General features: G+C 63.6%; 49 protein-coding genes (1 of these 49 only partly in view). 29 read left to right on the forward strand and 20 right to left on the reverse strand.

The window, feature by feature from the left end; translation table 11 throughout:
* The 5 genes from ABMA32_RS18785 to gltX all read left to right on the forward strand — a co-directional run.
* A protein-coding gene (locus ABMA32_RS18785; RefSeq protein WP_349015309.1) for an NAD+ synthase crosses the window boundary here: on the forward strand, positions 1 to 939 show its 3' portion. The gene continues 741 nt to the left of window position 1, outside the view; 939 of the gene's 1,680 nt are visible here — the last part of the coding sequence; the start codon falls outside the window, past its left edge; the stop codon is at positions 937 to 939.
* A gap of 1 nt (position 940) precedes the next feature.
* The gene (locus ABMA32_RS18790; RefSeq protein ID WP_349015310.1) at positions 941 to 1,345 is read left to right on the forward strand and encodes a GNAT family N-acetyltransferase; all 405 of its coding nucleotides are present in this window, start codon (positions 941 to 943) and stop codon (positions 1,343 to 1,345) included.
* Positions 1,342 to 2,571, forward strand: a complete 1,230-nt coding sequence (locus ABMA32_RS18795) for an MFS transporter (protein ID WP_349015311.1) — start codon at positions 1,342 to 1,344, stop codon at positions 2,569 to 2,571. The genes ABMA32_RS18790 and ABMA32_RS18795 overlap by 4 nt, the downstream gene beginning before the upstream one ends.
* A gap of 319 nt (positions 2,572 to 2,890) precedes the next feature.
* Positions 2,891 to 4,714 (forward strand): ABC transporter ATP-binding protein, encoded by a 1,824-nt coding sequence (locus ABMA32_RS18800; RefSeq protein ID WP_349015312.1) that lies wholly within the window; start codon positions 2,891 to 2,893, stop codon positions 4,712 to 4,714.
* A 130-nt stretch (positions 4,715 to 4,844) separates the two neighbouring features.
* Positions 4,845 to 6,218, forward strand: a complete 1,374-nt coding sequence (gene gltX / locus ABMA32_RS18805) for a glutamate--tRNA ligase (protein ID WP_349015313.1) — start codon at positions 4,845 to 4,847, stop codon at positions 6,216 to 6,218.
* Here the strand turns inward: gltX and ABMA32_RS18810 are convergent.
* Positions 6,136 to 7,359 carry a DUF2865 domain-containing protein gene (locus tag ABMA32_RS18810; protein ID WP_349015314.1) on the reverse strand — a complete coding sequence of 408 codons (1,224 nt, stop codon included), beginning with the start codon at positions 7,357 to 7,359 and terminating at the stop codon, positions 6,136 to 6,138. The two genes, gltX and ABMA32_RS18810, sit on opposite strands and share 83 nt — an antisense overlap.
* A gap of 108 nt (positions 7,360 to 7,467) precedes the next feature.
* Positions 7,468 to 9,789 (reverse strand): NADP-dependent malic enzyme, encoded by a 2,322-nt coding sequence (locus tag ABMA32_RS18815; protein WP_349015315.1) that lies wholly within the window; start codon positions 9,787 to 9,789, stop codon positions 7,468 to 7,470.
* 150 nt (positions 9,790 to 9,939) lie between these two features.
* Between ABMA32_RS18815 and ABMA32_RS18820 the strand changes: the two genes are divergently transcribed.
* On the forward strand, positions 9,940 to 10,785 hold the full coding sequence (locus ABMA32_RS18820) for a UDP-2,3-diacylglucosamine diphosphatase (protein WP_349015316.1): 846 nt from the start codon (positions 9,940 to 9,942) through the stop codon (positions 10,783 to 10,785).
* Positions 10,786 to 11,036: 251 nt separating this feature from the next.
* Positions 11,037 to 12,281, forward strand: a complete 1,245-nt coding sequence (locus ABMA32_RS18825) for an MFS transporter (RefSeq protein ID WP_349015317.1) — start codon at positions 11,037 to 11,039, stop codon at positions 12,279 to 12,281.
* Here the strand turns inward: ABMA32_RS18825 and dgcA are convergent.
* Entirely contained in the window at positions 12,233 to 13,216 is a 984-nt protein-coding gene (gene dgcA / locus ABMA32_RS18830) for an N-acetyl-D-Glu racemase DgcA (protein ID WP_349015318.1), read from the reverse strand. The genes ABMA32_RS18825 and dgcA overlap by 49 nt on opposite strands.
* Positions 13,217 to 13,294: 78 nt before the next feature.
* Between dgcA and ABMA32_RS18835 the strand changes: the two genes are divergently transcribed.
* From ABMA32_RS18835 to ABMA32_RS18850, 4 genes are all read left to right on the forward strand, one after another.
* Entirely contained in the window at positions 13,295 to 14,470 is a 1,176-nt protein-coding gene (locus tag ABMA32_RS18835; RefSeq protein ID WP_349015319.1) for an MlaE family lipid ABC transporter permease subunit, read from the forward strand.
* A gap of 10 nt (positions 14,471 to 14,480) precedes the next feature.
* Positions 14,481 to 15,299 (forward strand): ABC transporter ATP-binding protein, encoded by an 819-nt coding sequence (locus tag ABMA32_RS18840; RefSeq protein ID WP_349015320.1) that lies wholly within the window; start codon positions 14,481 to 14,483, stop codon positions 15,297 to 15,299.
* A 24-nt stretch (positions 15,300 to 15,323) separates the two neighbouring features.
* Positions 15,324 to 16,697: an MlaD family protein gene (locus tag ABMA32_RS18845; protein ID WP_349015321.1), complete on the forward strand. Its 1,374-nt coding sequence runs from the start codon at positions 15,324 to 15,326 to the stop codon at positions 16,695 to 16,697.
* A 76-nt stretch (positions 16,698 to 16,773) separates the two neighbouring features.
* Positions 16,774 to 17,370, forward strand: a complete 597-nt coding sequence (locus ABMA32_RS18850) for an ABC-type transport auxiliary lipoprotein family protein (protein ID WP_349015322.1) — start codon at positions 16,774 to 16,776, stop codon at positions 17,368 to 17,370.
* Positions 17,371 to 17,447: 77 nt separating this feature from the next.
* Here ABMA32_RS18850 and ABMA32_RS18855 read toward each other — a convergent pair whose 3' ends face one another.
* Positions 17,448 to 17,855, reverse strand: a complete 408-nt coding sequence (locus ABMA32_RS18855; RefSeq protein ID WP_349015323.1) for a DUF930 domain-containing protein — start codon at positions 17,853 to 17,855, stop codon at positions 17,448 to 17,450.
* Between the two features lie 179 nt (positions 17,856 to 18,034).
* Positions 18,035 to 24,661 carry a kinesin gene (locus ABMA32_RS18860; protein WP_349015324.1) on the reverse strand — a complete coding sequence of 2,209 codons (6,627 nt, stop codon included), beginning with the start codon at positions 24,659 to 24,661 and terminating at the stop codon, positions 18,035 to 18,037.
* 273 nt (positions 24,662 to 24,934) lie between these two features.
* Here ABMA32_RS18860 and ABMA32_RS18865 point away from each other — a divergent pair, with 273 nt between their 5' ends.
* The 3 genes from ABMA32_RS18865 (at position 24,935) to ABMA32_RS18875 (ending at position 26,812) form a co-directional block, all read left to right on the forward strand.
* Positions 24,935 to 25,315, forward strand: a complete 381-nt coding sequence (locus ABMA32_RS18865; RefSeq protein ID WP_349015325.1) for an Hpt domain-containing protein — start codon at positions 24,935 to 24,937, stop codon at positions 25,313 to 25,315.
* Positions 25,316 to 25,417: 102 nt separating this feature from the next.
* Entirely contained in the window at positions 25,418 to 25,738 is a 321-nt protein-coding gene (locus ABMA32_RS18870) for a 2Fe-2S iron-sulfur cluster-binding protein (RefSeq protein WP_349015326.1), read from the forward strand.
* 48 nt (positions 25,739 to 25,786) lie between these two features.
* A complete protein-coding gene (locus tag ABMA32_RS18875) occupies positions 25,787 to 26,812 on the forward strand; it encodes an NAD(P)/FAD-dependent oxidoreductase (protein ID WP_349015327.1) in 1,026 nt (341 codons plus the stop codon).
* A 28-nt stretch (positions 26,813 to 26,840) separates the two neighbouring features.
* On the opposite strand, the gene ABMA32_RS18880 is transcribed toward ABMA32_RS18875, so the two are convergent.
* Positions 26,841 to 27,452, reverse strand: coding sequence for a DUF922 domain-containing Zn-dependent protease (locus tag ABMA32_RS18880; RefSeq protein WP_349015328.1), 612 nt, complete (start codon positions 27,450 to 27,452; stop codon positions 26,841 to 26,843).
* 176 nt (positions 27,453 to 27,628) lie between these two features.
* Between ABMA32_RS18880 and folP the strand changes: the two genes are divergently transcribed.
* Genes folP through folK form a run of 3 tightly spaced genes read left to right on the forward strand, consistent with a single transcriptional unit; the run spans position 27,629 to position 29,344 of the window.
* Entirely contained in the window at positions 27,629 to 28,486 is an 858-nt protein-coding gene (gene folP / locus ABMA32_RS18885) for a dihydropteroate synthase (protein WP_349015329.1), read from the forward strand.
* On the forward strand, positions 28,486 to 28,845 hold the full coding sequence (gene folB / locus ABMA32_RS18890) for a dihydroneopterin aldolase (protein WP_349015330.1): 360 nt from the start codon (positions 28,486 to 28,488) through the stop codon (positions 28,843 to 28,845). The genes folP and folB overlap by 1 nt, the downstream gene beginning before the upstream one ends.
* A complete protein-coding gene (gene folK, locus ABMA32_RS18895; RefSeq protein ID WP_349015331.1) occupies positions 28,829 to 29,344 on the forward strand; it encodes a 2-amino-4-hydroxy-6-hydroxymethyldihydropteridine diphosphokinase in 516 nt (171 codons plus the stop codon). Before folB ends, folK begins: the two co-directional genes overlap by 17 nt.
* 4 nt (positions 29,345 to 29,348) lie before the next feature.
* Here folK and ABMA32_RS18900 read toward each other — a convergent pair whose 3' ends face one another.
* The 6 genes from ABMA32_RS18900 to ABMA32_RS18925 form a co-directional block, all read right to left on the reverse strand.
* Positions 29,349 to 29,897: a DUF924 family protein gene (locus tag ABMA32_RS18900; RefSeq protein WP_349015332.1), complete on the reverse strand. Its 549-nt coding sequence runs from the start codon at positions 29,895 to 29,897 to the stop codon at positions 29,349 to 29,351.
* 12 nt (positions 29,898 to 29,909) lie between these two features.
* On the reverse strand, positions 29,910 to 31,748 hold the full coding sequence (locus ABMA32_RS18905; protein WP_349015333.1) for a monovalent cation:proton antiporter-2 (CPA2) family protein: 1,839 nt from the start codon (positions 31,746 to 31,748) through the stop codon (positions 29,910 to 29,912).
* Positions 31,749 to 31,866: 118 nt separating this feature from the next.
* A complete protein-coding gene (locus tag ABMA32_RS18910) occupies positions 31,867 to 32,418 on the reverse strand; it encodes a hypothetical protein (RefSeq protein WP_349015334.1) in 552 nt (183 codons plus the stop codon).
* Between the two features lie 101 nt (positions 32,419 to 32,519).
* Entirely contained in the window at positions 32,520 to 33,584 is a 1,065-nt protein-coding gene (locus ABMA32_RS18915) for a YcjF family protein (RefSeq protein WP_349015335.1), read from the reverse strand.
* The gene (locus ABMA32_RS18920) at positions 33,581 to 35,056 is read right to left on the reverse strand and encodes a YcjX family GTP-binding protein (RefSeq protein ID WP_349015336.1); all 1,476 of its coding nucleotides are present in this window, start codon (positions 35,054 to 35,056) and stop codon (positions 33,581 to 33,583) included. The genes ABMA32_RS18915 and ABMA32_RS18920 overlap by 4 nt, the downstream gene beginning before the upstream one ends.
* A gap of 77 nt (positions 35,057 to 35,133) precedes the next feature.
* On the reverse strand, positions 35,134 to 35,637 hold the full coding sequence (locus ABMA32_RS18925) for a SixA phosphatase family protein (protein WP_349015337.1): 504 nt from the start codon (positions 35,635 to 35,637) through the stop codon (positions 35,134 to 35,136).
* A gap of 247 nt (positions 35,638 to 35,884) precedes the next feature.
* Between ABMA32_RS18925 and dksA the strand changes: the two genes are divergently transcribed.
* Positions 35,885 to 36,301 (forward strand): RNA polymerase-binding protein DksA, encoded by a 417-nt coding sequence (gene dksA, locus ABMA32_RS18930; RefSeq protein ID WP_349015338.1) that lies wholly within the window; start codon positions 35,885 to 35,887, stop codon positions 36,299 to 36,301.
* Positions 36,302 to 36,375: 74 nt separating this feature from the next.
* On the opposite strand, the gene ABMA32_RS18935 is transcribed toward dksA, so the two are convergent.
* Entirely contained in the window at positions 36,376 to 37,266 is an 891-nt protein-coding gene (locus ABMA32_RS18935) for a hypothetical protein (protein WP_349015339.1), read from the reverse strand.
* A gap of 310 nt (positions 37,267 to 37,576) precedes the next feature.
* Between ABMA32_RS18935 and cckA the strand changes: the two genes are divergently transcribed.
* The gene (gene cckA / locus ABMA32_RS18940; protein ID WP_349015340.1) at positions 37,577 to 40,177 is read left to right on the forward strand and encodes a cell cycle histidine kinase CckA; all 2,601 of its coding nucleotides are present in this window, start codon (positions 37,577 to 37,579) and stop codon (positions 40,175 to 40,177) included.
* 238 nt (positions 40,178 to 40,415) lie between these two features.
* Positions 40,416 to 40,595 (forward strand): hypothetical protein, encoded by a 180-nt coding sequence (locus ABMA32_RS18945; RefSeq protein WP_292771983.1) that lies wholly within the window; start codon positions 40,416 to 40,418, stop codon positions 40,593 to 40,595.
* 28 nt (positions 40,596 to 40,623) lie between these two features.
* Here ABMA32_RS18945 and ABMA32_RS18950 read toward each other — a convergent pair whose 3' ends face one another.
* Positions 40,624 to 42,156, reverse strand: a complete 1,533-nt coding sequence (locus tag ABMA32_RS18950) for an acyl-CoA carboxylase subunit beta (RefSeq protein WP_349015341.1) — start codon at positions 42,154 to 42,156, stop codon at positions 40,624 to 40,626.
* A 394-nt stretch (positions 42,157 to 42,550) separates the two neighbouring features.
* On the opposite strand from ABMA32_RS18950, the gene ABMA32_RS18955 reads away from it, so the two are divergent.
* Complete coding sequence (locus tag ABMA32_RS18955) at positions 42,551 to 44,071, forward strand: DEAD/DEAH box helicase (RefSeq protein ID WP_349015342.1); 1,521 nt, start codon at positions 42,551 to 42,553, stop codon at positions 44,069 to 44,071.
* Between the two features lie 134 nt (positions 44,072 to 44,205).
* Positions 44,206 to 45,405: an MFS transporter gene (locus ABMA32_RS18960; RefSeq protein ID WP_349015343.1), complete on the forward strand. Its 1,200-nt coding sequence runs from the start codon at positions 44,206 to 44,208 to the stop codon at positions 45,403 to 45,405.
* Here ABMA32_RS18960 and ABMA32_RS18965 read toward each other — a convergent pair whose 3' ends face one another.
* Positions 45,406 to 45,840 carry a YciI family protein gene (locus ABMA32_RS18965; protein ID WP_349015344.1) on the reverse strand — a complete coding sequence of 145 codons (435 nt, stop codon included), beginning with the start codon at positions 45,838 to 45,840 and terminating at the stop codon, positions 45,406 to 45,408.
* Positions 45,841 to 46,023: 183 nt separating this feature from the next.
* On the opposite strand from ABMA32_RS18965, the gene ABMA32_RS18970 reads away from it, so the two are divergent.
* Positions 46,024 to 47,721 (forward strand): amidohydrolase, encoded by a 1,698-nt coding sequence (locus ABMA32_RS18970; RefSeq protein ID WP_349015345.1) that lies wholly within the window; start codon positions 46,024 to 46,026, stop codon positions 47,719 to 47,721.
* Positions 47,722 to 47,727: 6 nt separating this feature from the next.
* Here ABMA32_RS18970 and ABMA32_RS18975 read toward each other — a convergent pair whose 3' ends face one another.
* A complete protein-coding gene (locus tag ABMA32_RS18975) occupies positions 47,728 to 48,543 on the reverse strand; it encodes an SDR family NAD(P)-dependent oxidoreductase (RefSeq protein ID WP_349015346.1) in 816 nt (271 codons plus the stop codon).
* Between the two features lie 221 nt (positions 48,544 to 48,764).
* Between ABMA32_RS18975 and ABMA32_RS18980 the strand changes: the two genes are divergently transcribed.
* The 5 genes from ABMA32_RS18980 to ABMA32_RS19000 all read left to right on the forward strand — a co-directional run bounded on the left by ABMA32_RS18980 (position 48,765) and on the right by ABMA32_RS19000 (position 52,713).
* Entirely contained in the window at positions 48,765 to 49,799 is a 1,035-nt protein-coding gene (locus tag ABMA32_RS18980) for a cysteine synthase A (protein ID WP_349015347.1), read from the forward strand.
* A complete protein-coding gene (locus ABMA32_RS18985) occupies positions 49,799 to 50,536 on the forward strand; it encodes an alanyl-tRNA editing protein (protein ID WP_349015348.1) in 738 nt (245 codons plus the stop codon). The genes ABMA32_RS18980 and ABMA32_RS18985 overlap by 1 nt, the downstream gene beginning before the upstream one ends.
* 73 nt (positions 50,537 to 50,609) lie before the next feature.
* Complete coding sequence (sseA, locus tag ABMA32_RS18990) at positions 50,610 to 51,458, forward strand: 3-mercaptopyruvate sulfurtransferase (protein WP_349015349.1); 849 nt, start codon at positions 50,610 to 50,612, stop codon at positions 51,456 to 51,458.
* A 2-nt stretch (positions 51,459 to 51,460) separates the two neighbouring features.
* Positions 51,461 to 52,045, forward strand: coding sequence for a GNAT family N-acetyltransferase (locus ABMA32_RS18995; protein ID WP_349015350.1), 585 nt, complete (start codon positions 51,461 to 51,463; stop codon positions 52,043 to 52,045).
* Between the two features lie 107 nt (positions 52,046 to 52,152).
* Positions 52,153 to 52,713, forward strand: coding sequence for an OmpA family protein (locus ABMA32_RS19000; RefSeq protein WP_349015351.1), 561 nt, complete (start codon positions 52,153 to 52,155; stop codon positions 52,711 to 52,713).
* A 19-nt stretch (positions 52,714 to 52,732) separates the two neighbouring features.
* Here ABMA32_RS19000 and ABMA32_RS19005 read toward each other — a convergent pair whose 3' ends face one another.
* From ABMA32_RS19005 to ald, 3 genes are all read right to left on the reverse strand, one after another.
* Positions 52,733 to 53,956: a hypothetical protein gene (locus ABMA32_RS19005; protein WP_349015352.1), complete on the reverse strand. Its 1,224-nt coding sequence runs from the start codon at positions 53,954 to 53,956 to the stop codon at positions 52,733 to 52,735.
* A 135-nt stretch (positions 53,957 to 54,091) separates the two neighbouring features.
* A complete protein-coding gene (locus ABMA32_RS19010) occupies positions 54,092 to 54,904 on the reverse strand; it encodes an outer membrane protein (RefSeq protein ID WP_349015353.1) in 813 nt (270 codons plus the stop codon).
* A gap of 172 nt (positions 54,905 to 55,076) precedes the next feature.
* On the reverse strand, positions 55,077 to 56,192 hold the full coding sequence (gene ald, locus ABMA32_RS19015; protein WP_349015354.1) for an alanine dehydrogenase: 1,116 nt from the start codon (positions 56,190 to 56,192) through the stop codon (positions 55,077 to 55,079).
* Between the two features lie 155 nt (positions 56,193 to 56,347).
* On the opposite strand from ald, the gene ABMA32_RS19020 reads away from it, so the two are divergent.
* A complete protein-coding gene (locus tag ABMA32_RS19020; protein WP_349015355.1) occupies positions 56,348 to 56,821 on the forward strand; it encodes an Lrp/AsnC family transcriptional regulator in 474 nt (157 codons plus the stop codon).
* Here the strand turns inward: ABMA32_RS19020 and ABMA32_RS19025 are convergent.
* On the reverse strand, positions 56,818 to 57,387 hold the full coding sequence (locus tag ABMA32_RS19025) for a 5-formyltetrahydrofolate cyclo-ligase (protein ID WP_349015356.1): 570 nt from the start codon (positions 57,385 to 57,387) through the stop codon (positions 56,818 to 56,820). The genes ABMA32_RS19020 and ABMA32_RS19025 overlap by 4 nt on opposite strands.
* Positions 57,388 to 57,486 lie beyond the last annotated feature (99 nt).

Below are 57,486 nucleotides of genomic sequence, written 5' to 3' on the forward strand. Positions count from 1 at the left end.
ACGGAATGGAACCGCACCGCAGAGGGCTGGGTGTGCGTCGAAGGACCGATGTCGCGCATACCCGAGAAGGAGGAGGCAGACTACCGCGCCTGCATGCTCGGCCTGCGCGACTATGTGAACAAGAACGGCTTCAAAAACGTCGTGCTCGGCATGTCGGGCGGCATCGACAGCGCCATCTGCGCCGCGCTGGCTGTCGATGCGCTGGGCGAAGAACGCCTGCGCGCCGTCATGATGCCCTACAAATATACGTCGAAGGATTCGCTGAAGGATGCCGAGGACTGTGCCCGCGCGCTCGGCTGCCGCTATGACATCGTGCCGATCTTCGAGCCGGTGGAAGGATTCAGCCACGCACTGACGCAGCTTTTCGAGGGTACCAAGGAAGGCATCACCGAGGAGAATTTGCAGAGCCGTGCCCGTGGCACGATCCTGATGGCAATCTCCAACAAGTTCGGCTCGATGGTGGTGACGACGGGCAACAAGAGCGAGATGTCGGTCGGCTATGCCACGCTTTATGGCGACATGAACGGCGGCTTCAACCCGATCAAGGACCTATACAAGATGCAGGTGTATGCGCTGGCCGCGTGGCGCAACACCACCGTGCCGCCGGGTGCGCTTGGTCCGTCGGGCGAGGTGATCCCGCAAAACATCATTGACAAGGCGCCGTCGGCCGAACTGCGACCCGACCAGAAGGATCAGGATTCGCTGCCGCCCTATCCTGTACTCGACGATATCCTCGAATGCCTGGTCGAGAACGAGATGGGCGTCGACGAGATCGTGGCGCGCGGTCATGACCGCGATACGGTGCACCGCATCGAACACCTGCTCTACATCGCCGAATACAAGCGCCGACAGGCAGCGCCGGGCGTGAAGATCACGCGCAAGAATTTCGGCCGCGACCGGCGCTATCCGATCACAAACCGGTTCAGGGATCGGGGGTAGGGTGGAGATCGCCTCCGACCTCGATCGCCTCGACTTCGAGGCGACGCATGCGCTGCTGAAGGCGACCTATTGGGGAAGCCAGCGAACCGCTGAGCTTGATCGGCGCGCCTTTGCGAACTCCGTCTGCGTGATCGCGCTGATCGATGGCCGGCAGGTCGGTTTTGCGCGAGCGCATGGCGACCTAACCCTGTTTGCGCGCATATCGGACGTGATCGTCTGGCCGGAACAGCGCGGCAAGGGGATCGGCAAGGCGCTGGTGGAGGCGTTGCTGGACCATCCGGAATTGCGGACGGTCCAGACGTGGATGCTCAACACATCGGACGCGCACGGACTCTATCAGCGCTATGGGTTCCAGCCCTGCACGGACGGGAAGGAAATGCGGCTCGACCGGCCGGCCGCGGCGTGAGTGGGTTCATCGCTTTCCTGCGCGAGAATGCCCGCTGGCTGACCGGCGGGCTGCTTTTTACCTTCTTCTCGTCCTTTGGGCAGACCTTCTTCATCTCGCTGTCAGCCGGCCATATCCGGGAGGATTACGGACTGACGCATGGCGGGTTCGGGATGGTGTACATGATCGCCACGCTCGGCAGCGCGTTGACGCTGCCCTATCTTGGCACGATCGTCGACCGCTATAGTGTGCGCCAGGTGACCCTGTTCATCGTGCCGATGCTCGCCTTCGCCTGCATACTGATGGCGGTCGCACTTCATGTGGCGCTGCTTGTGCTGGCCATCTACCTGCTGCGCCTGTTCGGGCAGGGGATGATGGTCCACAACGCGGTCACGGCGACAGCACGGTGGTTTTCGGCGCAACGCGGCCGCGCGCTGTCCGTGATCATCATTGGCCACAATGTCGGCGACGCCCTTCTGCCAACCGTATTCGTGGCCATGGCGGCCGGTCTAGGCTGGCGCAGCACATGGCTGGCCGGTGCGGCCGTCCTGCTACTGGTGGCGCTGCCAATCATCAGCGCGCTCGTCTCCGTCGGCCGTACGCCCCGGGCCAATGATCCTGCACCGCGCATTGTCGATGCAAGAGACTGGACGCGCGCCGAGGTCGTTCGCGACCCTATGTTCTACCTGCTCATGCTCGGCGTCATGGCTCCGGGCTTCATCGTGACGACCGTCTTCTTCCATCAGGTCTATCTGGTGGAGTTGCGCGGATGGTCGCTCGGCGTCTTTGCCGCGTCGTTCACGATGGCCGCCCTCGTCAACAGCATCTTCACGCTTGTGTCCGGGCAGCTTATCGACCGTTTCTCGGGTCTGGCGCTGCTGCCTTTCGTCCTCGTCCCGCTCGGCGTCGCCTGCCTGATACTGGGGCTGCTCGAAGCGCAATGGGTGCCATTTCTCTTCATGGCGTTCCTTGGCTTTTCGAACGGGCTATCGACAACGCTGTTCGGCGCAGTCTGGCCGGAAGTTTATGGTCTGAAGAATCTCGGAGCGATCCGCGCCCTGGTGTTCTCGGCAATCGTCTTCGCTTCGGCTGCCGGTCCCGGAATCACCGGCTACATGATCGACCACGGCGTCTCTTATCCGCACCAGCTTATCACGATGGGACTCTACTGTTTTGCCGTGTCGGTGCTGCTTGCGCCGATCTCGCGGCGGCTGCGGGTGCGGGCGGTTGACGGCCGTATGGCCTGATCCGGGCGAATTATGGGGGTTGGCGACCCGGCAGGCTTTGACTATAAGCGCAACCTCGTCACTCAAACAGGGAGGCCCTGAATGCTGGAATTTCACGTCCCCTCCCTGACCGCAGGGCTACAATCCTGACGGTTGGCGGGCGTCGTTTCTGGTTCGCATGATCATTTCTGAAATCCGGTCTCCGCTTTTCGCTAACGCGGTCCTTCGGTCCGGGATCATGCTCTGAACGAGCCCAGACATCGCGAGTTTTCTTCCGTCTCGCGCCCTTTACAGAACTGATTTCTTGGGATGGCGTCCGGTTTCAGGCGTCAGGAACAACATGACTTCTTTTCGCACCGACATGCGCGGCGGCGCTTTCCGCAGCGTTCTGGGTTTCAGTTGGGTTCACTGGCGGCGCCAGCCGATGCGGCTTGCCTTCATCGTTGCTGTCTTCCTGCTGGCGACAATGGCCGACGTGCTGACACCGCTATTCGCCGGCCGGCTCGTCGAGGCCGTCGCCAGCGGCGGCGCATCCGACGAGGCTGCATGGAGTGCCGCGACATCGGCTTTCGGCATGCTGATCGCGCTCGCCCTGGGCACGACGATCATGCGCCATTTCGGTTTCCTGGGCATCGTCAGGCTGACGCTGCGCATGATGTCCGACATCGGCGCGGATTCGTTCAACCGCGTGCAGCGCTTCTCGACCGACTGGCATGCCAACAGCTTCGCCGGCTCGACCGTGCGCAAGATCACGCGCGGCATGTGGGCGCTGGACCTGCTGAACGACACGATCCTGATGGCTCTCCTGCCGTCGGTTGCGATGCTGGTCGGCACCACCGTACTGCTCGGCCTGTTTTGGCCGTCGATGGGTGTCGTCGTCGCCATAGGTTCGTTGATCTACATCGTGCTGACTGTGTCGCTGTCGCTTGCCTATGTCGCGCCGGCTGCCCGCCTGAGCAATGCGTGGGACACCAAGCTCGGCGGAGCCCTTGCCGATGCGGTGAGCTGCAACTCCGTGGTCAAGGCATTTGGCGGTGAGACGCGCGAGGATGCGCGTTTCACCAAGGTGGTCGCCAAGTGGCGCGCCCGCACGGCGCGTACCTGGACGCGCGGCACGATCAACGGCACGACGCAGGGCGCGACCCTGCTGCTGATGCGCACGGCCATCATCGGCTTTGCGCTGTTGCTCTGGTCTAGCGGCCAGGCGAATGCAGGGGACATCACCTTCGTGCTGACATCGTTCTTCATGCTGCAGGGTTATCTGCGCGACATCGGCCAGCATGTCCGCAACCTGCAGAAGTCGGTCAACGACATGGAGGAACTGGTCGAGATGCAGAGCCATCCTCTTGGCGTTGCTGATCGTGCGGGCGCGCAGGCGATCCGCATCGGCGCCGGCGGCATCGACTTCGAGAACGTGACCTTCCACTACGGAAGCCACAGGCTGCCGTTGTACCGGGATTTCTCGGTGTCGATCCGGCCGGGCGAGCGTGTTGGCCTCGTCGGGCACTCCGGCTCGGGCAAGACGACCTTCGTCAAGCTGATCCAGCGTCTCTACGACGTCAACAAGGGGCGCATCGTGATCGACGGGCAGGACATTGCACAGGCGAAGCAGGCGTCGCTGCGCTCGCAGATCGCCATCGTGCAGCAGGAGCCGATCCTGTTCCACCGCTCGCTCGCGGAGAACATCGCCTACGGACGGCCGGGCGCGAGCCAGGAGGAGATCGAGCACGCAGCAAGGCTTGCCAGCGCGCATGACTTCATCATGCGGCTACCCAAGGGCTATGCGACGCTGGTCGGCGAACGCGGCGTAAAGCTGTCGGGCGGCGAACGCCAGCGTGTCGCGATTGCGCGCGCATTCCTGGCTGATGCACCGATCCTGATCCTGGACGAGGCGACGTCGAGCCTCGATTCTGAATCGGAGGTGCTGATCCAGCAGGCGATGGAGCGGCTGATGACCGGGCGCACCACGCTGGTGATCGCGCACCGGCTGTCGACCGTGAAGGCGCTCGATCGGCTGCTGGTCTTCGATCGCGGCGAGATCCTCGAGGAAGGCCGGCACGAAACGCTGGTCCGAAAGGACAACGGCATTTATCGGCGGCTGTTCGAGCGGCAGGCCCTTGAATTGACGCGCGGGCTGTTCGACGACGGCCAAAAGATCGCCTAGTGAGCGCGGCCGGCCGTTAGTGGCCGGCCCGTCCTTGCCGGGCGTGGCTTTCCAATCTGGCCGCAATGCTCTATGTGGCTTGTGAGCGGCGGCCCTTGTAACTTTCCTGTCCTTGGTCTACGGCCCGCAAATGTCCGTCACCGTCCGTTTCGCACCGTCTCCCACCGGAAACATCCATATCGGCAATGCGCGCACGGCGCTGTTCAACTGGCTTTTCGCCTGGAAGAACAGCGGCAACTTCGTGCAGCGTTTCGACGATACCGATCTGGCGCGCTCGAAACAGGAATACGCGGACTCTATCCAGTACGACCTGCACTGGCTCGGCATTTTTCAGGACGTGACCGAATACCAGTCGAAGCGTTTCGATTTTTACGAGGACGCCGTCGCGCGGCTGAAGCGGGCAGGGGTTCTCTATGCCTGCTACGAAACGCCCGAGGAGCTCGACCTCCGGCGCAAGATCCGCCGCACGCGCGGCCTGCCGCCAGTCTATGGCCGCGAGGCGCTGACGCTCAGCCACGCCCAGATCGCCGAATACGAATCCGACGGGCGCAAGCCGCATTGGCGCTTCCTGCTGCCCAATTTCGAGAGCGACCCGATGCAGCCGGAGCGAACGGAGGTGAGCTGGAACGACCTCGTGCGCGGCGAAGAGACTATCGACCTCGCCTCGCTGTCCGATCCGATCCTGATCCGGGAGGACGGCACGTTCCTCTACACGCTGCCTTCTGTGACGGACGATATTGACATGGGCATCAGCCATGTCATCCGGGGTGACGACCATGTCACCAATACCGGCGTGCAGATCGCGCTTTTCCGGGCGCTCGGAGCGGAGCCGCCGGAGTTCGGCCACCACAATTTACTGACGGCCGTTACCGGCGAGGCGCTGTCGAAGCGCACCGGCGCGCTGTCCATCGCAAGCCTGCGCGAAGCCGGCCTGGAGCCCATGGCGATCGCGTCGCTGGCGGTGCTGACCGGTACATCCGAGAATGTCGTCGTCGCACCCTCAATGTCGGATCTGGCAAAACTCTTCGATCTCGGGGCGACGTCGAAATCGGCGGCGAAGTTCGATCCCGAGGACCTGAAGACGCTCAACCGCGACCTGCTGCGGCAGATGCCGTTCAAGGAGGCGCGGGACAGGCTTTCGGCGCTGGATATCTTCGACGAGCAGGCGGAACCCTTCTGGATGGCGGTGCGAGGCAACCTCGACACGCTTGCCGATGCGACGACGTGGTGGCGGATCGTCAAGCAGGGGCCCGAGACGCCGCTCGACCTGTCGGAGAAAGACAAGGCGTTCGTGCGCGAGGCCTTCGACATGCTGCCCCCCGGACCTTGGGACCGCGATACGTTCAAGCCCTGGATTGAGGCAGTGAAGGAAAAGACCGGACGCAAGAGCAAGGCGCTCTACGCGCCGCTGAGGATTGCCGTTACTGGACTTCCGTCCGGGCCGGAGCTTGCGGATCTGCTGCCCCTTCTGGGTCCGGAAGGAATACAGGCCCGACGACCCTGACGCGACGTTCTTCGCCCGAGGGCGAGGATTTGTTGACGCGCGGCGTGTTCGCCATGCGCCGCAGCGCCTCGGCATCAAGCCCGCCGTCCAGATTGGCTTGCGTCTCGGGGTCTAGGCCGGGATCCGGCCGTATTGCCGGCTGTGGCGATACAGGCTCGGCCGCCACCGGCGGTTCGGCCGGCGGGTTGCCCGCGATGACGCTGAAGTTCGTGGCTTCATTTGGTTTCGGGATGCTGCAGGCGCAGCCGGCCGGCGTCGGCACGCCGGTCTGCTTGTATAGCCATGCCGTCGGCAGGTCGTCGTAGGGGCGCCCGGAAATGCCGGAACGCATCGCCTCGGATTCCTGGCCTGGCCGGTGATAGTAAAGCTGGACTTCTGTGCCCGGGCAGCTCGACTGGCAATTGGCCTGGTCGCGCTCGAAATCCGACGGCGACGACATGTTCGACACCGGGAAATAATAGCCGTCGCAGGTGCGCACGCAGAGCGTACGGTAGCGGCCGGGCGGGGCGGAGAAGCGGATGCGGCCTCCTTCGTTGACCCAGCCGCCTTCCGGCTCGCGGGTTATGCGGCGCGCCTGCTGGCCTTCGTCGCGCCGGACGGGTTCTCCGAGTTCGTCCAGTGTGCCGCGCTGGCGGATGCCGCCTCCAAAAATCTGGTCGAGCAGGTTCCGTGGGCCTTCCAGTCCACGCGCCGGCCTGCGCTCGGAGACGGCCTCGTCGCGGCATCCGTTTGCGCGCAACGCAGCCATGATCTGCGCACGCGAGCGCTGCGGCTTGGCGGTGCGCGTCCCCCGGCTTTCGAGCGACGCAAGATTGCGCTCCATCCGGCCGATTTTCTGGTCATAGGCCGCGCAAGCACCGGAACCGCTCTTGAAGATGCGAAAGCCGCATCCCGCGCTTCTTGCCTGGCTCTTTGCCAACTGAATCTGGTCGCGCTGCTTGGCGATCGCCGCTTCCGTCTTGCGGGAGCGAGAGGTAGACGCACCGCCAGAAGTCAGCTCGGCCTCGAGTTGCCGGCAGACGCGCGATTGCGCAAGCGCGATATCGGGCACCAGAAATGCCACAGCCAGCATTGCCGCGAAGATCGCGGCAAGGCCGAAATCGAACCGACTGGCGGGTTTTTGCGGGCTCGCCGCCATCATGTTCCGGCTCTGCATTGGGCCTTTGGGCAATTGTTCGAGGCCGACTCTAGTGGCGGCGACGTTAATCCTTCGTGTGGGCTTTGTCGTCGCCGCGTTCGGAGCCGACGATCACGTCTGCGACAACTCCTGGCTGCGATGCTCACCCTCTGCGACGGCAATGGCTGTCATGTTGACGACACCGCGTGAGGTCACCGAAGGCGTCAGGATGTGCGCCGGCTTTTGCGTACCGAGCAGCATCGGTCCGACGTGAAGCGCGTCCATCATCTGCTTGAGGGCGGTCAGCGTGATGTTCGCCGCATCGAGGTTAGGGAAGACTAGCAGGTTCGCTTCGCCCTTGAGCCTCGAATGCGGGTAGACGCGCTGCCGCAGCATTTCGGAGAGCGCCGTGTCGGCGTGCATTTCGCCATCGAAATGCAGGTCTGGCGCGATTTTGCGAAGAATATCGCCGGCCTCGCGCATCTTGCGCGAGCTCGGCGATTCCCGCGATCCGAAGTCGGACAGCGACAGCAGCGCGGCCTTCGGTTCGATGCCGAAGCGCCGGATCGCTTCGGCGGCGAGCACAGTCATTTCGGCGACTTCCTCGGCGTCGGGATCGACTGTGACATAGGTGTCGGTAAGAAAGATCACGCCACGCTGCGTGATCAGCATGGAAAGCGTCGAGAGGTCGCGGTCACGCACCAGTTCGCGCTTGCCGATGATCAACGTGACGTTGCGCAGGTGACGCTCGAAACGGCCTTCGAGGCCGCAGATCATGGCGTCGGCGTCGCCGCGTTTGACGGCCAGGGCCGCGATGACGGTCGGATTGCCGCGCACCATAAGGCGGGCTGCTTCCTGCGTGACGCCGCGCCTGCCCATCAGCTCGATCAGCAGGTCGACATAGGCGCGGTAGCGCGGATCATCCTCGGGGTTGATCAGCTCGAAATCGACGCCCGGGCGGATGCGCAGCCCGTAGCGCTTGAGCCGGACGTCGATGACGTTCGGGCGGCCGACCAGCGTCGGCAGCGCTATTCCTTCCTCCAGCACCACCTGCGCGGCACGCAGCACACGCTCGTCCTCGCCGTCGGCATAGATGACGCGCTTGGCCTGCGCCGCCTTGGCAATCGAGAAGACCGGCTTCATGACGAGGCCCGAGCGGAAGACGAAGCGGTTCAGCTTGTCGACATAAGCATCGAAATCCTCGATCGGCCGTGCGGCGACGCCGCTGTCGCAGGCAGCCTTCGCCACGGCGGGCGCGATCCTCAGGATCAGGCGCGGATCGAAAGGCGAGGGGATCAGGAAATCCGGCCCGAAGGTCGGCGTCTCCTCGGCGTATGCGCGCGCCGCGACATCGGAAGGCTCCTCGCGCGCCAACGCTGCGATGGCGCGCACGGCGGCCATCTTCATCTCCTCGTTGATGGCGCGCGCGCCGCAATCGAGCGCGCCACGGAAGATGTAGGGGAAGCACAGCACGTTGTTGACCTGGTTCGGAAAGTCCGAGCGGCCGGTGCAGATCATGGCGTCGGGGCGTGCCTCGCGGGCGGCGTCGGGCATGATTTCCGGCGTCGGGTTCGCGAGCGCCAGGATGAGCGGTTTTGCCGCCATGTCCTTGAGCAGGTCGGCACTGAGCACGCCGGCAGCCGACAGACCGAGGAAAACGTCGGCACCGCCGATAACGTCGGCGAGCGTCCGCGCCGGGGTATCCTTGACATACGGATCCTTCCAGCGATCCATTTCCTCGACGCGGCCCGTGTAGGCGACGCCAAAGCGGTCGGTAACCCAGATGTTCTCGACCTTCGCGCCGAGCGACACCAGCAGGTTGAGGCAGGCAATGGCCGCCGCGCCGGCCCCGGAGGTGACGATCTTGACCTCGGAAAGCTTCTTGTCGGCAAGTTCCAGCCCGTTCAGCACGGCCGCGCCGACGATGATGGCGGTGCCGTGCTGGTCGTCGTGGAACACTGGGATGCCCATCTTCGCCTTCAGACGTTCCTCGACCTCAAAGCACTCGGGCGCCTTTATGTCTTCGAGGTTGATGCCGCCGAAAGTCGGCTCCAGCGCCGAGATGGTGCTGACCATGTGCTCGATGTCTGGCGCGTCGATCTCGATGTCGAAGACGTCGATGTTGGCGAATTTCTTGAACAGGACGGCCTTGCCCTCCATCACGGGCTTGGAGGCAAGGGGGCCGATGTTGCCGAGACCGAGCACCGCAGTACCGTTGGAGACGACGCCGACGAGGTTGGCCCTCCCGGTGTAGTCGGCGGCAACGGCCGGATCGTCGCGGATGGCGAGGCAGGGTGCGGCGACGCCGGGCGAATAGGCGAGCGCCAGGTCGCGCTGGTTGCCGAGCGGCTTGGTCGCCTGGATCTCCAGTTTCCCCGGCGTCGGATATTTGTGAAAGAAAAGGGCGGCCTGATCGAGGTCGTGGCGCGCATTCTTCTGCTTGTCGGTTTCCATCAGGCGTCCCTTGCCCCCGCATTGCTTGTGCAGCGTTCTAAAGCGGTTCGGTTACCAAATCCAAGCCCCGGCGCGGCCCGGCGGCGTGTCGTCACACTGTTGTTGCATGAATCTGGGCATAGGCAACGCAGACGCAACGGTCTGACCGAGATGCAGAGCAACGCCACCCAGCAGTACCGGACCCTCTTTATTTCAGACGTCCATCTCGGTTCGAGGGCTGCGAAAGCCGAGTTTCTAATCGACTTCCTGCGCCACCACGAGGCGGAGACCATCTTTCTGGTCGGGGACATCGTCGATGGCTGGCGGCTGCGCCGCACCTGGCATTGGCCGCAACTCCACAACGACGTCGTCCAGAAGCTGCTCCGCCAAGCCCGCAAGGGCGTGAACATCACCTACATCGCAGGCAACCACGATGAGTTCCTGCGGATGTTCCAGGGGACCCATTTCGGCGGCATCGTCGTCGCCGACCGCGCTATCCATGTCGGCGCGGACGGCAAGCGCTATCTGATCATCCACGGCGACCAGTTCGACACGGTGGTCGTGAACGCGCGCTGGCTGGCCTATCTCGGCGACCGCGCCTACGAATTCGCCATGTTCGCCAACAGGGTCGTTGCCCGCGTGCGAAGGGCGATGGGCCTTCCCTACTGGTCGCTCTCCTCATGGGCCAAGGTGAAGGTGAAGCAGGCCGTGAACTTCATCGGGGCGTTCCAGGAGGTGCTGACCGACGAAGCACGCCGGTCCGAGGTCGACGGCGTCATCTGCGGCCACATCCATCACGCGGCGATGGAGACGTTTGGCGACGTCAGCTACATCAACACCGGTGACTGGGTCGAAAGCTGCACCGCGGTTGTCGAGCATTTCGACGGGCGCATGGAGATCATCCAATGGCCACATGTCCGGTCTGAGACGGCGACTCCGGCCGACAAGTTCGTTCCCGTCCTGATTGACGGACGCGTGCAGGCTAAGGCAACCGGACGGGCGGTCGAAGCCGCCTGAGACTCCAGGATCAATCGAAGAACGACATGTGGCGGCGATGCACCATCGCATCAATCCTGAGTCAGCAAGGCAGCGTACAATCCGCCCCGCCGACGCGCGCGGCGAACGGCTTGGCGTTCTCGGTGGCGCAAGCCTGCCGCAAACGCCGGCAACGGTTGGTCCAGCCAGTTCCGCGAAAAAGGAAGCCGTGGTAGTCGGGCAAATCCCTCGGCGACGATTCCGGGCGGTACCGGCCGGAGCGCCCTTCCTTCATGTCACTGCCGCCCCTGCAGCCTGAGCAACGGATCAAGCCACCAGGCTTCGAACTGCGCATATCCCTTATCTACGGCGCGATCTTTGCCTCGCTGGGCATCCATCTGCCCTATTTTCCGCTGTGGCTGGAGGCGGAGGGCTTCAATGCGGAGCAGATCGGCGTGATCCTTGCTGCGCCGATGTTCGTGCGCGTGATCACGACGCCGGTGATTTCGGCGATGGCCGACCGGGCGAGGGACCGCGCCAACATCCTGGTCGCCGTCAGCCTGGCTTCGTTGGCGCTTTCACTCGGCTATTTCGTGCCCGCAAGCTATGGCGTCGTGCTGGCGATCTCGGTGCTGCTGGCAATCGTCTGGGCTCCGCAGGTACCGTTGACGGATTCGCTGGCGCTGTCGGGGGTAAGGCGCTTCCGCTCCAGCTACACCGCCATGCGCATCTGGGGATCACTGGCGTTCCTGTTGGCAAGCGTGGTTGGTGGCGCCATCCTGTCAGTTTTGAGCGCGCTGGCCGTTCCGGCTATGATTTCGACCGGGCTGGCGATTGCATGCATCGCCGCATTCCTGGCTCCCCGCCTCGGGCCGCCCCGTCGTCCGGCGGGCGTTGCCGGAGCGGCCGTTCTGGCGTCCAGCACAAGGCTATTCGGACTCTATTTCATGCTGTTCGTCGCCGGAACCGGCATCATCAATGCCAGCCACGGCTTCATGTTTGCCTTTGTCTCAATCTACTGGAAGGGCATAGGTCTCGGCGACACCACGATCGGGGCGCTGTGGGCATGGGCAGTGGTTGCCGAAGTCGTCGCCTTTCTGGTCTTCAACAGGATTCTGGGCAGGGTCTCGGCGACCACGGTGATGATGATCGCAGGATTTGCGGCGATCCTGCGGTGGCTCGCCTATCCGCTGATCGAGCCGGCAGGCCTCGGGGTGTTCGGGTTTTTCGTTGTGCAAAGCCTGCACGCACTTTCGACAGGATTGCTGCTGATCGGCCTCCAGAAGATGATCAGCGAGACGGTGCCGGAAGAACGCACCGGCGCGGCGCAGGGCGTCGCCTTCTTCGCGGTCGGGTTCTCGATGGCCGTGGTGACGCTCGGCTCAGGGCCGCTCTATGAGCGCCTCGGCATAGACGGCTTCTATGTAATGGCGGTCGTGGCGGCGCTGGGGCTGGCGCTGATCGCCGCCGCGTCACTCAGCCAGCGCAATCACCCCCACAAATCGGGTGTAGGCGGCGACACCATCGAACCGTCATAGGTCAGGCCGGGATCGCGATCCCGCGCCAGTAAGAGCGGCCCGTCAAGATCGACGAAGTCAGCGCCCTGAGCCAGCAGGACTGCGGGAGCCATGGCCAGCGACGTGCCGACCATGCAGCCGACCATGATCGAGAAGCCGAGTTCCCGCGCCCGGTCGCGAAGCGCGATCGCGGCGGTCAGGCCGCCGGCCTTGTCGAGCTTGATGTTGATGGCGTCGTAGAGCCCGACGAGCTGTTCCAGCCCTTCCGCGGTATGGACGCTCTCGTCTGCGCAGATCGGGACCGGCCGCGCGATCTGCGCAAGGAGCGTGTCATGGCCGGCGGGCAGGGGCTGCTCGATCAGGGCGATGCCGAGTTCTGCGGCTACCGCCAGATTGCGCTCGATGTTTTCCTCGCTCCAACCCTCGTTAGCGTCGAGGATCAGGCGACTCGCGGGCGCGGCCTCCCGGACCGCGCGGATGCGCTCGATGTCGCCTTCGCCGCCGATCTTGACCTTAAGGAGCAGTCGCCCCCGGTTCTGGCGTGCTTGGGCCGCCATCGCCTCAGGCGTGGAGAGCGACAGGGTATAGGCTGTTTCAAGGGGCAATGGAGCAACTGCGCCAAGGCGTTGCGCAACACGAACGCCCGTCTGTTTGGCCTCCAGATCCCACAAGGCGCAATCGACGGCATTACGCGCTGCGCCAGGTTTCATGATGCCTGTCAGCTGCTTACGATCGATTCCAGAAGCAACGGTTTGGGAAACGGCCTCGATCGCCGCGCGGACGTCATCCGTGGTCTCGCCATAGCGCTTGTAGGGGACGCACTCGCCGCGCCCGACGCTCGCGCCGTCCGAAATCGTGCAGGTTATGACCTCGGCCTCGGTCTTCGTTCCACGCGATATCGTGAACGCACCAGCGATAGGAAAACGTTCCTCAACAACAGAAAGGACACGCTTCATGGATAAAGTCTCCGGAAAACGCCGAACGCGTCGCTGCAAAATCGACAGCCGTTGCTCGACCGGTTAAGACGATTCATCATGCTTATCAACGCCCGCAGGCAAGCCAAAATCGGCGACGACCTCGATCCGCGCATCGAGACGAGCGAGGAGGCCGGCACGACGGTCTGCCGGCTGTCCGGCAACTGGACGACCCGCCGTGTCGCCATCGTGGACAAGGCTATGCGCGATATCGCCGGAAAAGGCGGAAGCGGCCCACTCGTGATCGACATGTCCGCCATCGGACGGCTGGACACGGCCGGGGCCTGGCTGATCCAGCGTCTCACGGCGGCAGCGCGGGCAAAAGGCAGGGAAGCGCAGATACGCGGACAGACCGATGTTGCGGGCATCCTGCTTTCTGCTGTGGCTGACGCGACGGATCGTCCGGGCGATTCTCGCAAGGCTGCCCGTCCCAACCTTATCGTCTCTTTCCTGGAAGCCTTGGGGCGCGGCGTCGACGAGATGCGCAAGGACTTCCTGGCGGCGATGAACATTCTCGGCGCCACGATACGCGGCGGCCAGATGAAGCTCGGCCGTGGGCACGGCATCAACTTCGCAGCCATCTTCTCGCAGATCGACCGCATGGGCATAGGCGCCATTCCGGTGGTCGTGCTGATGTCGGCCATCGTGGGAGCCATCGTTGCCCAGCAGGGCGCTTACCAGCTTTCCTATTTCGGCGCCGACATATTCGTGGTCGATCTGGTCGGCATCCTCGTGCTGCGCGAGCTTGGCGTGCTGATGACGGCGATCATGATCGCCGGCCGCTCGGGAAGCGCCATCACCGCCGAGATCGGCTCGATGAAGATGCGCGAGGAGGTCGATGCGCTGAAGGTGATCGGGCTCAACCCGGTCGGCGTTCTGGTGTTTCCGAGGCTGGTGGCGCTCGTGGTCGCGCTGCCATGCCTGACGGTCCTTGCGAATTTCGCCGCGCTCGGCGGCGGCATCCTTGTCTCCTGGTTCTATTCTGACATCCCGCCAATCCAGTTCATCGATCGCCTGAGGCTGGCCGTGGACGTATCCACAATCTTCGCGGGCCTCATCAAGGCGCCGTTCATGGCGCTGATCATCGGCATCATCGGCGCGGTCGAGGGCCTCAAGGTCGGCGGCAGCGCGGAATCACTCGGACAGCGGGTCACAGCGTCCGTCGTGAAGTCTATCTTCGTCGTCATCATCCTCGATGGCGCGTTTGCCGTATTTTACGCGGCAATCGACTTCTAGGATCGATGGCATGAGCGAAGCAGCCGAGATCGAGAGAACCGAAACGCAGGCGCAGGACGCGGCGGACGTCATCCTCTCCGTGCGCGACGTGACCGTGGCGTTCGGCGAAAAGGTGATCCTCGACAAGCTGTCGCTCGACGTGAAACGAGGTGAAATCATGGGATTTGTCGGCGCGTCGGGCGCCGGCAAATCCGTGCTGTTGCGCACAGTGCTTGGCCTCAACAAGAAGCAGGCCGGAACGATCCAGCTTTTTGGGATCGACCTCGACAAGGCGGACGAGGCGGAGCGCATGCGCCTCGACATGCGCGTCGGCGTGCTGTTCCAGTTCGGCGCGCTGTTTTCGGCACTTACGGTCATGGAAAACATCCAGGTTCCGATGCGGGAATATCTGGACCTGCCCCAATCCCTGATGGACGAACTGGCGCTCCTCAAGATTGAACTGGTGGGCCTGCCTGCCGATGCGGCGCGCAAATATCCGAGCGAACTGTCGGGCGGCATGATCAAGCGCGCGGCGCTTGCGCGGGCGCTGGCGCTCGACCCCGAAATCGTCTTTCTCGATGAGCCGACATCCGGCCTCGATCCCATCGGCGCATCGGAATTCGATGAACTTGTCGTCAAGATGCGCGACACGATGGGGCTGACCGTCTACATGGTGACTCACGACCTCGACAGCCTGTTCTCGATCTGCGACCGGGTTGCGGTGCTGGGCAAGAAGCGGGTGCTGGTACAGGGCACCATCGCCGACATGCTGGAGAGCGAGGAACCCTGGGTGAAATCCTATTTCAGGGGCAAGCGGGCGCGGCAACTCGACCTTTCCGCAAGGGACTAGGGGCCGTGAAAAACTAGGGACGGAATGGAAACCAGAGCCAACTACGTCATTGTCGGCATCTTCACGCTGATTGCGATCGTCTCGGCGTTTGTGTTCGTTTACTGGGCCTCCGGTATCGGCGATCGTGGCGAAACGACCCAACTGCGCATACGCATTCCGGGCTCTGCTTCGGGTCTCGGACGCGGCAGCGCTGTACTGTTCAACGGGGTCAAGGTTGGTGACATCAGGCGCGTCTATATCGACGTGCTGAACCCGACGGTGGCGATTGCAGATGCCGAAGTCGACCGCCTGACGCCGATCACCAAGTCGACGCAGGCCGATGTCGGCATCGCAGGCCTGACCGGCCAGGCCAATATCGAACTGCGCGGCGCCGGACCTACCGAGCCCAACCTTCTCGACGAGGCCGAACAGAACGGCACGGTTGCCGAAATAACCGCCAATCCGTCCGCCGTGACCAATCTCCTGCAAACGGCGCAGGATATCTTCAAGCGCGCGGACAACGTGCTGAACGATCTGGAGACCTTCACCCGCGACGTACGCGGTCCGCTGACACAGACGGCTAAGAACGTCGAGACGTTCTCGAAGGCTCTGGCCGACAATTCTGATGGCATCGACAACTTCCTGTCCAGCGTCACGGCGGTGGCGGAAGAGTTGCAGGGCTTTGCCGGTAAGCTGGACGGCACGATCAAGGCCGCCGAGAACCTGCTGAATTCGGTCGATCCTGAGAAGATCAAGAGCATCGTCGCGAACGTCGAGGGCTTTACCGCGGACCTGAAGCAGCAGAGCGCGCGCTTCGACGGCATTGTCACCGGTATCGACCAGGCCGTTGCACAGATAAACGGCTTCGCCAAGCAGGCCGAGCAGACGCTGACCAAGGTCGATGGCGTCATCGACGGCGTCAACCCGGAGACTGTGCGCACAACGCTCGACAACATCGCCAAGGCCAGCGCCAGCGCAGACAAGGCAGCCTCCGACATAGCCGCCTTTACCACCAAGCTCAGCCCGCGCGCCGCGGATATCGACAAGGTCATCAGCGACGCCCGCGAGATTTCCGGCCGACTGAATGCCGCCTCGACGCGGGTGGACGGCATTCTCGCCAAGGTGGACAGCTTGCTGGGCTCTGGCGACGCGCAAGGCGTGATGGCGCAGGCCGGCGAGACGCTGAAATCGTTCAAGCAGGTCGCCGACACACTGAACGCCAGGCTTGGCGGCATCATGGACAATCTGGCGCGCTTCTCCGGCTCCGGCCTGCAGGATGTCGACGCGCTGGTGCAGGACGCGCGCCGCTCGATCAACCGCATCGAACGCGCGGTGACCGACCTCGAACGCAATCCGCAGCGCATAATAACCGGTGGAGACGGCAGCGTGCGCCAGTATGACGGGCGGATGCGGCGTTGACTTTGCCGGCTTGGGTCCGCATGACTCGAGGCGAGGGATCGCCTGCCACGGCGCGGCGTGGTTGCGGGGACGGGGTTTGAGACTTGTGAGGCAGATATCGGCCGCCGTGGGCCTTTCGCTCCTGTTGTCGGGATGCGCCCTGCTGGGCGGCTCGAAGCCGCTGGACACCTTCGAACTGACGACGCCCGTCGTCGAGGCGCAAACGCGCGGGCGCAGCTACAGGCAGATCCTGATCGCCGAGCCGTCGGCGCTCAAGGCTCTCGACGGCCAGAACATCGTCATTTCGCCGGCACCCGGGAACATCCAGTACCTCAAAGGCGCGCAATGGGCCGACCGGCTGCCGAAGATCGTTCAGGCGCGGCTGGCTGATACTTTCCAACGCTCCGGCCAGTTCAGGGGCGTGGGCAGGCCGGGCGAGGGGCTGGCGATCGACTATCAGGTCGTTATCGAGGTGCGCTCCTTCCAGATCAACGTGCAGGGCGCGCAGCGGGCGGAGGTCGAGTTGTTCGTGCGCCTGCTCAATGACCGCAACGGCGTCATCCGTTCCGAGAAGGTGTTTACAGCGACCGCTCCTGTTACCGGGTCAGGCAATTCCGGCTATGTCGCGGCGCTGGACGCGGCGTTCGGACAAGCGGCGATCGAGATCGTCGAGTGGACGGCGAAGCTGCTCTAACCGGGATTCGTGTGAATGGTGCATGCGCATCTCACACCGGTTGGTCGGCGATGCAGGGCTGACTGACAGCTAAAGCGTCAGTCGAATAGATTGTGGTCTTCCCACTCATCTCTGGGGATTTCAGCGCCTAATTCATAGCTGAGTTCATGGGCGTGCAGGTGCTTCGGCCCTGTCTGGCAAAGAAAGCTGATGTGGAACCACTTCTTTCCCTGGCCCCGGATAGACGCTCCCGGAGCGACGATTTCGTTGCCGTCTATTGTCGGGTTCTTAAACGTATAGGCGATCACGCGATCGGCTCGCATGGACGGAACCTGCTGGTTCACCGCATCCATCACGGCGCTGTCGCACACCTGTTCGAGACGTGTTTCAGGATCGAGTTGCTCGAACTGCTGTTGCAGCTTTTGGTCATACGCAAAAACGCTGGTGGGCGCGGCGATCGCCATCGAGACAAGCGACCAGACGAAACTGTTGCGAAGTGTTTGCATTCAACAGACCCACCTTGAATTCCGTGCTTCGGAAAACTGGAGCGGACGCTACTGGAGGGTCACCAATGCCATCAACCCAAGCCCGTTTGGAATGAACCTGCGCCACATGCATACCTTCACGCCAACAAAAAAGGCGGGAGATCACCCCGCCTCTTTTGTAAAAAAGCTTCCGTTGAGGCTTACCGCAGGCGGCCCGAGGCATGGGCCAGCATGGTGTAGACTTTGCCGGTATCAGACGTCAGGTAGGTCTGCGTCATGGTGTTGTCCTTGTCGCTGCGGGCGACGTCCTTCAACAGCCGCTCGAAGTCCTCGCAGTAGCGGTCCACGGCGACGCGGAACTCACCGTCCTGCTGGTATTTGCGACGGATGTCGTCGAACGTCTGCTGACCCTTCAGCGTGTAAAGACGGCGGGTAAAGACATCGCGCTCGCCGCGGCGATAGCGGTCCCACAACTCGATCGAGGCATCGTGATCGATGGCGCGCGCAATATCGACAGACAGCGAGTTGAGCGACTCCACGACCTGCAGCGGCGAGCGCTGGGTCGGGGCAGGACGCGGGGCTTCGGCGACGGCAGCCGGGGCATCCTCGCGAGAGGCGCCCTGCAGAAGGTCGCGAACCCAGCCACCCTGCGGCGCTGCCGTATCGCGACGCTGCGCCGGAGCTTCCGCCGTTACCGTTGTGGCGCGGGCGGGAGCCGCGGGAGCGGCAGGCGGAGCGGCTGGGCGACGCGGTGCCGCCTGCGGAGCCTGGGGCTGCGGAGCGGTCGCCGGAGCAGCAGGACGCGGAGCCTGTGCCGCCGGTGCGGGACGGGCCGGAGCGGCCGGCGCCGGGCGAGCCATCGCACGCGCCTCGGAAACGTCCGAGTTGCGGCCAGACTTGGCGACGATTGCAGACAGTTCCTTCAACGCGTTGATCTGCTCGCTGACGGCGCGACGGATCGCCGTTGAAGATTCCTTTGCTTCCATCGGCAGGTCCAGAACGCCCTTCTTGATCTCGGCGCGTGTCTCTTCCAGCTCGGCACGGATGCCCTGTGCCGCGCGGCGCATGTCCTCGGTCGCCCCGCTGAAGCGCGTGGTGGCCGATTCGATGAGGTCGGCGAAGGCGTTGCGCATCTTCTCGGTCGACTCCAGCGTCCGGCCCTCGGCCTTCTGCATGGCGTTGCCGACAAGGTTCTCGAAGGAGCGCATGACGCGTTCGAGGTCTTCCGACTTCTTGACCAGGCCAACTGCCAGATCTTCAAGCGACGACTGCCGCTCAAGCGTCTGTTCGAGGTTGTTCTGGGCCGAGCTCAGCAGGTCCGATGCGCTGGACAGAAGCTTGCTGTGCGCCTCGAACTTGGTGGCTATACCCGCCACCTCACGCAGCGTGTTGGAAGACAGCTCCGTCAGGCGGTTGGTGTTCTGATCGACCAGACGGGCGCTGCTCGCAAAGGTCTGCGCGGCCTTGTCGGTGCTGGCGGCGAAGGTCTGCGTGCTGTTGGTGAGGCGCTCGTCGACATTGGACAGGTTGGCCGCGGCCGTCTCGATCAGGCCGTTGAGCTGGTTGCTCGACTCGGCGAGCCTTTCGATCAGGCCGTGTACGCCGTCAGCAAGGCTGGAGCGCGCGCCATCTACTGCCGAAAGGGTCTCGGCCGTGCGGTTGGCGAGCGCGTTGACCAAAGCCTGGTTCTCCGCACGCAGCTTTTCGGCCGTCCGCTGGGAGATGCTCTCAACCGCATTGACGGTCTCTGTCGTACGGCTTGCAAGAGTATCGACGAGTTCTTGGCTGCCAAGCTGCAGGCGCTCCGTCGAACGGGCGGTCACGTCCTCGACGGCCTGCAGCGTTTCCGCCGTCCGGTTTGCCAGCGTGCCGACCAGTTCCTGGCTGCCGAGCTGCAGGCGTTCCGTCGAACGGGCGGTGACCTGTTCGACAGCGTGCAGCGTTTCGGCGGTACGGTTTGCCAACGCCTGAACGAGAGACTGCCCTTCGGTCTGGAGACGTTCCGCCGTACGGGCGGTCACATCTTCCAGCGTCTGTGCCAGTTCATTGCCGGTCTGGCCGAAGCGGTCGACGAGCGGACGTGCCGTCTCGTCGAGGATGCGCGTGATCTCGGCGGAACGCTCGGCCAGCATGGCGTTGAGCTCGCGGGTGTTGCTGCCGATTGTGCGCGCGGCTTCGTTCGTGCTCTGACCGATATGCTGGCCAACAGCGGCGAAAGTCTCGGAAATTACGTTCGCGCGCTCGATGAGCTGCTGCTCGGCGTGCGCGACCTGTTCGCCAAGCTTTTCGCCCATGGTGATGGCGCCGGCCGCCAGGCGGTTTTCTGCATCCTCGACATGGGCGTTGACGCGGGCGGCGACAGCCTGTGCGCCAGCCGAGAGGCGTTCATCCGCGATCGTCAGGGTGTCGTCGATGGTCCGGGCACGGGCCTCAAGCTCGGCAGAGGTCTGCTCTACTCGTGCGACGATCCGCTTCTCGGTGTCGGCGAAGGCGCTGACGACACTTTCCGCATGCTCGCCGATCGCCATCGCGCTCTCGCCGATCTTGGCGGCGAGCCTGCGTTCGGCGTCGTCGAAGAGGTTGCTGACCTCGAGTGCGCGGGTCGACAGAACCTGCGTGGTGTCGTCGACGCGGGATGCGACCTGACGGTCGACAGCGGCAAAGACATTGCCAATTTCGACGGCGCGGTTTGAAAGCACGCTTGCGGTTTCCGCGACGCGATCGGAGATGCGCTTGTCGGCTTCCTCGAAGTTGAAGATGATCTCGCCGGCCTTGGTGCCAAGCGTCGCGGCGCTGTCGGCGACTCGATCGGCAAGGCGCTGGTCGGCCTCGTCGAAGATGCGGCCGAGTTCGCCAGCACGCAATTCCAGCTTCTCTGCACCGTCCGCGATGCGCGAAACGAGCTTCTCGTCGGCCTTGTCGAAGATGCGACCGAGTTCCGAGGCGCGGGTGGCCAGCGCATCGGCGGATTCGCTGATACGCATGCCGAGCCGCTGGTCGGCGTCGTCGAAATTGCGCACGATGTCGCCGGCGCGGGCCGCAAGCGAACCAACCGTCTCCATGGCGCGGGCGACGAGCTGCTGGTCGGCCTCGTCGAAGGCGCGCGAAATCTGCTCGGCGCGGCTGGCCATGCGGTTGGCGATCTCGTCGCCATGGGCGACGAGGGCAAGCGACGTGTCCTTGGCTCGCGCCGCCAGCCGCTGGTCGGATTCGTCCAGTACGCGGGCGATTTCCTCGGCGCGGGTCGACACAAGTCCGGCAACTTCCTCGCTGCGGGCGAGCAGCGCGCTCGACGTGGCTTCGGTGCGGGCGGCGATCTTGCTGTCCGCCTCGCTGAACGCCTTGGCAATGTCATCGACCCGGGCGAGGAGAGCGCTCGAGGTCGCATCCGCACGCTCTGCCATCCGCTTGTCGGCCTCTGCAAACGCGTTGCCGGCCTGCTCGTTCAGCGTGTTCGTCACTTCCAGAACCTTGTCGCGCAGGGCGCCGGCCACCGTGACGGCGCTCTTCTCCAGCACGGAGCGGACATTGTCGACGCCGAGATTGAGGGCGCGCTCCATGGTGCCGGTGCGCTCTTCGATGACGCCGGTTTGGCGACGGAAGGCTTCCTCGATCTTCTCCACGTCGGCCGCGACGGCCTGGGAGATATCGACGCGCTTGCCGGCGATGATCTCGATATGGGCAGCGATCGCCGTATCGATTTCGCGGCGCGCCTCGGAAAGCTTGCCGAGATCGGAGTCGAGAGCGACTGCCATCGCGTCGCGTCCTTCAGCCAGTCGCGCGACATGGCCGTTTACCACGTCGTCAAACGCTGCGCGGCCTTCTGCGACCTTCTGCAGGTCGGCCTGCAACGCCTTGGAAAGCGTGTCGCGGCCTTCTGCGATCTTCTGAACCTGAGCGGCGACAAGTCCGTCCACGATGTCGCGGGCGTCGTTCAGTTTCTCGAGGTCAGCCTGCAAGGCGCGGGTAAGGATGTCACGGCCCTGCGCCAGCTTCTCCACCTGGCCGGCAACGAGGCCGTCGATGTTCGAGCGGCTTTCCGCCAGCTTGGCGAGATCGTCTTCCAGCGCCTTGGTCAGGACATCGCGGCCCTCTGCGAATTTCTGTACCTGCCCGGAGATGAAGTTGTCGATCGTAGCGCGGGTGTTGTCGAGCTTTTCCAGATCGGCCTTGAGCGCGTCGGTGAGCACGCTGCGGCCATCCGAAATCTTCTCGACATGGCTTGCGACGAGCGCATCGACCTCGCCCCGGGCTTCGGAGATCTTGTTGAGGTCGACTTCGAGGGCGCGCTTCAGGATGTCGCGTCCTTCGGCCAGTTTCTCCACTTGGCTGGCGACGATCGTGTCGATGTTGGCGCGGCTCTCGGCCAGCTTGGACAGGTCGGTCTCAAGGGCCCTGGTCAAGCCGGCACGGCCTTCGGCGAACTTCTCGACATGCGTTTCGAGCAGCCCGTTGATGCCGGCGATGTCGGCTTCGAGCGCCTGCGCCAGCGTCTCGCGTCCGCGGTCGAGCCGCTTCAGCTGTTCGGCGACCATGTCTTCGACGACCTGGCGGCCTTCCTTCAGCTTGTTGACGTCGCTCTCCAGCACATTGGCGATGGAGTTGCGGCCGTCGGCGAACTTCTGGATCTGGCTTTCGACAAGGTTGTCGATGGCCGACAGGTCGGCCTTGAGGGCGCGCGAGAGGATGTCGCGGCCTTCCGCCAGCTTCTCCACCTGCGCTGCGACGATGCCGTCGATGTTGCCGCGTGTCTCGGCCAGCTTGCCGAGGTCGGCGTCTAGGGCACGGGAGAGGATGTTGCGGCCTTCCGCAAGCTTCGCGACATGGCCGGCAACCATTTCATCAATGGAAATGCGGGTTTGCGCAAGTTTCTGCGAGTCTTCCGAGAGGATCTTCGAAAGGCTGTCGCGGCTCTGCGAGAGCCTTTCGAGCTGGCTGCCGAGCGCGGCGTCGATCGAAGCGCGCTGGTCGTTGATCTTGCGCAGGTCCTCTTCGAGCGCCCGCGACAGCATGTTGCGGCCTTCGGCGAGCTTCTGAACCTGCGAGCCGACGGCGGCGTCGATGGAGGCGCGGCCCTCGGCAAAACGGGCGAGGTCGGACTGCAGGGCGGCGGCCATGCGGTCGCGGCTTTCCGACAGCTTGCGGGTATGGTTCTCGACGGCGTGCTCGATACCCGAGCGCGCTTCGGTGAGACGCTGGATGTCGGCATCGAAGGCGCGCGACACGACGTGGCGCGCATGGTCGAGGCGGCCGGCAAAGTCGGTCGCGCGCGATTCCAGCATCGAGGAGGTCGACTGCACGATGTCGGACATTTCGGCGCCGATGCGCGACTTGCCCTCGTCGATCATGCCGAACAGGGTTTCCTTGCCCTCGATGAAGGTGCTGGCGATTTCCTTGGCGCGCTCGACCAGCGTCTCGTTGATCTGGCGGGCGCGGGCTTCCAAGGCGGCGTTGAGTTTGGCGGTCCCGGTGTCGAGAGCATGGGCGCGCGTTTCGAACTCGCTGATAAGGCCCTGGCCACGCTCGGAAAGCGTGCGCTCGATGCTGTTCAGGCTGGCTTCGAACTCGGAGCTGAGCGTGCGGGCCGCGCCGCCGAGCAGCGACACCATGCCCGACGTGCGGTCGTCCAGAAGGTCGGTTAGCGAGCGGGTGAGGTTGTCGGTGGAGTCGGTCAGCTTGGCGATACGGGTATCGAGCAGGCTGGCGAAGGCCTCGCCCGACGTCGTCAGGCGGTCCGTGATCGAGTCGACGCGCGAATCCATCGAATCGAAGAGGTGCATGCCGCTTTCGTTGATGCGGTCGATCAGTGTGTCGCCTGAATTGGTGATCGTCATCGACAGGTTGGTCGAAGCGTTCAGGATCGAATCGCGGATGATGTCGGAAGCCTGGCCGATCTCGTCGCGTAGCGTCTCGTGGGCGCCGGTGATCGAGGCGCGAACGCGCTCCGCGTGGGTAACGACCGCTTCGCGCTCGCTGCCCAGACCGTCGACCAGCGCCCGGATGCGCGCGGCGTTCTCGGAATAGGAGCGCTCGATCTGGTTGACCTCGGTATGGACGAGCGTTTCCAACTCGACGGCACGCGCCAGCGTGCGCTCAATGCCTTCGCCCATGGCCGCAACTTCGCGGCGGACGGCCTGACCGACCATCATGACGCGGTCCTGCGCCAGGTTTTCCGGCTCGGAGAGGCGGAAGGCGACTTCGGTCATCGACTGCGCGGCCAGCCGCATTTCCTGCGCGCGGCGAACCATCGACGCAAAAGCCCAGATGAGGACGATTGGGAGGAGGGCGCCAACAGCGAACATCATGAATTCGGGGCGGGAAACGGCGGACGTGCCGGACTGCAGCAAGCCGGGGAAGAGGCGATCCGCCACGAGGGCGGCTGCACCGAGCCACAGCACGGACAGGCCGGCGGCGATCCAATAGACAGTGCTCGATGGGCGCTTGTTCAGGCCATTGAACGCTGAGCTGAAGTTCTTCTGGCGGTCGTCGTTGGCCGGAGCAAAGCTCGCCGGCTGATTCGCCGCCGCAGGGCGCTCTACCGGGCGGTCCACGGGCCGATCAAGGTTCCGGTCAACGGGGCGGTCATAGGAACTGTCGACCATGCGGTCCGAGCGGAAGTCGTCAGCCGACGGAGCAGGAGCGGCAGCCTGCCGTCCGCGGCCCTCGCGCACCAGTTCGTCGGCTGCCTGGGAGATCTGGGCTTCCAGATCGTCCATCGAGGCGACGGTGTCTTCCCGGCTGCGCGTTTCTGCGAAATCCAAATCGAGTGCGCTTTCAAGTTCGCGCGAGACATCGTTTTCGATAGTCCTGGTGGGATTCTTCGCCATGACGCCTTTACCCTCTACTCAATGCGAGCGAACGCCATGATCTGGCACAGAAATGTCCGCACGCGAGGCTTTTTATGGACCCGCCGTATCGTAGTGACACAGACTGGTAAAGGAAACATCCAATCCGGGCGATGTGTAAAAGTTTAAACATAAGGTTAACACTGAAGCCGTTTGAGGCGAATTTAAGCCGCAATTTCGCGGTTTCCCCGGTTAACATCTTGTCCACCGGCACCCCGTACTGTCGCTGGACGTCGAATTGCCGGGAGAACAAAGTTGGGTATCTTGCGTCATGGTTACGCGAACGTGGCTTTCGCCATGCCTGGAGGCGAAACGTCTGGAATCCGCCGTTCCCGGCCGATCGATCTGGCGCATCTTTCGACGCAGACGATGGGAGATCGTGACCTTGAGCGCGAAGTGCTCGGCATGTTCGTCGACCAGGCGCAATCCGTGCGGCGACAACTCGCCATTGCCGGCCAAAAGGAGCGGCTCTTCCTTGCGCATACCCTCAAGGGCTCTGCGCGGGGTGTCGGCGCCTTCCCGATCGCCGACTGCGCCGGGGAAATGGAAGAGCGCCCAACCGACAAGCTCGTCGCACGGCGTCTGGAAAAGCTTATCGACGAGGCCTGCGACTTCATCGCCTCCATCGATCGCTAAGGAACCGATGCCGGTTTTGCGAAGGAAGGCGGCGTTCTTCAGCCGCAGTTGACAGGCGTCGCGGAGTCATTATCTCGGGAAGTCGATTTCCCGGGACCGCTTATGACCAAGCTTACCTACATCGCTTTTGACGGCACGCGCTTCGACGTGGACGCCGAAAACGGCTCGACCGTCATGGAAAATGCCATCCGCAACGCCGTGCCAGGCATCGAAGCGGAGTGCGGCGGCGCCTGCGCTTGCGCCACCTGCCATGTCTATGTGGACGAGGCATGGACCGCCGTCGTCGGAGAGCCTGAGCCGATGGAAGAGGACATGCTGGACTTCGCCTATGAGGTCAGGCCGAATTCGCGGCTCTCCTGCCAGATCAGGGTTCGCGACGAACTGGACGGGCTGGTCGTGGGCATTCCCGAGCGCCAGGGCTGACGGGAACTCCGGCCGGGCGGGCGGTTACGCGCCGAAGAGGGCAGGCCGATGAGCGAGGTTACTAGGACGGACGTCCTGATCGTGGGGGCAGGGCCGGTCGCCCTCTTCGCCGTCTTCGAACTCGGCCTCTTCGACCTGAAGTGCCGCCTGATCGACATCCTGGACCGGCCGGGCGGTCAATGCGCCGAGCTCTATCCCGACAAGCCGATCTACGACATTCCCGGGCTGCCCTCGGTCGGCGCACAGGAACTTGTCGACCGGCTGATGCAGCAGATCGCCCCGTTCAAGCCGGAATTCACCTTCAACCGGATGGTTTCGGGGCTGGAGAAGCTGGAAGACGGCTCATTCCGCGTGACCACGGACGAGAACGAGGTGTTCGAAGCCAAGGTTGTGGTGATTGCCGCAGGCGGCGGTTCGTTCCAACCGAAAAGGCCGCCGATACCAGGCATCGAGGCATTCGAGGGCAAGAGCGTCTTCTATTCGGTCCGGCGGATCGAGGATTTCCGCGGCCGGGACGTGCTGATCGTAGGCGGAGGCGATTCCGCGCTCGACTGGACGCTGAACCTGCAGCCAATCGCCAGAAGCGTCACGCTGGTCCATCGCCGCGCGGAGTTCCGTGCTTCGCCGGACAGCGTCAACCGGATGTTCGCCCTGCAGGAGACGAAGAAGCTCGAATTCCAGATCGGTCAGGTGTCCGCCCTGAACGGCAGCGATGGCGCATTGGAGCAGGCTACCGTCCGGGGGCCGGACGGCGACATCGAGGTCGCCTGCACGCGCATGCTGCCGTTTTTCGGCCTGACCATGAAGCTCGGGCCGCTCGCCGACTGGGGCCTGAACCTGCATGAGAACATGATCCCGGTCGACACCGAGAAGTTCGAGACCTCCGTTCCCGGCATCTTCGCGATCGGCGACATCTGCTGGTATCCCGGCAAGCTGAAGCTGATCCTGTCCGGCTTTCACGAGGCCGCGCTGATGACGCAGGCGGCCAAGCGGATCGTCAGCCCGGCGGAACGCGTCGTGTTCCAGTACACGACGTCATCGACCAGCCTGCAGAAGAAGCTGGGCGTGGACTGAGACCGATTACAGGCAGCCCGCAATCTGTTCAGCCTTGTATCTGGCCGGATTCGATCAGCTTGGCACGCTGGCGCATCAGTTTCAGCAGGCGCTTTTCGAAATTGGCAGCCTCGGCCTGGTCGAACTTCGCCTGCGCCTTGTCGTGCTTTTTCAGAAGTGCATCGGCTGTCGCTTCTGCCTTCGCAGCGACGGTCTTGCAGTCCTTGGAGCGGAGCCGCGTCAATTGCCTTTCCAGCCTGCGCGCATAGTCCTGCGCGATGCTGACGTGCTGGTCTTCGTGTCGCTTGATGTCGCTCGAAAGCGTATCCCACACCAGCCGGACGTCCTGATCCGCTCCGTTGCGCTGTCGCCACCTCGGCAGGATCACCTTGGCCTTGACGGTGACGGTGGCCTCGGTGACGCGGCAGGAGCCGTTCTTCTCCATATATCCAAGGCGTGTGTTGAATTGCATGCGCGTCGCGCCGGGGTGCCGCTGCCCGGTCGTTTTCACCTTCGGGCCGCGTTTGTTCAGCTCCCTTTCCAGTTCGTCCAGCGTTTTCCCGCCCACCGAAAAGTAGCTGTAGGTCTTGTTCACGTTTTCAGCCGAAGCAGGCGCGACCAGAGATGCGACGAGCAGGGCGGCAAGCATTATGCGGATCATGGAGAGGTCCTGTTTGGGCCGGACCTTGCGATACGGCGCAGCGACCTGCAACGGAAATCGACTGCCCTGACGACATCGTGTCATAGGCTGGTGAACGGAAATCCATTGATTTGCCATTGATTTCGCGGGACGCCGGCTGCAATGGCATCGGCCACACACGCACTTTCCGCGGAACGATGACGCAGACGACGAAACACAAGCGCTGGCACCTGGCGCACGGACGCCATCTCGATCTCGGCCCGAAAGCCGTGGTGATGGGCGTGCTGAACGTGACGCCCGACAGCTTTTCGGACGGCGGCAAGTTTGAGGCCGTCGAGAGCGCAGTGGAGCAGGCCGGGCGGATGGTTTCCGAAGGCGCTGATATTGTCGATGTCGGCGGAGAATCGACCCGACCCGGCGCGGAAAGCGTGACGGCGCTGGAGGAACAGCGCCGCGTCCTGCCGGTCATCGAAGCGCTGGCAGCCGAAGGCGCCTGCCTCGTATCTGTCGACACCTACCGCGAGGAAACAGCGCGGCTGGCTGTGAAGGCGGGAGCGCATATCGTCAACGACGTCTGGGGCCTGCAGCGCGAACGCGGCATCGCGAAGGTGGCGGCGGAAGCCGGCGCGGGGCTGGTCATCATGCACACCGGCCGCGACCGCGAAAAACTATCCGACATCATCGCCGACGAGCTGATTTTCCTCAGCCGCTCGCTGGAGATCGCCGAAGCTGCCGGGATCGATCGCAGCCATATCGTGCTCGATCCCGGTTTCGGCTTTGCCAAGGATGCGAACGAGAATCTCGACCTGATGGCGCGGTTTTCGGAATTGCATGCTTTTGCCCTGCCGCTTCTCGTCGGAACATCGCGCAAGCGCTTTATTGGCCATCTCACGGGGAGGGAGCCGGATGAGCGCGACGCGGGAACAGCCGCGACAAGCGTCATCCTTAGGCTCAAGGGGGCCGACCTCTTTCGCGTCCACAATGTCGCAATGAACGTGGACGCGCTCGCCTTCGCGGATGCTATGCTCGCGCGGCAGGAACCGGAAGAGCGGTAATGTACCAGATACGAATGAAGAACTGCGCCTTCTTTGCGCGCCACGGCGTCTTCGACGAGGAAGAAATGCTTGGCCAGCGCTTCTATGTCGATGCGGCGCTGACGGTCGATCCGGGCCGGGCGCTTGAAGACGATTCCATCGAGAACACCGTCGACTATGGCGTTGCCTTTCAGGTCATCGAGAAGATCATCACCGGGCAGCGTCGTTTCCTGATTGAGGCGCTGGCGCTAGAAGTGGGCAAGGCTTTGACGGCGCGCTATCCGCAGATTGCTCGCGCGGAGGTTACAGTACGCAAGCCAAACGCGCCGGTGCCGGGCGTGCTTGATTATGTCGAGGTGACCGTTGCCTTCCCGCAATAGCGAGACCGTCTACCTCAGCCTCGGCGGCAATCTTGGCGAGCCGGACAAGGCGATGGGCGCTGCGCTGCGCATGCTCGACGCCGACCCGCAGACGGAGGTCGTCGCTGTATCGTCGCTCTATCGCACGCCGCCGTGGGGAAAGCTCGACCAGCCCGATTTCCTCAACATCGCTGCCGAGCTGAAAACGTCGCTTTCGCCGCGCGGCCTGCTCGACCTCTGCCTGGAGGCCGAGCGCAGGCTGAAGCGTGTCCGGCAGGAGCGCTGGGGGCCCCGGCTGATCGACATCGACATTCTGGTCTTCGGCGACCAGGTCGTTGACGAAGACGGCCTCGAAATCCCGCATCCGCGCATGCTGGAGCGCGCCTTTGTGCTGGCTCCGCTCGCCGAGATCGCGCCGGACTTTCGTATGAAGGGCAGGACGCTCGCCGATTGGGTTGGCGAAATCGATACGGCCGGCATCATCCGCCAGCCGTCCGGCCGCGACTGGTGGAAGGGCTGACTCGTCAGCCCGCGAAGCCGCCGGCGTCGAGGAAAGCCTGTTCCTCCAGCGTGGTCTCGCGTCCAAGCGCCTTGTTACGGTGCGGAAAGCGGCCGAACTTCTCGATGATGTCGCGATGGACGATCGCGTATTTCAGGTACTCGTCGCCGTGTGGGGCAAAGAGTTCTACCGACAGGTTTTGATCGGCGATGTCTTCGGAGTGCTCGAAGGGCAACAGGAAGAAGATCTGCAATTCCCTGGCGACCTTTTCCACATGACCCGCCGCGAGGGCAGCTCGGGCAAGATGGCGCGCTAACGGATCGGTGGCAAACATGTGGCCGGTGTTGCGGAAGCAGTTGCGCGGAAACTGGTCGAGCAGGATCATCAGCGCGAGCGCGCCTTCGGGAAGCTCCATCCAGCTGTCGAGTTCGCGAGCGGCTGCGGCGTAGTGCAGATCGAGGAAGCGATCGTGGAACCGCGCGTCGAAATGAGCGTCCTTGGTGAACCAGGCATCATAGCCTGCGTCGCGCCAGAATTTGACGACCTCCGCTGCGCGTGGATCGAGTTCAGTCATCAGGTTTCCTTCCTAGTCTCTTCGTATCGCCTTGCTTCCCAACGCATCCGCGGCGCCTTCGTTCATCGCCTGTCCAGCACGCCTTGGCGTTGCCAGCGGCGTCGGCGTCGGCTCGGGGATGTTGCCCTTCATCAGGCTGCGGCCGGCCTGGATGCCGCCCGCGATCTGGAGTTCCAGCCGTTCGGCGTCCCGTCGGCGGACATCCTCAATGACGGCGGCGACTTCTTCATCGCTCGCGCCGAGCTTGCCGATCGTCTCGCCGCCGAAGATGAGCGCGGATTCAAACGTTTCCCGGATCTGGTAGCCGACGCCGGCATCCATCAGGCCGATCGCCGCCCCGCGATCGTAGGCGCGCGCCAGCACGGGCACGAGCGGAAACTCTTCACGCATGTTCTCGGCGATGCGGATCGCCGCCTCGGCCTTGTCGACGCAGATGAGCACCGCGCGGGCGCGTCCTGCTCCGGCCGCGTGCAGGATGTCGAGCCGCGTGCCGTCGCCGTAATAGACCTTGAAACCGAAGTCGGCGGCCGCCTGGATCATCTCGACATCATTGTCGATGATGGATACGTCGATGCCGCGCAGCAGCAGCGGCTGGCTGGCGATCTGGCCGAACCGGCCGAAGCCGATGATCAGCACGCTGCCGTTCAGGCCGTCCGCAACCTCTACGCCGTCCAGCGTCTGCTCCTCCTTTGGCATGAACGTCCTCAGCAGAATGATGGCGAACGGCGTCAGCACCATCGAGACGATGATGATGGCGGTAAGAATCGCATTCGCCTCGCCGTCGATGATCCCGACGGCCGTCGCGGCGGCGTAGAGCACGAAGGCGAATTCGCCGCCCTGCGCCATGATGACGGCGCGCTCCGTTGCGTCGGCATGGCTTGAGCGCAGGAAGCGCGCGACGGCGTAGATACCGACAGCCTTCATGACCATGTAGGCGATGACGTAGATTACCACTGTCTGCCAGTTGGACGCGATGACCGACAGGTCGAGCGACATGCCGACAGCCATGAAGAAGAGGCCGAGCAGGATGCCGCGGAAGGGTTCCACGTCGGCTTCGAGCTGATGTCGGAAGGTCGATTCGGAGAGCAAGACGCCGGCGAGGAAGGCGCCCATCGCCATGGAAAGCCCGCTCGACTGCATCACCAGCGCCGAACCGAGCACGACAAGCAGGGCGGCGGCGGTCATCACCTCGCGCGCGCCGGAGGAGGCCAAAATGCGGAAGAGCGGGTTGAGCAAATAGCGCCCGGCGACGATCAGCGCGGCGATCGCGGCCAGCCCGACGGCGACATCAGTCAGTCGCTGCGACAGGGTCATTTCTTCGCCGCCCGGTGCAAGGAAGGCGACGAGCGCCAGCAGCGGAACGATCGCCAGATCTTCCAGCAGGAGGATGGAGATCATCTGCTGGCCTCGGGGCGACGAAACCTCGCCGCGCTCCTCCAGCACCTGCATCACAACCGCCGTCGACGTCAGGACGAAGCCCGCGCCCGCAACGAACGAAACGGACCATGGGAACCCGCCGATGACGCCGACCAGCGTCAGCAGGAAGGCGCAGAAGCCGACCTGCAGTGCCCCGAGGCCGAAAATCTCCTTGCGCAGCCCCCATAGCCTGGACGGCTGCATCTCCAGACCAATGATGAAGAGAAACATGACGACGCCGAGCTCGGCGACATGCAGGATCGCCTCGGGCTCGGAGAAGATGGCGAGGCCGAACGGGCCGATGACGAGGCCGGCGGCAAGATAGCCGAGGATGGAGCCCAGTCCGGCACGCCGGAAGATCGGCACCGCGACGACGCCTGCCGTCAGCAGTGCCACAACCTGTACGAGTTCGGTGCCCGAAGCCTCTGTCGCCATCCGTCATCCCGATGCGCTGAACGCCGACGCACGGGTGCGGCCGGCCTAGGAAGCGCTCAAGATAGGTTGTGTGCGGGCAATCGAACAGCCCGTTTACGACAAGGCAGCGATGCGCAGGCTACTGCTGGGCGATGGCGCCGACAGCCGTGGCATCCACGCGCTTCAGGCTCATGCCGATCACCGGCACCATCGACTCCTCGACGCGGACCGAGATGGTCACGTTCATGGTGTCGTCGTTGGGCAGGCGGGCCTGCATGACGCCGCGCAGGTCGTTGCGGTGGATCGCGAATACGACCTTACGGTCGTTCACGACGTTGCCGGCCGTTATGTCGAGGCCCGTGCCGGCCGCCCCGTCCTGGAACTGGCCTTTGTAGCCGACTGCGGTGTTCGCGGCGACGGTCGCCGTCATCTTCTGCGTGAAGACGCCGACCCGGCAGTTGCCGTCGAGCGTCATCCCGAGGTTCTTGCCGGGCGTCGAGCCGTCAAACGTGCAGTTGAACTTGGTGCCCTTGTACTTGCCGGCAACGATCTCGCCGGCGCCCGTCCATGTGCCTTCGATAGACTGGAAGAACTGTTTGTCGCGCCCACCGGCGAATGCCGCATCGATACCGGCGAAAGCAGTTGCCGCAGCGGCAAGCGAGAAGACTGTGGCGAGAACTTTACGCTTCATCGAAGAGGCACCCGGCAACGCAAGGAAGAAGGAAACGACCTGCCGGAACCATGACCAGAAATGGTTAATGGAAGGTTTTGCGAGCCTTCGGCAAACGGCGTTCAGCCTTCAGGGCCGGTCGCTTCCTTGCGGGTGAAGGACGCAAGCGCGGTGAGAAAATCCGACATTCCCGGCCGCTTCAGAGCCATGAATGGCAGGGGTCGGGTCACCTCCATCCCCGCGACACCGATTCGTGCCGTCATCATGCCGTTGACGACACCTTCGCCAAGCTTGGCGGAAAGCTTGGCGGCAAGCCCCTGGCCAACGATCTGGTGGACGAAATCGTCGCCTGCGGCGATGGCGCCGGTGACCGCCAGATGCGCGAGCACACCCCGCGCAAGCCGGAAGAAACCCAGCGTTCCGGGCCGGCCGCCATAGAGTTCCGACAGGCGGCGGATCAGCCGTCCCGCCTCGAACAAGACGTAGGCGAGATCGACCAGCGCGCGCGGACTGACGGCGGTTACGACGGAGACCCGTTTCGCGGCGTCGAGAATCAGCCGCTGCGCCCGCGCGTCGAGCGGAGTCATCAACTCCACCTCGGCGATTCGCACCAGGTCCGCGCCATCGACGATGTCACCTTCTAGTTCCTTGAGCGCGCGGCGGCCTGCCGCTGTCTCGGGTTTGGCAGCGAGGAAGGTGGTGAGTTCACCAACCAGACTGCGCGCGATCTTGGGATCGTCTCGCGAGATGGCCTCCAGCGCCTGCGCGCGCAGTTTTTCGACGGACGCCAGCCGGGCGATTGCCAACGCTTCCCGGCCAAGGACGACGATCAGCGCCAATGCTGCGATCACGGCGAGGCCGGCTGCCAGCCATCCGAGCCATTCCGCACGAGCGAACAGATCGCGGATGAGCTGATCCATCCAGAGACCGACGGCAAGTGACACCAGAACGCCGAACGCCGAGGCGAAAATCGCACCCGCTCGGAAACGCCGCCTTGGCGCGACGGGTGGGGCAGGCACGTCATCGGCCGGTGCGTCGAACACATCGATTTCGGCCGGCGTGACTGTGACCTGCGCCTTGTCGAGCGCGCGCGGCTTGCGCTGCGCCGGCGCGGTCGCCTCGGGTGCGCGCTCCGGTCCGATGCGGAAGGCCGCGGGTTTTCTGGGACCAGTTGTCTGGCCATTCATGCGAGATGATCTCCGATCAGGAATTGCAACGCACGGTCGAGGCGGATGTGCGGCAACGAGAGCTTCAGGCCGTCTGCATCCCGCTCGAGTTTCGGCGGTCGGAAGCGGACGAAGCGGATCGGCGACTCTTCATGCCTTGCCGCGCCCGCGCCCTCGTCGAAGATCGAATCGATCTTATCCGGCAGATCGCCGGGAAAAATTGCGGTCTCTGTCTTGCCGTCGAATGTCTCGCCGCCGATCGTCTCGCCCTTCAGCGGTGTGCCGATGATCACCGGCAGCGTCTCGCGGCCCTGCTTGACTGTGCCCTCGCGGGTGGCGCGCACCGCGGCCATTGCCAGCACCTCGACCGCCGCGCCGGAAAAGTCCGCGCGCTGGATGGCGCGGTCGGCCAGCCGCCGCACGATCGCCTGCAGCCGGTCGTGGCTTTCATGGTGGAGGTGGTCGGCCTTCGTCGCCGCGATGAGGATGCGGTCGATCCGGCGCGAAAACAGGTCGGTCAGGAAAGCATTCTTGCCCGGCCTGAAACAGGCAAGGATTTCGGTCAGCGCGCGCTCCAGGTCGGCGACCGCACCCGGACCGGCGTTCAGCGCCTGCATGGCGTCGACCAGCACGATCTGGCGATCGAGCCGCGTGATGTGCTCGCGGAAGAACGGTTTTACGACATGCGTCTTGTAGGCTTCGTAGCGCCGCTCCATCATCGCTTGCAGCGAGCCTGACCGCGCTCGGCCTGCGGCAAGGCGGGGCAGGGGCGCGAAAGTCAACGCAGGCGAGCCGTCGAGGTCTCCGGGCATCAGGAAGCGGCCGGGCGGCAGCGTCGAAAGCGCGCGCTCGTCCAGCTTGCACGCACGCAAATAAGCGGTGAAGGATTCTGCAAGCCTGCGCGCCGTCATCTCGTCCGCATCGGCGTTTGCATCGATCGTCTCGGCGACCTTGCGCCATTCGGCCGACAGCCCGGCGCGGACGGGAAGCGCCGCCAGTTCGAAGGCGTCGGCGCAGAATTCGGCGTAGTCCTTGCCGAGCAGCGGCAGGTCGAGCAGCCATTCGCCGGGATAATCGACGATATCGACCGACAGGCGGCCGCTGGAGAAAAGACGACCCCAGCCGGAGGCCGATTCGAAATCGATCGTCAGCCTGAGTTCGGAGATCGCCCGCGTCGAATCCGGCCAGATGCGACTTTCGACCAGCGCCTCGATGTGATCCTCGTACTGGAAGCGCGGCACGGCGTCGTCGGGCTGCTCCTCAAGGAAGGCACGGGAGATGCGCCCGGATTTGCGCGCCTCGAAGAGAGGCAGGCGGCCGCCGTGGATGAGGTTGTGCACGAGCGCGGAAATGAACACCGTCTTGCCGGCGCGCGAAAGCCCGGTGACGCCGAGGCGTATCGATGGCGAGCCGAACAGCGAGGACGCGCGGCCTGCGAACGTGTCGAGCGCGATCCGCGCTTCATCGGTGAGAGTTGTCAGCGAAGTCGCCAAAATCTGCCCTCGGCATGTGCAGGCAGCATATAGGGGAATGAAACCGCCTTTGAAATGGCGGCCCGGTCAGGTGCCGGTCAGGTGCCGGCCGGTATGTGGAAGGCTTCGAGACGGCCCTTGCCCGGCGCGGCCTTGTCCAGGGTTCCCGGAAAGCCGATGACCGCGAGGCCAGCCGTCGGGAACCCCAGCCCGAGTGTTGCGAGCGCAGGCGGTTCGCCATCGCTGGAGAGCGCCGTGGCAAGGTCTTCCATCATCGGATTGTGCCCGATGACTAGGATCGAGCCGCCGGCGGCGTTGTTGCGAACAAGGTCGAGATAGGCGGCGGCGTCTTCGCTGTAGAGCCGCTCATTGAAGACGACGCGACCTGTGTCGGCTTCCCCGGCGACTTCCTGCAACGTCTCGCGAGCGCGCAACGCGGTCGAGCAGAGCGTCACGTCGGGCACATAGCCGCGCATGCGCATCTCGATCCCGATCCGGCCGGCATCGACGCGCCCGCTTTCCTCCAGTGGGCGATCGAAATCGCGCACGCCCGGCAACGCCCATTTCGCCTTTGCGTGCCGGAGCAGATAGAGCCTGCCCACGAAACTCCTCCCTGCGGACTTCTACTCTTTTCGCGGTTTTAGAGATGGAGGCGCTTGGCGGCAACAGCAGGAGCCTGCACGCGGCAGAGATCGGAAATTGGCAGCGAAGATGCCGCAGCGGAAGCTTGTGGAATTGGCATGCACCTTGCATCTGACAATTGCGTGAGGGCTGTGCCAAATGTGCTTGTGCCGCATTTTCAGCCCGAATATATAGGCGCCGAAAAAGCGGGTTATGTGGGTGAGTCGAATGAACGATTTCGTTACTGCCGATTATGTGCCCTCCGACGACGAGCCGTTCATGAACGAGCGGCAGAAGTCGTATTTCCGGGCCAAGCTGGTCGCCTGGAAAAATGATATCCTCCGTGAAGCCCGCGAAACGCTCGAGATCCTTCAGCAGGAAAACGCCAACCACCCCGACCTTGCCGACCGAGCGTCTTCGGAGACGGATCGCGCCATCGAGCTGCGTGCCCGCGACCGGCAGCGCAAGCTGATCGCGAAGATCGACTCCGCCCTGCAGCGTATCGAGGAAGGCACCTACGGCTATTGCGAGGAAACCGGCGAGCCCATCGCACTCAAGCGGCTCGACGCCCGTCCCATCGCCACGCTCTCGATCGAAGCGCAGGAGCGTCACGAGCGGCGTGAGAAGGTCTATCGGGACGACTGATCGCATAAAGCGACCGGTACTGGACAAAAAAGCGGCCGAGCGCCGCTTTTTTATTTGGCTGACGGTGCGTCGCCTTATCGGTTGTTATTCGACAACTCGCCGAGAAGCTTGGTCATTTCGTCGTCGAGCGTCATCTCGACGGGCGCGGGTGCGCTCTTTGGAGCGGGCGGGTCGAAAATGCTGGCGTCAAACGAATTCGGATCGAAGGAGGCCGGCGGCGGGCTGGCGTCGAACGTGACTTCCAGTTCCCTCAGCAGTGCGTCGTCGAGATTGCTGGTCTGGACGGGCTGCCGACTGGCAGACGAGGACATCGCGGCAGGCAGGGGCGGAAGCGATGCCGCTGGCAGGCGTGACGGTGTAGATCGCGCCGGCGGAACCGGTTCTCGGGCTGCCTGCGGCGGGCGCGTCCCGGTCTGTCGCACGGGGCGAGGCGGCGCTGGTGCGCGTTCTGGCACGCGGGCAGGCTGAGGGCGATCCGGTTGCCGTGCAGGCTGCGGCGGAGCCGCGCGCGCGGGCGGGGGAGCAGATTGTATCGACTCGGGCGCGCGCTGGCGCGGCGCGGGCGGGGTCTGGGGTACGGTTGGAAGCGGTGGCAGACCGGGCATCTGCGCCTGCTGCCCATCGAACTCGCTTTCGTCGCCGAAGACCGATTGCGTGCGCCGGCCGCCAGACACGCGTATCTCGCGCTCCACCACAACGTCCGTGGGGCCACCGATCAGAAGCAGATGTTCGATGTCGTCGCGCCGGACCAGAACCAGACGGCGATGGCTGTCCACGGCAGTTGCGTCCATGACGGCCAAACGCGTCTTGCGGTTGCGCCCGCCGGCCACGAAGGTTCCAAAGGTCATGCTGCGGACCAGCCGCACGACAACCAGCACGATGACGAGCAGGACTAGGGCGGCAAGCGTCCAGATGACGGCGGTGGCAAATTCGGCGCCACCAACCCCTGCAAACCAATCGCTCATCGACAACCTCGTGGCTACGACGAAAGCGGCGAGTCCGGATTCGGAAGCGCCGTTACCGTTCCATTCTTGTGTCCGACCATCGGGCAGCCGTGAAGAAAGATTCGCATCATGCGACCGATGTATTCAGAGCGGGACAGTAACCCTTCACGGCAGGGGTCCGCAAGTTGCCTTTCCGTAAGCGTTTTTTGGTCTGGAAAGGCTAGTCGGCAGCTTTTTCCCGGCGCATTTGGGTCGAAGACCTTTTCCCGCCCGCCCGAATATGATTCAACCGGTCGGCGGCGGGGGAGCCGTCTTTCGGGAATCACCTTTGATGACGCGAGAGCCACGCGGCGACTTCTATCCATTACCGATCGTGGACCAGAACACGCGTCCCGGCGCCGTCACGCGTCTGATCGTCTTCATCGTCGTGCTGACCGGCGCCGCCGTCGTCTTCGGTATTTTCCGCGAGCGGCTCGGCGATCCCTTCCTGCTCGGAATGCTCGGCGTGCTGGCCATGATCGGCATCGGCTATCTGTTCGCCACGGCCATCGGTTTCGTGCAGATCGCGCCGCGCTCGACTACCGACGAGTTGTCGAAAGCTTTCGTCGATTCGACGCCACAGGGCCTCGTTGTCACCGACATCAAGGGACGCGTCGTCTATGCCAACAAGGCGTATGGCGAGATGACCGGAGCCTCGTCGGCGACCGACATCCGGACAGTGGAGAACCTCCTTTCCGACATTCCAGAGGCGTCGGCCATCGTCTACCGGCTGTCCTCTGGCCTGCGCGACGGCATCGCCGGCGACGGCGAATTCCGCCTGTCCCAGTCGATCCGTCCGGGCTCCGAACCGGGCGCTCGCTGGTACCGCGTGAGCGCACGCGCCTTCAATGCGCCCGGACGGCGGCAGCCGCTTCTCGCCTGGCAGATCGACGACATTTCGCGGGAACGCGCCGAGCAGGAGCGCTTCTTCCTCGATCTGCAGAAGGCGATCGACCATCTCGACCACGCGCCGGCCGGCTTTCTTGCAACGGACCAGGAAGATCGCGTCACCTACATCAACGCCACCTTGGCAGAATGGCTCGGCATCGACCTGGCGAGCTTCACGCCAGGCGCGACGACGCTGCCCGAGATCGTCGCCGGCGACGGCATGGCTCTCATCCGTTCGGTAAAGGCCGATCCCGGAACGACGCGGAACGCCGTCATCGATCTCGATCTGGCGACCGTCACCGGCGAAATCCTGCCGGTAAGGTTCATGCACCGCGTTGCGGCCAACAGGGATGGAGTGGCAGGGCCGAGCCGCACCATCGTGCTCAACCGTACGCAAGGGTCGGACGCATCCGCCGAACTCAGGGCATCGGAAGTCCGGTTCACGCGCTTCTTCAATTCGACGCCGATGGCGATCGCCGGCGTCGACCTCTTGGGACGGATCGTGCGCACCAACGCGCCGTTCCTTTCACTCTTCTCGACCGTCGTCGATCGGGACGCCGTCGATCACAAGATCCGGCTCGATACGGTGATCCACGAGCGCGACCGTGCGGCATTCTCCGCCGCGCTGGAAAAGGCGCGGCTGCGCCAAGCCGATATCGCTCCGATCGACACCGTTTTGCCGAACGACGAGGAACGCCACATCCGCTTTTACGTCAATGCCGTCGCTGAGGGCACTGGCGGCGAGGAGGCAGAGGAGGCCGCGATCGTCTACGCGGTTGACACCACCGAGCAGAAGGCGCTCGAAGGCCAGATGGCGCAGAGCCAGAAGATGCAGGCCGTCGGGCAGCTCGCCGGCGGCATCGCCCACGATTTCAACAATGTGCTGACGGCCATCATCATGGCGTCGGACCTGCTGCTGACCAACCACCGGCCGTCGGATCCGTCCTTCCCGGACATCATGAACATCAAGCAGAACGCCAACCGCGCTGCGTCGCTCGTGCGGCAACTGCTGGCCTTCTCGCGCAAGCAGACGCTTCGGCCCGAAGTGCTGAACCTGACCGACGTGCTGGCCGACCTTCGCATGCTGCTGGCGCGGCTGGTCGGTAACAAGATCAAGCTCAAGGTCGATCACGGCCGAGACCTCTGGCCAGTCAAGGTTGACATCGGCCAACTGGAGCAGGTCATCGTCAACCTTGCGGTGAATGCGCGCGACGCCATGCCTGAAGGCGGCGACCTGACTGTGCGCACCAAGAACGTGTCGACCGACGAGGTTGCAGCGTTCGGCTATCGCGAACTGACGCCGGCCGATTATGTCGTGGTCGAGGTCGAGGACAACGGCACCGGCATCCCGCCGGACGTGCTCAAGAAGATTTTCGAGCCGTTCTTCACCACCAAGGAGGTAGGCAAAGGCACCGGGCTCGGCCTCTCCATGGTCTATGGCATCATCAAGCAGACCGGCGGCTTCATCTACTGCGATTCCGAGGTCGGCAAGGGCACGGTGTTCCGCATATTCCTGCCACGCCACGTGCCGGGCGTTGTGACGCAACCCGTGGGCGAGGGACAGTCGGTTGCCTCAACGGGCGAAGCGCCTCCGCCGCCAGCAAAGCCGGCCGATGCGGCGCGCGATCTTTCCGGCTCCGCGACCGTGCTTCTGGTCGAGGACGAGGACGCCGTGCGCATGGGCGGGATGAGGGCGCTCACCTCGCGCGGCTATACGGTCCATGAGGCGTCGTCCGGCGTCGAGGCGTTGGAAATCTACAACGAACTCGGCGGCAAGGTGGACATCGTTGTGTCGGACGTCGTTATGCCCGAGATGGACGGGCCCACGCTGCTCGGCGAACTGCGCAAGATCCAGCCCGACATCAAGTTCGTCTTCGTGTCCGGCTATGCCGAGGACGCGTTCGCCAAGAACCTGCCGCCAGAGGCGAAGTTCGGCTTCCTTCCGAAACCCTTCTCGCTGAAGCAGTTGGCAACCGTCGTGAAAGAGGTGCTGGAGGCGGATTGAACCGCTTTCGGCCATCGTGCCAGCAAGCCGCGGGCCGGCAGGCTATTAATAACATTTTAGAAGTTCGTGATATTCTCAGGCGTAGTTCTTGAGTCGAGTTTGGACCGCGTCTGTTCAGTCCAAGGGCGACACGGAGGGTCTCTTGCAGGACCGACAAGTTCCGCGCAAGCGACGCATCTCAAAGTGTCCCTCAAAGCATTGTTCTTCAGTGCGTTGAACCAGCGAACGGGGACAACTCATGGACCATTACGCAGAGGACAATACCAAGCAACGTCTGACCGACCGCCTCGATATCATCATGGCGATCAATATCCTGCGCGGGCAGGGGTACGACCACGAAGAGTTGATCCGCGAGATCACGCGGATATTCTATATCGACCTCGACGAGTTCAACGCCGTCGTCAGCAAGGCGGCCTGAGCGCCTCGGTTTCGACAGCAGCCGCCGGCTAGAGCGGGATGTTGTCGTGCTTCTTCCAGGGGTTCTGGAGGTCCTTGTTGCGCAGCATCTTCAGCGCCCGCGCGACGCGCCGCCGCGTCGAGTGCGGCATGATCACCTCATCGACATAACCGCGCTCGGCTGCCACGAAGGGCGACAGGAAGCGATCTTCGTAAGTCTTGGTGTGCGCGGCGATCTTGTCGGTGTCGCCGATGTCCTTGCGATAGATGATCTCAACGGCGCCCTTGGCGCCCATTACGGCAATTTGCGCCGTCGGCCAGGCATAATTCACGTCGCCACGCAGATGCTTTGACGCCATCACGTCGTAGGCCCCGCCGAAAGCCTTGCGCGTGATGACCGTGACCTTCGGCACCGTAGCCTCGCCATAGGCGAAAAGCAGCTTCGCGCCGTGCTTGATCAGGCCGCCATATTCCTGCGCCGTGCCCGGCAGGAAGCCCGGAACGTCGACGAAGGTGACCAACGGGATGTTGAAGCAGTCGCAGAAGCGCACGAAACGCGCCGCCTTGCGGCTGGCGTCGGAATCGAGGACGCCTGCCAGCACCATCGGCTGGTTGGCGACGAAACCGACGGTGCGGCCTTCAACGCGGCCGAAGCCGGTGACGATGTTCTTGGCAAAGCTCTGCTGGATCTCGAAGAAGTCGCCCTCGTCGCACGTCTTCAGGATGAGTTCCTTGATGTCGTAAGGCTTGTTGGCGTTATCAGGGACCAGCCGGTCGAGCGAAAGATCATGATCCGACGCGGACTGCAGGCATTCGATCTCGGGCAATTCTGCGGTGTTCGACGCCGGCAGGAAATCGACCAGCCTGCGCATCTGCAACAGCGCCTCGACATCGTTTTCGTAGGCGCCGTCGGCGATGGAGGATTTCGTCGTGTGCACCGACGCACCGCCCAGCTCCTCGGCGGTGACGGTCTCGTTGGTGACGGTCTTCACCACGTCAGGTCCGGTGACGAACATGTAGGAGGTGTCGCGGACCATGAAGATGAAATCGGTCATGGCGGGTGAATAGACGTCGCCGCCCGCGCAGGGGCCCATAATGACGGAAATCTGCGGAATGACGCCCGAGGCCAGCACGTTGCGCTGGAACACCTCGGCATAGCCGCCGAGTGCCGCGACGCCCTCCTGGATGCGCGCGCCGCCCGCGTCATAGATGCCGATGATCGGCGCACGGTTGCGCAGCGCCATGTCCTGGATCTTCTGGATCTTCTCCGCATGCGCCTCTGACAGAGAGCCGCCGAAGACGGTGAAGTCCTTTGCGAAGAGGAAGATGGTGCGGCCGTTGACCGTGCCCCAGCCGGTGACGACGCCGTCGCCGGCGACCTTCTGTTTCTCCATGCCGAAGTCGGTCGAGCGGTGCTCGACGAACATGTCGAACTCCTCGAAGGAGCCTTCGTCGAGGAAGATGTCGATGCGTTCGCGCGCGGTGAGCTTGCCGCGCGCATGCTGCGCTTCGATGCGGGCCGCTCCTCCGCCCATCCGCGCGATCTCGCGGCGGCGTTCCAGTTCCTGCAGCACGTCTTTCATCGGTGGCTCCCCTTTGGCCAAACCCCTCGTAGCACGGCGCAACGAGCGCGCAAGCGGCGGAAGGGTTTGTATCGATTAAGGCGTCGGCGCATTGCTGCATTGCAGCGGAGGACTTGCTATTCCGCGCGAACTGGCCCATATGCGGCCCCATAGGCGCTTGGGCCGGGTATTCCGGCCTTCCACAGAGATTGGACTGGTTGCGTCTGTTTTCTCCCTCCCGAGTTTTCCGGTGAGCGGCGGAAAAGCCCCGCGGATGATCCGCGGGCACGGCAGCGCAGCCGAGCGGACATCAAGATGTCCGCCCGCCTTGTCGGTCACCACCATATCGCCCGACGCAGGTTGCGCCCTGCGGCTTGGGTCGTTTGCGGCGCATGCCGCCTGAAAGAAGAAGAAATTGACGAATGAAATCATTGCGGAACCGACCGGTTTCGCCAAACTCGGCATCACCGGCCCGCTCCTGAAGACGACGGCCGCCGCTGGATTCGACAACCCGAAGCCGATACAGGAAAAGGCTATTCCGCCCCACCTTGCAGGCTGCGATATCCTCGGCGTTGCGCAGACCGGCTCCGGCAAGACCGCCGCCTTCGCGCTGCCCATCCTGATGAAGATCGTGGCACAGGGCACCAAGCGGCTACCGAGGACGGCGCGCGCGCTGATCCTTGCGCCGACACGCGAACTGGCAGTGCAGATCGAAGACACGGTGAAGCTGCTGTCGAAGGGTATGCACATCTCGACCGCGCTCGTGCTGGGCGGCGTTTCGCGCGGCGGGCAGGTCAAGAAGCTCGCGCCCGGCGTTGACGTTCTCGTAGCGACGCCCGGCCGTCTCACCGACCTTGTGCGCGAGCGGGAACTGAACCTCTCCGAGACGCGCTGGCTGGTGCTCGACGAGGCCGACCGCATGCTCGACATGGGCTTCATCAACGACGTCCGCCGCATCGCCAAGGCAACGCACAAGGACAGGCAGACCGCGCTCTTTTCGGCCACCATGCCGGCTGAGATCGAGGAACTGGCGCGCGGCATCATGAAGGATCCTGTGCATGTCGAGGTCGCGCCGCAGGGCACGACCGCCGCTGAGATCAAGCAGAGCGTCGTGCTGGCGCGCCTGAAGCAGAAGCGCAAGGTGCTGTCCGATATGCTGGCCGACCCCGCGATGAACTCGGTCATCGTGTTCGCCCGCACCAAGCACGGTGCGGATCGAGTCGTGCGCGATCTGGAACGCGACGGCTTTAACGCCGCCGTGATCCACGGCAACAAGAGCCAGAACGCCCGCCAGAAGGCGCTGAACGGTTTTCGCGACGGTTCGGTCCGCATTCTCGTCGCGACCGACATCGCCGCGCGCGGCATCGACGTGCCCGGAATCAGCCATGTCGTGAACTTCGACCTGCCCGACGAGGCGGAGAGCTACGTCCACCGCATCGGTCGCACCGGCCGCAACGGCGCCGACGGCATCGCCGTCACGATGGTCGATCCGTCCGAGAACGCCAAGCTGCGGCAGGTCGAGCGGATCATTCGCATGAAGCTGCCGATCGCGGCCGACCATACCGGCCAACCCGACCCGCAGCGTCCGGCGGGCGAACGGCAATCGGAGCGTGCGCCGGCCAACGATCGCGGCCAGTCCGCACGCCAGGGCAAGCCGCATCACCGTGGCCAGGGTCCGAAGCCGCAAGGCCATGACCGGAACCACGGCGAGAGGCCGCGTTTCGATGAACGTCGCGCTGATGGCGAGCAGGCTCACGGCGAGAAGCGCCAAGCGCGGGGTGGCTTCGGCCATAAAACCCATGCCGGGCCGCACGCCGGAAAGCCGGAAGGCGGCAGGCACGACGGCAACCGTCCGCACGGCGGCAAGCCCGGCGGAAAGCCGTTCCGCCGCAAGCGTCGCCCCGGTTTCGGCAGCAAGCCGGCACGGGCAGCCTAAACCGGCGCAAAGCTACGGGCTTTTGTGCCAACGCAGCAGCGCTTGGCTTAATTGCCTGAATGAAATCGATGAGATAGGCGGTCTGGACGATGTCCAGGCCGCTTTTTTGCGCGCCGCGTCGGGGAGGGAATGTCATGGCAGGCATCGCCGCGCTGGCGATCGGCTATGTGCTGTCGCAGTTCTACCGCTCGTTTCTGGCGGTCCTGACGCCTGCGCTCACTGCCGAACTCGGCATGACAAAGGCCGACCTCTCGCTTGCCTCCGGTGCATGGTTCGCCGTCTTTGCGCTGGCTCAGTTCGCGGTCGGCGTTGGACTGGATCACTACGGGCCGCGTCGCACGACGGCTTTGATGTTCGGTGCGTTTACAGGCGCGGGCGCATTCCTGTTCGCCGCGTCGACCGGTCCGTGGGGTGTCATTGCTGCAATGGCGTTGATCGGACTCGGCTGCGCGCCGATCCTGATGGCCATGCTCTTCATCTTTGCGCGAAACCATTCGCCCGCGCGCTTCGCTGTGCTGACGTCGTGGGCCGTAGCCTTCGGCACTGCAGGCAACGTGTTGGGCGCAGCACCGCTGGCTGCGGCGTCCGAGCTTTTCGGCTGGCGACCGGTCCTGGTGGCGCTCGGCATCGTGACAATGCTTGTGGCTGCGGCAATCGCTGCCTTCGTACGCGATCCCGAGGGGCTAACTCACGCGCAAGGCAATTCCTCGGGCATTTCCGGATATGTCGAATTGCTGCGCATGCGCGTGCTTTGGCCGATCATTCCGTTGGTGGCGATCAACTATGCGCCGCCGAGCGGCATCAGAGGCCTCTGGGCCGGTCCGTATCTCGAGGACGTGTTTGGGCTCGATACTCTGGCGATTGGCAACGTGACGCTGTTGATGGCGCTGGCGATGGTTGCCGGTGCGCTGTTCTACGGGCCGCTGGACACGATTTTCCGCACGCGCAAATGGATCGCTATCCCCGGCAACATGCTTTGCTTTGCTATCCTGCTGTTCCTGGCCCTGAACCCGCAGCCGGCGTTGACCGTGGCGACCGTCCTGCTCGTGGCGATCGGCTTCCTGAGCGGCAGCTACGGCCTGCTGATCGCGCACCCCAGATCCTTCATTCCGGCGCACCTGACGGGACGTGGCGTGACCCTGATGAACTTCTTCTCGATCGGTGGCGTCGGCGTGATGCAGTTCGCGACAGGCGGCGTGGTCACTGCGTGGTCGTCGCCGGATGATCCCACGGCAGCATACGCGGCGCTGTTTTCCTTTTATGCGCTGGCGGTCGGTGTCGCGCTGTTCATCTATCTGTTTTCGCGCGATGCCCGACCGGAGAGGACCGGGTGATCAGGGCCGTTTAGCGAGCTTTTCGCCTTCCTCGTGCATGCGGTCGTACTGTTCGCGCATCTCGGGCGTTGCGAGGTCGCCGAAGTCGTCCAATCCGTACAACGGCCGGATTTCAATGTCCGACGGGCCGGGCATAGGGTTCGGACAGCGCTTCACCCATTCGATGGCTTCTTCCATCGAACCGATCTCCCAGAGCCAGTAGCCTGCTATCAGTTCCTTGGTTTCCGCAAAGGGGCCGTCGATGACGGTGCGCTCGGCGCCGTCGAAGTGAACACGGGCTCCCTTGGAGGTCGGCTTCAGCCCGTCGCCGGCGAGCAAGATGCCCGCTTTCACCAGTTCCTCGTTGTAGTTCATCATCGCGGTCAGCAATTCCTGGCTCGGCAGTTCGCCAGCCTCGCTTTCCTTCGTCGCCTTGACGATCACCATGACACGCATCAGTCATTTACCTCCAAGTTTGTTGCAGCGCCCGACAGTATTGCGGGCTGTCGTTCTTAAGAACGCATCTGTATTTCGAGAACCGACATGGCGCAGAGAAAATATTTGGCAAGGACGCGCGGCCCCTCGCTTGACCGACCAATGTCCGCCTGTAGGCTGACAGGATAAAACGCGGAGGAACATATGCCGATAAAGCCTTGGAAATTCGGCCTGATCGCGAGCGTAGCCTCGCTTATGCTCGGTTCAGCGGCCTATGCCGACACGATCGTGCTGCGCGGCGCGCGCGTGCTGACCATGGACGACGCAAAGCCGGAGGCTGAGGCCATTGCGCTGGTGGACGGCAAGATCGCAGCGGTCGGCACGGCGGCAGATGTCGAACCATATTTGAAAGGCGCGACCATCTACGACCTGTCGGCGGACATGCTGGTCATGCCGGCCTTTCAGGACTCGCATAACCACCTCGTCTGGAGTTCCGCGCAGGCAGAGGACATCAGCCTCGCCGACGTTTCGGACGAAGCGGGACTGCGGGCTGCGATCGAACCTGTCTTGGCGACGCTGCCCGAAGGCGCATGGTTGCGCGGCGGCGGCTGGAGCGTGGCGGTCTACAAGGACCCCAGCGCGGCGGCCCTCGACAAGATCACCGGCGACCGGCCAGCCTTCTTCGACGATGTGGACGGTCACTCCGGCTGGGCCAACTCGGCCGCGCTCAAAGCCGCCGGCATTACAGCCGAGACGAAGGATCCCGACGGCGGCCGGATCGACCGCGATGCCAGCGGCAACCCGACCGGCATGCTGCGGGAAAAGGCGATGGCGCTGGTTCACGACATCATGCCAGAATACCCGGACAGCCAGGTCGACACGGGCCTCGAGAAGGCGCAGGCCGAAGCGATCAGCTACGGCATTTCGGCCATCATCGATCCGGGCCTCGAGGACTGGATGATCAAGGGCTACGAGCGTGCGGATGCTGCCGGAAAGCTGAAGCTGCGGGTCAAAGCCGCTATTCCGATCGACGCGGCGGCTGGCGTGGACCACGTCCAGCACGTCCTCGACCTGCAGAAGCAATACAAGTCGCCGCATTTCCAGATCGACTCGGTGAAACTCTTCGTCGATGGCGTCATCGAGACTGGAACCGCCGCGCTTCTGGAAGCGTATGTCGGCTCGAATTCGGCCGGCGATCTCCTGTTCACGCCCGAGCAGATCAACGCGATCGCGACTGCCGCCGACAAGGCCGGCCTGCGGTTGCATTTTCATGCGATCGGCGACCGCGCCGTACGCGTTGCGCTCGACGCTTCCGAGGCTGCGAAAAAGGCCAACGGCACGACTGACCGGCGTCCGCAGATCACGCACCTGGAGCTCGTCGATCCTGCCGATCTCGAGCGCTTCGCGCCGCTCGGCGTCATCGCCAACATTCAGGCGCTGTGGGCCTATCCAGAGACCTACATCGTCGACCTGACAGAACCGGTCCTCGGGCCGGAGCGCTCAGAATGGCTTTATCCGTTCGGCGCACTCAAGAAGGCGGGCGCGACGATCGCCGGTGCAAGCGACTGGAGCGTCTCGTCGATGAACCCGCTGGAAGCGATCCAGATCGGCGTGACCCGCCAGGACCCGGAAGCCTCCAACGGACGCGTGCTGACGCCCCAACACAGGCTGGAATTGGACGACATGCTACGCGCCTACACGGTCAACGCAGCGTTCGCGGCAGGAGACGATTCGAATTCTGGGACGCTGACGGCGGGCAAGCGCGCGGACGTGATCGTGCTGGACAAGGACCTGAGGAAGATCGCGCCGACGGAGATAGACTCCGCGAAGGTCATGCTGACCCTGATCGACGGCGAGGCGGTCTATCAGGAGCAGGGCCTCGCCGCTCCGACGAAGCAATAGCCCCGCCTAGTCGCGTTTGCGGCCCGGCATGAGCGGATAGCCCCGCCAGCGGGCCACGTAGTTCATGAAGCCGAACACGAGGCGGTGGGGCAACATCCTCAGAAGCTTCATCCCCCAGGTGAAGCGGTGCGGAAACGTGGTTTCGAACCCGCCGGAACGGATGGCACGCATCATCCGTTTCGACGCCTTCTTGACCGGCATGAGGGCGGGCATCAGGATCTCGTTCTTGGCGGCGAGCGGCGTATCGACGAAGCCGGGATTCACGATTTGGATGCGGATGTTCATCTTCGGAAGGTCGTAGTGCAGCGCCTCGGCCATGTTGTTGAGCGCGGCCTTGGTCGCGCCGTAGGCAGCGAGCGTGGGCCAGCCGAAATAGGCCGTAACCGACCCGACCAGCACGATATGGCCACGGCCGCGCGACCGCATGCGCTCAACAACCGGGACAAGGCCGTTTAGGACGCCGAAGATATTCACGTCATAGGTCTTGCGGATGCTTGGCAGGCTAAGGCTCTCGGCGTGCACCGGGATGTAGACGCCGGCGTTCAGCACAGCGAGCACAATCGGTCCGGCCTCGGCCTCGATTGCCTCGACGCTCGCGGCCATGCCCTGTTCGTCCGTCACATCGCAGTAGTAGGCCAAGACCTTGCCGGGAAGATTGGCCGCAGCCTCTATGACCGGCTCAATGGGATCCTGGCTACGTGAGTTGATCGCGACGGTCCAGCCTTCCGCAGCCAGGTCCAGCGCGAGCTGACGGCCAATGCCCGTTGCTCCGCCTGTGATCCAGGCTATGCCGTGCCGCCTGTCGGCCCTGTATATCGCCATCTTTAAGCCCGCCAACCCAGTACGCTTGCCCACTATGCATCTGGCCGAACCGGAAATCGAAAGCAATATGCGGTTGCGCCGATAAGTCGCTGCCGAAACGTGCGGCCCGCTGGACCTATCGTTCAGAGAATATCTTTGCTTGAAAGGCGGGATTGCCGTTTCTAGAACCGGGCAGGCCGCACTTGGTCGCCATCAAGGCCCCGCCAGCAAGGGAAGTCAGCATGAACCGTTCCGTGATCGAAACCATCGGCAACACGCCCTTGATCCGGCTGAAACGGGCCTCCGAGAAGACAGGCTGCGAAATCCTCGGCAAGGCGGAATTCATGAATCCCGGCCAGTCGGTGAAGGACCGCGCCGGCCTCTTCATCATCCGTGATGCGGAAGCGAAGGGCCTGCTGAAGCCCGGCGGCGTCATTGTCGAGGGGACCGCCGGCAATACGGGGATCGGGCTGACCGTCGTCGCCAAGGCGCTCGGCTACCGCACGGTCATCGTCATTCCGGACACGCAGAGCCAGGAGAAGAAGGACGCGCTCCGTGTGCTGGGGGCCGAACTGATCGAGGTGCCCGCCGTTCCCTACAAGAACCCGAACAACTACGTGAAGGTGTCCGGCCGTCTGGCCGAGCAGCTTGCTCGGACGGAACCGAACGGCGCGATCTGGGCCAACCAGTTCGACAATGTCGCCAACCGCGACGGACACGTACGCACCACCGCGCAGGAAATCTGGCAGCAGACCGGCGGCAAGGTCGACGGCTTCGTCTCCGCAGTCGGCACCGGCGGAACGCTGGCAGGTGTGGCGGCGGGCCTCAAGGACCACAGCAAGACGGTCAAGGTCGCGCTGGCCGATCCGCTCGGCGCATCGCTCTACAGCTTCTACACCGACGGCGTGCTGAAGGCGGAAGGCTCGTCGATCACCGAGGGCATAGGGCAGGGGCGCATCACCGCAAATCTCGAAGACTTCACGCCCGACTTCTCCTACCAGGTGCCGGACGAGGAAGCGCTGCCGATCGTCTTCGATCTGGTGCAGGAGGAGGGCATGTGCCTCGGCGGCTCGTCAGGCATCAACATCGCCGGCGCGATCCGGCTGGCGAAGGATCTCGGCCCGGGGCACACCATCGTCACCATCCTCTGCGACTATGGCACGCGCTACCAGTCGAAGCTGTTCAATCCCGATTTTCTGCGCGAGAAGAACCTGCCGGTCCCGTTCTGGATGGATCGTCGTCCCGAGATCACCGTGCCCTACAAAAAGGTCGTCTGATGGCCTTCGTCACGGACGCGCTGTTTCGCGACGATAGCTACCTCGCCGAAGCGGATGCTGAGGTTGTCCACGTCAACGAGCGAGGCGGGATCGTGCTCGACCGTACGATCTTCTACGCCACATCGGGCGGACAGCCCGGCGACACCGGCAAGCTGACCACGGCCGATGGCCGGACGATCGACATCGCGGCGACGATCACCGGCGAGACCAAGGACGAGATCATTCATGTGCCGGCGGCGGATGCAGGACTGAAACCGGGCGACAGGGTGCGTCTCGCCATCGACTGGGCACGCCGGCACCGGCTGATGCGCATGCATGCGGCCTGCCATCTGGTGACGGTCGTCTGTCCGTTTCCGATCACTGGCGCGGCGGTCGCCGAGGATGACTCCCGGGTGGATTTCGACATACCGGAAGCCGGCTTCACCAAGGAAGATGTGACTGCGCTGCTGATGGAGCTGGTGCACGCCGATCATCCGATTTCGACGCGATGGATCAGCGACGAAGATCTCGCCGCGAACCCAACGCTGGTGAAGTCGAAGAACGTGCGTCCGCCGACCGGCACCGGCCGCATCAGGCTGGTCCTGATCGGCGAAAACGGCTCCGTCGACAGCCAGCCTTGCGGCGGGACGCATGTCCGCTCTACCGGCGAGATCGGCGACATCCATATCGGCAAGATCGAAAAGAAGGGGCGCGAAAACCGCCGATTCCGCATCCGGTTCGGACTGCCGCCTACATAGGGCGAAACAGACCATTTCACTTTTCGTCCTGCCACGCTATTGGAAGGGCGTTGCCAGCGTTGCGGAGGTAGACATGGCCGAGACCGGAGCCTTCACCATCGACGCCGACTGGCTGCAGCAACGGCTTGGTTCGCCCGGCATCTCCATCGTCGATGCATCCTGGTACCTGCCCGCTCAGGGGCGAAACGCGCGCGCCGAATACGATGCCGCGCACATTCCCGGAGCGATCTTCTTCGATCAGGACGCCGTCGTCGCGCCCGACGCCGCGCTGCCGCACACCTTGCCCGATCCCCTGACCTTCGCGCGCCATGCGGGCTCCATGGGCATTTCGGCAGACGACACGATCGTCGTCTACGACGGCCCCGGCATGTTCTCCGCACCGCGTGTCTGGTGGATGTTCCGGACCATGGGCGTCTTCCAGGTCTATGTGCTGGACGGCGGCTTCGACCGATGGAAAGCTGAAGACAGGCCCGTGACGGCAGAGAAAACCAAGATTGCGCCGAACTTCTTCCACGTCGATTTCGACGCTTCACGCGTCGCCTCCATCGAGGACATGCTGAAGATCGTCGCGACCGGCGAAAGCCAGATCGCGGATGCTCGGCCGGCAGGCCGCTTTACGGGAGACGATCCAGAACCTCGGGCCGGAGTGCGTGGCGGACACATGCCGGGGGCAAAAAGCCTTCCGGCATCCTCGCTTGCGAAGGATGGCAAGCTGTTGCCCCCGGATGAACTCCGAAAGCGTTTCGACGAAGCCGGGATCGACCTGTCAAAGCCGGTGGTTACCTCGTGCGGCTCCGGCATCACGGCGGCCGTCATCACGCTCGCGCTGGAGACGCTCGGCCACTCCGCCAACCGGCTCTATGACGGATCGTGGACGGAATGGGGCAGCCGATCGGACACGCCGGTCGTCAAGGGCAAATAGGCATGGATCACATCGAGGCGGCAAACGGGGTCGAGCGGCTGGACCCTATAGAGGTTACGGTCACGTTCCTCGAGATGCAGCGCCAGCCGGCGCACTACCCGCATCCGCCGGCCAACATAAACATCGCCCTGATGAAGACGCGCGACATGCCGCTGCATTTCTATCGCTACTTGATGGATCGCGTCGGCCGCAAATGGCAATGGGTGAACGTCCTGCGCCTTGACGACGAGGAGCTGGAGGCCAAGATCCGCAAGCCCGGCCGTGACATCCGCGTACTCTATATCGATGGCGCGCCCGCAGGCTTCTTCGACATCAACCCGTACAGCGCCGACGAAACCGAGATCGCCTATTTCGGTATGATGGAGCATGTGACCGGGATGGGGCTTGGCCGGTGGTTCCTCGGAGCCGCGATCGAGGCTGCTTGGGCGACGAACCCCAGGCAGATCGTAGTGCAGACCTGCACGCTCGACCATCCCGCTGCGCTTCCGCTCTACCAGAAGCTTGGGTTTTCGCCGGTAGGGCAGAAGAACGAAATGGTGCATCCGCTACCCTTTCAGGAGCGTTCGGCAAGCGTCATGCGTCCTTGACGGTCGATACGCTGAACTGGCCGTTCAGCGCAAGTTCACCTTCGTTTCGCCATGGTCGCGGCGAGTGTGGCGCGAGCCACGCGCCCGACAATACGAGGAGCATAACCATGTTGAACCGTCGCCAGTTTGCCGGAGCCGCCATTTCCTTTCTGGCGCTCCCGACGCTCGCCAACGCACAGGACGCCATGCCGTCATCGCGCCAGATCGAGCAGCAACTCGACGCCGCACCGCGCAGGCGTGTCCGTCCGGAGGATCGCGTCACCGTCCGCGAGTTCAAGCGCCGGCCGGAACTGCGTCGCATGGCGCCGTCGATCGACATCCAGTCGATTAACTTCGCTTTTGCCTCCGCTGAAATCCCGCGCTCGCAATACCGAAAGGTGGAGAATATCGCCGACGCGCTTGAAAGTGTGTTGGCTCGCCGGCCACGCGCGAAGTTCCTGATCGAAGGGCATACCGATGCCGTCGGCTCGCAGGCATCCAACCTTGCCCTGTCCGAGCGCCGCGCAGAGTCGCTGAAATGGACGCTGGTGCGCGAGTTCGGCATTCCTCGTCGAGCCCTGGAAACTGTGGGCTATGGCGAGGAGTATCTGCTGGTTCCGACGCCCAACCCTGAATGGCGCAACCGTCGCGTGACACTGCGCCGCTTCGACGACTTCCTGACGCAGTAAGGGCGGAGCGCAATCCCGATCAGGAAACGCGCTCCGGCGTCGCGCCGACACCGTGGAACCAGACGGGAATGTCGGCGCGGCCGGTCCGGGCGAGTTCATCGGCCAGCCGCACGGCAAGCGCACGCCCGCGTTCGGAATGATCCGCGAACTGTTGCTCGCTCCATTTCGGCTCGCCGCCGGGGTCGTCCCGGTTCAGCGCTCCATTGAATTCGAGAACCCAGTCGCCGAGGTCCATCGCCAGGGACCACGAGATGCCCATCGCATGCTGGTATATGCCGCCGACCTCCTCTGAATCGACGTACCACAGCGGATCGCAACCGTAGTCGGCCATGACCTTGATCGCCTTCGGGAAGATCTCGGGCAGGCGCGGCCGCGCCACCGGCTCGAAGCTGACACGCTCGGCGCCGAGCTGTGCGAGCAACCATTCGTAGATCGGCCGCCCGGCCTCCTCGATCTCTGCCTGCCTTGCCGGGTCTTTGAGCCGACGACGTTCGGGATCGTGAGGGTCAGCGAGCTCGCGGAACATATCTGACCACGCATAGACCATCTCGGCCTTGTCCTGCGGAAGGATATCGACCGGCAGCCAGCCGATATTGTCCCCAGTGTCGGCATCGATCAGCCCGCCGCCGTAAGAGGGTGTAACGACAAGCTTGTCGGGCACATCATCTTCGGGGTCGTATGGCTCTTCGTCGCTGTCCACTGACGCGTCGAACGAAGTGGGCGATTTTCCGCGCAGAGGCGCGAACGTCTTGACCGCGTAGCCAACGATGCCGGCCGAGGCGAGGGCGGCAATCACCAGCACAGCGGCGGATTCCTCCATGACGGGCCTCAACAGGCCATGCCGCCAGCCAAGCACCACAAAGGCGGCAGCGCCAAGATAGATCCACATCGCATTGCGGCTCTGTCGCCGGCCTTGCTCGTCCGGCGGATCGTAGGGATCGAGGTAACGCGGCGCGATCACGAGGATGTAGGCAATATAGATCAGCACCGACAGAAGGAAGACCGGCAGCGCGATGTCGAGAAGGGCGGCGAGCAGAACGCCACCAATGCCCATCAGTACGGAATTCACGACGAGGAGCTTGGTCCGCATCCTGTCGGCGCGGTCCTCGTCCGTCATCGTGCCCTTGATGGCGATCAGGGCCTTGGTCAGGACTTCACCCATCGCGCCGGCGCGGATCGCGACGATCGCTGCAAACGCGTAAAATCCCCCGATAGCCCGCAACGCCAGCTCTGCCGCGTCCATTATCGCCCCCAAAACATGCCCGGCGCGGCGATGCCTTTCCCTTGCGTCAAAACTATGTCCGCAAAAGACAAGGGCCAGCGCAAGGCCGGCCCTGTCGTGTGCGTTTCCTCTGTGGCAGGCTCCCGCCCAGGCGTCCTAGAACCGGTAGTTCAGGCCTATGCGGACCGTATGGAAATCAATGTCGTTGGAAAGACCGACGATGACATCGTCCTCGTTGTAATTGAATACCCGCTCGTCGCCGAGATCGGTGTAGAGATACTCGCCCTTAAGGCTCCAGTTGGCGTCGATCGCATATTCTGCGCCTGCGCCGGCGGTCCAGCCGGTGCGTGTCGTGGATGAACTCGATGAATCATCGAGTATGTCGCCTGGGCTGAGGTATGAGCCAAGGATTGTCGAAGTGCTTTTCGTCCGGCCATAGGCAAAGCCGCCGGTGCCATAGACGAGCAACCGCTCGGTCGGCACGAAGCCTGCGCGCAGCCGCGCTGTTCCGAACCATTCCAATTTGGTGGTCGTGCTGACAGACGTCTCGAAGGGTACGGGACCAAGACCGGTATCAAGCTCCAGCACTTCGGTTCCCGAGACTGTCGTGTCGATACTGGCCGCCTGAATGTCCGCCTCAAGGCCGAACACGAAGCCTCCCGCCTGCCAGTTGTAACCAGCTTGCGCGCCGCCTGAAAAGCCATCGAGGTCTGAGCCGTAGCTGCCGGAAAACCCATCAAACGTCACCAATCCACCAAGAATGCTGAATGGATCGATCGTCGCCGTCTGATCGAGGTCGCCCCAGCTGTAGCCTGCGTTGAGGCCGACATATCCCCCGGTCCAACTGATGACCGGCACGTCTAGGACGGGTGCCTCTACAACCGCGTCCGCTGAATGAGCCACGCCGTTCATCGCGATCGCGCACACGGAACCAAGCGCAATCGCTCGTATCACATTGATGTAGCTCATAATTCGGACTGTCCCCACAAAACTCGCGAACACAACCTACAGAATGCCGATGCAATGTGCAGTAGCACAATTGCAACAGCCCGGAATTACCTACCCAAACGTCAGCTGGCGTTGCCGCCATAAAAAAAGCCCGCCGGATGGCGGGCCTTTGAAGGGATCGGAAGCGTCGCAGTCAGGCGGCGAGTGCGGCCTTCGGCTCCACCGTCTCGTAGCCGAGAGCATCGGCCACCGCGCGGTTGGTAACGCGGCCCTTGTGGACGTTCAGGCCGTTGCGCAGATGCTGGTCGTCGAGGATCGCCTTGATGCCCTTGTCGGCAAGCGCCAGCCCGTAGTGAAGCGTGGCGTTGTTCAGCGCATGCGCCGAGGTGACCGGCACCGCGCCAGGCATATTGGCAACGCAGTAGTGGATGATGCCGTCTACCTCGTAGGTCGGGTCGGCGTGGGTGGTGGCATGCGAGGTCTCAAAGCAGCCGCCCTGATCGATGGCGACGTCGACAAGCACCGAGCCCTTCTTCATGCCCGAAAGCATCTCGCGCGACACCAGCTTGGGCGCCGCCGCGCCGGGGATCAGCACTGCGCCGACCACTATATCGGCCGCGAAGCATTCCTCTTCCAGCGCCTCGATCGAGGAATAGCGGGTGTGAACGCGGCCGTTGAAGATGTCGTCGAGCTGGCGCAGGCGTGGGATCGAACGGTCGATGATCGTCACGTCGGCGCCGGAACCGACCGCGATCTTCGCGGCGTTCAGCCCGACCACGCCGCCGCCGAGCACGACGACCTTGCCCGGCAGCACTCCCGGCACGCCGCCGAGCAGCACGCCACGACCGCCATTGGCCTTCTGGAGCGCCGTCGCGCCGGCCTGGATCGCAAGACGGCCGGCGACCTCCGACATCGGCGCCAGCAACGGCAGGCCGCCGCGCTCGTCGGTGACGGTCTCGTAGGCGACAGCGGTCACGCCGGACGCGAGCAGGCCTTTGGTCTGATCCGGATCGGGAGCAAGGTGGAGGTAGGTGTAGAGGATCTGGCCGTCGCGCAACTGGACCCATTCGCCCGGCTGCGGCTCCTTCACCTTCACGATCATATCCGACTTGGCGAATACTTCCTCGGCGGTCCTGGCGATCTTCGCGCCGGCGGCGCGGTAGGTGTCGTCGGAAGCGCCAATGCCAGCGCCTGCGCCGGTCTCGACCAGCACTTCATGACCGTGGGCGATGTATTCGCGGACCGCACCGGGGGTGAGGCCGACGCGATATTCGTAGTTCTTGATTTCCTTTGGGCAGCCGACGCGCATCTGTGATCTCCTGTTGGCCTTTGCAGCCATGTTCCCTGTATGAAGGAATTAGACCAGAAAATGCGTCGAACGTGTTTGCATATGGCGTTGCGATCTCGTCTTTGGCTCGCTATTTGTTGCGTGAAAGACAACGATAGTCGAAGGAATTTCGAACATTGTCGCTGGACAGGATCGATATCGCCATACTCGAGGCGCTGCAGAAAGACGGGCGGATGCCCAATGCCGCGCTCGCCGAAAAGGTCGGGCTGTCTCAGTCGGCCTGCTCACGCCGTCTCGACAATCTGGAGAAATCGGGTGTCATCCGAGGGTATCACGCCCAGCTTTCCAATGCGGCGCTCGGACACCAGATGACGGCGATCGTGCACATCTCGCTGTCTGGACAGTTCGAGAAGACGCTGACCGAATTCGAGGCCGCCGTGAAGCGCTGTCCCAACATCCTGTCGTGCCACCTGATGTCGGGGGAATACGATTATATCCTGCGCATAGCAGCGAAGGATCTGCAGGACTATGAGCGCATCCACAAGGAATGGCTGACGGCCATGCCGCATGTGACGAAGATCAACTCGTCCTTCGCGCTGCGCGAGATCGTCGACCGAACGGCTGTCGGCATGAAGCCGGAACTGGCTTAGACCACCACGATCCGATCCATCGGGATGTCGTGCGGCTGCGGGTGGATCGTCGGGATGCGCTGCGTCTGGTAACCGATGCCCACGACCAGCGGTTTGCGGGGCAGGGCGGCGAGCGTCCGGTCGAAGAAGCCGCCGCCGTATCCGAGCCTGTAGTTGCCGGGATCGACGCCCACCAGCGGGGCGATGACGACGTTGGGAGTCACAGGCTCATCTACTGCCGGGATCGGGATATTCCAGACGCCTTTTTCCAGCTTGTCGCCGGGTCGGTAAGCGCGGAAGACCAGCGGTCGCGCCTTTTCGATGACGACAGGGAGGGCTGGCGTCGCATCGCGCGCGACAAGCGAAGCCACCCATGGCCGAAGGTCCGGCTCGCCCCTGAACGGCCAGTAGAGGCTGACGACGCGGCCCGCCACATTGCCGAGGAGAATGTCGAGTTGCCGGGCAATCTCGATCGATCTTTCGGCGCGTGTATCCGTCGGGATCGACAGACGCTCTGCAATCAAGCGCTCGCGTTCGGCTTTGCGCCAGCGTGCTATGGCAGGCCAATCGTTCAGGTCGTCTGGCATGATGATCCTCCAAGGGCAGGATAGGCCAGACGCACCACGCTGACGGGCACATTCGCGACATCTGCCTGTCGGGAAGGCGGCGCATCGACGTTTCGCCTC

This window comes from Mesorhizobium quangtriensis (genome assembly GCF_040081925.1).
GTDB classification, from domain to species: Bacteria; Pseudomonadota; Alphaproteobacteria; order Rhizobiales; family Rhizobiaceae; genus Mesorhizobium_K; species Mesorhizobium_K quangtriensis.

Excerpts from the sequence above, each read along its gene's own strand:
- ABMA32_RS18800 (WP_349015312.1), top strand. The coding sequence starts at position 2,891 with ATGACTTCTTTTCGCACCGACATGCGCGGCGGCGCTTTCCGCAGCGTT.
- gltX (WP_349015313.1), top strand. The coding sequence starts at position 4,845 with ATGTCCGTCACCGTCCGTTTCGCACCGTCTCCCACCGGAAACATCCAT.
- ABMA32_RS18810 (WP_349015314.1), bottom strand. The coding sequence starts at position 7,359 with ATGATGGCGGCGAGCCCGCAAAAACCCGCCAGTCGGTTCGATTTCGGC.
- ABMA32_RS18815 (WP_349015315.1), bottom strand. The coding sequence starts at position 9,789 with ATGGAAACCGACAAGCAGAAGAATGCGCGCCACGACCTCGATCAGGCC.
- ABMA32_RS18820 (WP_349015316.1), top strand. The coding sequence starts at position 9,940 with ATGCAGAGCAACGCCACCCAGCAGTACCGGACCCTCTTTATTTCAGAC.
- ABMA32_RS18825 (WP_349015317.1), top strand. The coding sequence starts at position 11,037 with ATGTCACTGCCGCCCCTGCAGCCTGAGCAACGGATCAAGCCACCAGGC.
- dgcA (WP_349015318.1), bottom strand. The coding sequence starts at position 13,216 with ATGAAGCGTGTCCTTTCTGTTGTTGAGGAACGTTTTCCTATCGCTGGT.
- ABMA32_RS18835 (WP_349015319.1), top strand. The coding sequence starts at position 13,295 with ATGCTTATCAACGCCCGCAGGCAAGCCAAAATCGGCGACGACCTCGAT.
- ABMA32_RS18840 (WP_349015320.1), top strand. The coding sequence starts at position 14,481 with ATGAGCGAAGCAGCCGAGATCGAGAGAACCGAAACGCAGGCGCAGGAC.
- ABMA32_RS18845 (WP_349015321.1), top strand. The coding sequence starts at position 15,324 with ATGGAAACCAGAGCCAACTACGTCATTGTCGGCATCTTCACGCTGATT.
- ABMA32_RS18855 (WP_349015323.1), bottom strand. The coding sequence starts at position 17,855 with ATGCAAACACTTCGCAACAGTTTCGTCTGGTCGCTTGTCTCGATGGCG.
- ABMA32_RS18860 (WP_349015324.1), bottom strand. The coding sequence starts at position 24,661 with ATGGCGAAGAATCCCACCAGGACTATCGAAAACGATGTCTCGCGCGAA.
- ABMA32_RS18870 (WP_349015326.1), top strand. The coding sequence starts at position 25,418 with ATGACCAAGCTTACCTACATCGCTTTTGACGGCACGCGCTTCGACGTG.
- ABMA32_RS18875 (WP_349015327.1), top strand. The coding sequence starts at position 25,787 with ATGAGCGAGGTTACTAGGACGGACGTCCTGATCGTGGGGGCAGGGCCG.
- ABMA32_RS18880 (WP_349015328.1), bottom strand. The coding sequence starts at position 27,452 with ATGATCCGCATAATGCTTGCCGCCCTGCTCGTCGCATCTCTGGTCGCG.
- folP (WP_349015329.1), top strand. The coding sequence starts at position 27,629 with ATGACGCAGACGACGAAACACAAGCGCTGGCACCTGGCGCACGGACGC.
- folB (WP_349015330.1), top strand. The coding sequence starts at position 28,486 with ATGTACCAGATACGAATGAAGAACTGCGCCTTCTTTGCGCGCCACGGC.
- ABMA32_RS18900 (WP_349015332.1), bottom strand. The coding sequence starts at position 29,897 with ATGACTGAACTCGATCCACGCGCAGCGGAGGTCGTCAAATTCTGGCGC.
- ABMA32_RS18905 (WP_349015333.1), bottom strand. The coding sequence starts at position 31,748 with ATGGCGACAGAGGCTTCGGGCACCGAACTCGTACAGGTTGTGGCACTG.
- ABMA32_RS18910 (WP_349015334.1), bottom strand. The coding sequence starts at position 32,418 with ATGAAGCGTAAAGTTCTCGCCACAGTCTTCTCGCTTGCCGCTGCGGCA.
- ABMA32_RS18915 (WP_349015335.1), bottom strand. The coding sequence starts at position 33,584 with ATGAATGGCCAGACAACTGGTCCCAGAAAACCCGCGGCCTTCCGCATC.
- dksA (WP_349015338.1), top strand. The coding sequence starts at position 35,885 with ATGAACGATTTCGTTACTGCCGATTATGTGCCCTCCGACGACGAGCCG.
- ABMA32_RS18935 (WP_349015339.1), bottom strand. The coding sequence starts at position 37,266 with ATGAGCGATTGGTTTGCAGGGGTTGGTGGCGCCGAATTTGCCACCGCC.
- cckA (WP_349015340.1), top strand. The coding sequence starts at position 37,577 with ATGACGCGAGAGCCACGCGGCGACTTCTATCCATTACCGATCGTGGAC.
- ABMA32_RS18945 (WP_292771983.1), top strand. The coding sequence starts at position 40,416 with ATGGACCATTACGCAGAGGACAATACCAAGCAACGTCTGACCGACCGC.
- ABMA32_RS18950 (WP_349015341.1), bottom strand. The coding sequence starts at position 42,156 with ATGAAAGACGTGCTGCAGGAACTGGAACGCCGCCGCGAGATCGCGCGG.
- ABMA32_RS18960 (WP_349015343.1), top strand. The coding sequence starts at position 44,206 with ATGGCAGGCATCGCCGCGCTGGCGATCGGCTATGTGCTGTCGCAGTTC.
- ABMA32_RS18965 (WP_349015344.1), bottom strand. The coding sequence starts at position 45,840 with ATGCGTGTCATGGTGATCGTCAAGGCGACGAAGGAAAGCGAGGCTGGC.
- ABMA32_RS18970 (WP_349015345.1), top strand. The coding sequence starts at position 46,024 with ATGCCGATAAAGCCTTGGAAATTCGGCCTGATCGCGAGCGTAGCCTCG.
- ABMA32_RS18975 (WP_349015346.1), bottom strand. The coding sequence starts at position 48,543 with ATGGCGATATACAGGGCCGACAGGCGGCACGGCATAGCCTGGATCACA.
- ABMA32_RS18980 (WP_349015347.1), top strand. The coding sequence starts at position 48,765 with ATGAACCGTTCCGTGATCGAAACCATCGGCAACACGCCCTTGATCCGG.
- ABMA32_RS18985 (WP_349015348.1), top strand. The coding sequence starts at position 49,799 with ATGGCCTTCGTCACGGACGCGCTGTTTCGCGACGATAGCTACCTCGCC.
- sseA (WP_349015349.1), top strand. The coding sequence starts at position 50,610 with ATGGCCGAGACCGGAGCCTTCACCATCGACGCCGACTGGCTGCAGCAA.
- ABMA32_RS18995 (WP_349015350.1), top strand. The coding sequence starts at position 51,461 with ATGGATCACATCGAGGCGGCAAACGGGGTCGAGCGGCTGGACCCTATA.
- ABMA32_RS19000 (WP_349015351.1), top strand. The coding sequence starts at position 52,153 with ATGTTGAACCGTCGCCAGTTTGCCGGAGCCGCCATTTCCTTTCTGGCG.
- ABMA32_RS19005 (WP_349015352.1), bottom strand. The coding sequence starts at position 53,956 with ATGGACGCGGCAGAGCTGGCGTTGCGGGCTATCGGGGGATTTTACGCG.
- ABMA32_RS19010 (WP_349015353.1), bottom strand. The coding sequence starts at position 54,904 with ATGAGCTACATCAATGTGATACGAGCGATTGCGCTTGGTTCCGTGTGC.
- ald (WP_349015354.1), bottom strand. The coding sequence starts at position 56,192 with ATGCGCGTCGGCTGCCCAAAGGAAATCAAGAACTACGAATATCGCGTC.
- ABMA32_RS19025 (WP_349015356.1), bottom strand. The coding sequence starts at position 57,387 with ATGCCAGACGACCTGAACGATTGGCCTGCCATAGCACGCTGGCGCAAA.